General features: G+C 35.6%; 64 protein-coding genes, 2 tRNA genes and 1 pseudogene (1 of these 67 cut by a window edge). 24 read left to right on the top strand and 43 right to left on the bottom strand.

Features of this window, described 5'->3' with window-relative positions:
* Positions 1-653: the 5' portion of a 50S ribosomal protein L3 gene (locus MHHB_RS00895; RefSeq protein ID WP_131006737.1), read on the bottom strand. The gene continues 349 nt to the left of window position 1, outside the view; 653 of the gene's 1,002 nt are visible here — the first part of the coding sequence; it begins with the start codon at positions 651-653; its stop codon lies off the left edge, out of view.
* A gap of 225 nt (positions 654-878) precedes the next feature.
* Between MHHB_RS00895 and MHHB_RS00900 the strand changes: the two genes are divergently transcribed.
* On the top strand, positions 879-1,472 hold the full coding sequence (locus MHHB_RS00900; protein WP_131006738.1) for a translin family protein: 594 nt from the start codon (positions 879-881) through the stop codon (positions 1,470-1,472).
* Between the two features lie 99 nt (positions 1,473-1,571).
* On the opposite strand, the gene MHHB_RS00905 is transcribed toward MHHB_RS00900, so the two are convergent.
* Positions 1,572-1,649 (bottom strand) — tRNA-Ile (locus MHHB_RS00905).
* Between the two features lie 293 nt (positions 1,650-1,942).
* Here MHHB_RS00905 and hemA point away from each other — a divergent pair.
* From hemA to MHHB_RS00920, 3 genes are all read left to right on the top strand, one after another.
* Positions 1,943-3,106 carry a glutamyl-tRNA reductase gene (gene hemA, locus MHHB_RS00910; protein ID WP_131006739.1) on the top strand — a complete coding sequence of 388 codons (1,164 nt, stop codon included), beginning with the start codon at positions 1,943-1,945 and terminating at the stop codon, positions 3,104-3,106.
* 106 nt (positions 3,107-3,212) lie between these two features.
* Positions 3,213-3,953, top strand: coding sequence for a Nif3-like dinuclear metal center hexameric protein (locus tag MHHB_RS00915; protein WP_131006845.1), 741 nt, complete (start codon positions 3,213-3,215; stop codon positions 3,951-3,953).
* A gap of 10 nt (positions 3,954-3,963) precedes the next feature.
* Complete coding sequence (locus MHHB_RS00920; protein WP_131006740.1) at positions 3,964-4,341, top strand: DUF356 domain-containing protein; 378 nt, start codon at positions 3,964-3,966, stop codon at positions 4,339-4,341.
* Positions 4,342-4,797: 456 nt separating this feature from the next.
* Here MHHB_RS00920 and tfrB read toward each other — a convergent pair whose 3' ends face one another.
* The gene (gene tfrB, locus MHHB_RS00925; protein ID WP_131006741.1) at positions 4,798-6,258 is read right to left on the bottom strand and encodes a fumarate reductase (CoM/CoB) subunit TfrB; all 1,461 of its coding nucleotides are present in this window, start codon (positions 6,256-6,258) and stop codon (positions 4,798-4,800) included.
* A 267-nt stretch (positions 6,259-6,525) separates the two neighbouring features.
* Between tfrB and MHHB_RS00930 the strand changes: the two genes are divergently transcribed.
* Both MHHB_RS00930 and MHHB_RS00935 read left to right on the top strand, forming a co-directional pair.
* Positions 6,526-6,613, top strand: a tRNA-Sec gene (locus MHHB_RS00930).
* A gap of 26 nt (positions 6,614-6,639) precedes the next feature.
* Positions 6,640-7,542 (top strand): hypothetical protein, encoded by a 903-nt coding sequence (locus MHHB_RS00935; protein ID WP_131006742.1) that lies wholly within the window; start codon positions 6,640-6,642, stop codon positions 7,540-7,542.
* A gap of 268 nt (positions 7,543-7,810) precedes the next feature.
* Here the strand turns inward: MHHB_RS00935 and larE are convergent, their stop codons facing one another.
* From larE to MHHB_RS00950, 3 genes are all read right to left on the bottom strand, one after another.
* Positions 7,811-8,599, bottom strand: a complete 789-nt coding sequence (gene larE / locus MHHB_RS00940; protein ID WP_131006743.1) for an ATP-dependent sacrificial sulfur transferase LarE — start codon at positions 8,597-8,599, stop codon at positions 7,811-7,813.
* Positions 8,593-9,564 carry a biotin synthase BioB gene (gene bioB / locus MHHB_RS00945; RefSeq protein WP_131006744.1) on the bottom strand — a complete coding sequence of 324 codons (972 nt, stop codon included), beginning with the start codon at positions 9,562-9,564 and terminating at the stop codon, positions 8,593-8,595. Before bioB ends, larE begins: the two co-directional genes overlap by 7 nt.
* 253 nt (positions 9,565-9,817) lie before the next feature.
* Entirely contained in the window at positions 9,818-11,041 is a 1,224-nt protein-coding gene (locus MHHB_RS00950) for an NAD(P)-binding protein (RefSeq protein WP_131006745.1), read from the bottom strand.
* Between the two features lie 360 nt (positions 11,042-11,401).
* On the opposite strand from MHHB_RS00950, the gene MHHB_RS00955 reads away from it, so the two are divergent.
* Entirely contained in the window at positions 11,402-12,817 is a 1,416-nt protein-coding gene (locus tag MHHB_RS00955; protein WP_131006746.1) for a TrkH family potassium uptake protein, read from the top strand.
* 222 nt (positions 12,818-13,039) lie between these two features.
* Here MHHB_RS00955 and MHHB_RS00960 read toward each other — a convergent pair whose 3' ends face one another.
* The gene (locus tag MHHB_RS00960) at positions 13,040-13,516 is read right to left on the bottom strand and encodes a multiprotein bridging factor aMBF1 (protein WP_131006747.1); all 477 of its coding nucleotides are present in this window, start codon (positions 13,514-13,516) and stop codon (positions 13,040-13,042) included.
* A gap of 171 nt (positions 13,517-13,687) precedes the next feature.
* Between MHHB_RS00960 and MHHB_RS00965 the strand changes: the two genes are divergently transcribed.
* The gene (locus MHHB_RS00965; RefSeq protein ID WP_131006748.1) at positions 13,688-14,920 is read left to right on the top strand and encodes a proteasome-activating nucleotidase; all 1,233 of its coding nucleotides are present in this window, start codon (positions 13,688-13,690) and stop codon (positions 14,918-14,920) included.
* 292 nt (positions 14,921-15,212) lie between these two features.
* On the opposite strand, the gene secY is transcribed toward MHHB_RS00965, so the two are convergent.
* The 26 genes from secY to amrB form a co-directional block, all read right to left on the bottom strand.
* Positions 15,213-16,541, bottom strand: a complete 1,329-nt coding sequence (gene secY, locus MHHB_RS00970; RefSeq protein ID WP_131006749.1) for a preprotein translocase subunit SecY — start codon at positions 16,539-16,541, stop codon at positions 15,213-15,215.
* A 91-nt stretch (positions 16,542-16,632) separates the two neighbouring features.
* Positions 16,633-17,064 (bottom strand): uL15 family ribosomal protein, encoded by a 432-nt coding sequence (locus MHHB_RS00975; protein ID WP_131006750.1) that lies wholly within the window; start codon positions 17,062-17,064, stop codon positions 16,633-16,635.
* Between the two features lie 12 nt (positions 17,065-17,076).
* Positions 17,077-17,541: a 50S ribosomal protein L30 gene (rpmD, locus tag MHHB_RS00980; RefSeq protein ID WP_131006751.1), complete on the bottom strand. Its 465-nt coding sequence runs from the start codon at positions 17,539-17,541 to the stop codon at positions 17,077-17,079.
* Between the two features lie 9 nt (positions 17,542-17,550).
* Complete coding sequence (gene rpsE, locus MHHB_RS00985; protein ID WP_394342765.1) at positions 17,551-18,213, bottom strand: 30S ribosomal protein S5; 663 nt, start codon at positions 18,211-18,213, stop codon at positions 17,551-17,553.
* Positions 18,214-18,231: 18 nt separating this feature from the next.
* Complete coding sequence (locus tag MHHB_RS00990; protein WP_131006753.1) at positions 18,232-18,822, bottom strand: 50S ribosomal protein L18; 591 nt, start codon at positions 18,820-18,822, stop codon at positions 18,232-18,234.
* Positions 18,823-18,843: 21 nt separating this feature from the next.
* Positions 18,844-19,299: a 50S ribosomal protein L19e gene (locus MHHB_RS00995; protein ID WP_131006754.1), complete on the bottom strand. Its 456-nt coding sequence runs from the start codon at positions 19,297-19,299 to the stop codon at positions 18,844-18,846.
* A gap of 12 nt (positions 19,300-19,311) precedes the next feature.
* Positions 19,312-19,767: a 50S ribosomal protein L32e gene (locus MHHB_RS01000; protein ID WP_131006755.1), complete on the bottom strand. Its 456-nt coding sequence runs from the start codon at positions 19,765-19,767 to the stop codon at positions 19,312-19,314.
* A 9-nt stretch (positions 19,768-19,776) separates the two neighbouring features.
* Positions 19,777-20,325: a 50S ribosomal protein L6 gene (locus tag MHHB_RS01005; RefSeq protein ID WP_131006756.1), complete on the bottom strand. Its 549-nt coding sequence runs from the start codon at positions 20,323-20,325 to the stop codon at positions 19,777-19,779.
* A 63-nt stretch (positions 20,326-20,388) separates the two neighbouring features.
* Complete coding sequence (locus tag MHHB_RS01010) at positions 20,389-20,781, bottom strand: 30S ribosomal protein S8 (protein WP_131006757.1); 393 nt, start codon at positions 20,779-20,781, stop codon at positions 20,389-20,391.
* A 20-nt stretch (positions 20,782-20,801) separates the two neighbouring features.
* Positions 20,802-20,957, bottom strand: coding sequence for a 30S ribosomal protein S14 (locus MHHB_RS01015; protein WP_131006758.1), 156 nt, complete (start codon positions 20,955-20,957; stop codon positions 20,802-20,804).
* Positions 20,958-20,969: 12 nt separating this feature from the next.
* On the bottom strand, positions 20,970-21,518 hold the full coding sequence (locus tag MHHB_RS01020; RefSeq protein WP_131006759.1) for a 50S ribosomal protein L5: 549 nt from the start codon (positions 21,516-21,518) through the stop codon (positions 20,970-20,972).
* Between the two features lie 13 nt (positions 21,519-21,531).
* Positions 21,532-22,278, bottom strand: coding sequence for a 30S ribosomal protein S4e (locus MHHB_RS01025; protein ID WP_131006760.1), 747 nt, complete (start codon positions 22,276-22,278; stop codon positions 21,532-21,534).
* Between the two features lie 13 nt (positions 22,279-22,291).
* Positions 22,292-22,666 carry a 50S ribosomal protein L24 gene (gene rplX, locus MHHB_RS01030; RefSeq protein ID WP_131006761.1) on the bottom strand — a complete coding sequence of 125 codons (375 nt, stop codon included), beginning with the start codon at positions 22,664-22,666 and terminating at the stop codon, positions 22,292-22,294.
* A gap of 26 nt (positions 22,667-22,692) precedes the next feature.
* The gene (locus MHHB_RS01035; protein WP_131006762.1) at positions 22,693-23,091 is read right to left on the bottom strand and encodes a 50S ribosomal protein L14; all 399 of its coding nucleotides are present in this window, start codon (positions 23,089-23,091) and stop codon (positions 22,693-22,695) included.
* Between the two features lie 9 nt (positions 23,092-23,100).
* Positions 23,101-23,439 carry a 30S ribosomal protein S17 gene (locus MHHB_RS01040; RefSeq protein ID WP_131006763.1) on the bottom strand — a complete coding sequence of 113 codons (339 nt, stop codon included), beginning with the start codon at positions 23,437-23,439 and terminating at the stop codon, positions 23,101-23,103.
* A gap of 159 nt (positions 23,440-23,598) precedes the next feature.
* Positions 23,599-23,886, bottom strand: coding sequence for a ribonuclease P protein component 1 (rnp1, locus tag MHHB_RS01045; protein WP_131006764.1), 288 nt, complete (start codon positions 23,884-23,886; stop codon positions 23,599-23,601).
* Positions 23,887-23,888: 2 nt separating this feature from the next.
* Positions 23,889-24,197, bottom strand: coding sequence for a stress response translation initiation inhibitor YciH (gene yciH / locus MHHB_RS01050; RefSeq protein WP_131006765.1), 309 nt, complete (start codon positions 24,195-24,197; stop codon positions 23,889-23,891).
* 292 nt (positions 24,198-24,489) lie between these two features.
* Complete coding sequence (gene rpmC / locus MHHB_RS01055; protein ID WP_131006766.1) at positions 24,490-24,705, bottom strand: 50S ribosomal protein L29; 216 nt, start codon at positions 24,703-24,705, stop codon at positions 24,490-24,492.
* A 15-nt stretch (positions 24,706-24,720) separates the two neighbouring features.
* Positions 24,721-25,353 (bottom strand): 30S ribosomal protein S3, encoded by a 633-nt coding sequence (locus tag MHHB_RS01060; protein ID WP_131006767.1) that lies wholly within the window; start codon positions 25,351-25,353, stop codon positions 24,721-24,723.
* Between the two features lie 23 nt (positions 25,354-25,376).
* Positions 25,377-25,835 (bottom strand): 50S ribosomal protein L22, encoded by a 459-nt coding sequence (locus MHHB_RS01065; protein ID WP_131006768.1) that lies wholly within the window; start codon positions 25,833-25,835, stop codon positions 25,377-25,379.
* Complete coding sequence (locus MHHB_RS01070) at positions 25,816-26,070, bottom strand: hypothetical protein (protein ID WP_131006769.1); 255 nt, start codon at positions 26,068-26,070, stop codon at positions 25,816-25,818. Before MHHB_RS01070 ends, MHHB_RS01065 begins: the two co-directional genes overlap by 20 nt.
* A 105-nt stretch (positions 26,071-26,175) precedes the next feature.
* On the bottom strand, positions 26,176-26,445 hold the full coding sequence (locus MHHB_RS01075) for an elongation factor 1-beta (RefSeq protein ID WP_131006770.1): 270 nt from the start codon (positions 26,443-26,445) through the stop codon (positions 26,176-26,178).
* A 22-nt stretch (positions 26,446-26,467) separates the two neighbouring features.
* A complete protein-coding gene (locus tag MHHB_RS01080; RefSeq protein ID WP_131006771.1) occupies positions 26,468-26,632 on the bottom strand; it encodes a zinc finger domain-containing protein in 165 nt (54 codons plus the stop codon).
* 43 nt (positions 26,633-26,675) lie between these two features.
* A complete protein-coding gene (gene mfnE, locus MHHB_RS01085; RefSeq protein WP_192893786.1) occupies positions 26,676-27,329 on the bottom strand; it encodes a [5-(aminomethyl)furan-3-yl]methyl phosphate kinase in 654 nt (217 codons plus the stop codon).
* A 471-nt stretch (positions 27,330-27,800) separates the two neighbouring features.
* A complete protein-coding gene (gene hemB, locus MHHB_RS01090) occupies positions 27,801-28,775 on the bottom strand; it encodes a porphobilinogen synthase (protein WP_131006772.1) in 975 nt (324 codons plus the stop codon).
* A gap of 84 nt (positions 28,776-28,859) precedes the next feature.
* Complete coding sequence (gene amrB, locus MHHB_RS01095; RefSeq protein WP_131006773.1) at positions 28,860-29,714, bottom strand: AmmeMemoRadiSam system protein B; 855 nt, start codon at positions 29,712-29,714, stop codon at positions 28,860-28,862.
* Positions 29,715-29,868: 154 nt separating this feature from the next.
* Here amrB and MHHB_RS01100 point away from each other — a divergent pair, with 154 nt between their 5' ends.
* Positions 29,869-30,264, top strand: coding sequence for a translation initiation factor IF-5A (locus tag MHHB_RS01100; RefSeq protein ID WP_131006774.1), 396 nt, complete (start codon positions 29,869-29,871; stop codon positions 30,262-30,264).
* Between the two features lie 5 nt (positions 30,265-30,269).
* On the opposite strand, the gene MHHB_RS01105 is transcribed toward MHHB_RS01100, so the two are convergent.
* Together MHHB_RS01105 and glnA are read right to left on the bottom strand one after the other, a co-directional pair.
* Positions 30,270-30,965, bottom strand: a complete 696-nt coding sequence (locus tag MHHB_RS01105; RefSeq protein ID WP_131006775.1) for a TrmJ/YjtD family RNA methyltransferase — start codon at positions 30,963-30,965, stop codon at positions 30,270-30,272.
* Positions 30,966-31,536: 571 nt separating this feature from the next.
* Positions 31,537-32,886 (bottom strand): type I glutamate--ammonia ligase, encoded by a 1,350-nt coding sequence (gene glnA, locus MHHB_RS01110; RefSeq protein ID WP_131006776.1) that lies wholly within the window; start codon positions 32,884-32,886, stop codon positions 31,537-31,539.
* A 101-nt stretch (positions 32,887-32,987) separates the two neighbouring features.
* Between glnA and MHHB_RS01115 the strand changes: the two genes are divergently transcribed.
* From MHHB_RS01115 to MHHB_RS01125, 3 genes and pseudogenes are all read left to right on the top strand, one after another.
* The gene (locus MHHB_RS01115) at positions 32,988-34,532 is read left to right on the top strand and encodes a radical SAM protein (RefSeq protein ID WP_131006777.1); all 1,545 of its coding nucleotides are present in this window, start codon (positions 32,988-32,990) and stop codon (positions 34,530-34,532) included.
* Between the two features lie 338 nt (positions 34,533-34,870).
* On the top strand, positions 34,871-35,629 hold the full coding sequence (gene comA, locus MHHB_RS01120; protein ID WP_131006778.1) for a phosphosulfolactate synthase: 759 nt from the start codon (positions 34,871-34,873) through the stop codon (positions 35,627-35,629).
* Between the two features lie 125 nt (positions 35,630-35,754).
* Positions 35,755-36,036 (top strand): annotated as a pseudogene (locus tag MHHB_RS01125) ((Fe-S)-binding protein); the annotation flags it as partial.
* On the opposite strand, the gene larC reads toward MHHB_RS01125, so the two are convergent.
* Positions 36,022-37,254, bottom strand: coding sequence for a nickel pincer cofactor biosynthesis protein LarC (larC, locus tag MHHB_RS01130; protein ID WP_131006779.1), 1,233 nt, complete (start codon positions 37,252-37,254; stop codon positions 36,022-36,024). The pseudogene MHHB_RS01125 and the gene larC overlap by 15 nt on opposite strands.
* A gap of 157 nt (positions 37,255-37,411) precedes the next feature.
* On the opposite strand from larC, the gene MHHB_RS01135 reads away from it, so the two are divergent.
* Positions 37,412-38,050 carry a Yip1 family protein gene (locus tag MHHB_RS01135; protein WP_131006780.1) on the top strand — a complete coding sequence of 213 codons (639 nt, stop codon included), beginning with the start codon at positions 37,412-37,414 and terminating at the stop codon, positions 38,048-38,050.
* Positions 38,051-38,458: 408 nt separating this feature from the next.
* Here the strand turns inward: MHHB_RS01135 and MHHB_RS01140 are convergent, their stop codons facing one another.
* Genes MHHB_RS01140 through MHHB_RS01150 form a run of 3 tightly spaced genes read right to left on the bottom strand, consistent with a single transcriptional unit; the run spans position 38,459 to position 40,720 of the window.
* Positions 38,459-38,860 carry an HIT family protein gene (locus MHHB_RS01140; RefSeq protein ID WP_131006781.1) on the bottom strand — a complete coding sequence of 134 codons (402 nt, stop codon included), beginning with the start codon at positions 38,858-38,860 and terminating at the stop codon, positions 38,459-38,461.
* Positions 38,861-38,866: 6 nt separating this feature from the next.
* Positions 38,867-39,625, bottom strand: coding sequence for a geranylgeranylglyceryl/heptaprenylglyceryl phosphate synthase (locus MHHB_RS01145; RefSeq protein WP_131006782.1), 759 nt, complete (start codon positions 39,623-39,625; stop codon positions 38,867-38,869).
* Positions 39,626-39,634: 9 nt separating this feature from the next.
* A complete protein-coding gene (locus MHHB_RS01150) occupies positions 39,635-40,720 on the bottom strand; it encodes a 3-dehydroquinate synthase II (protein WP_131006783.1) in 1,086 nt (361 codons plus the stop codon).
* 835 nt (positions 40,721-41,555) lie between these two features.
* Between MHHB_RS01150 and pyrF the strand changes: the two genes are divergently transcribed.
* The 8 genes from pyrF (at position 41,556) to minD (ending at position 49,160) form a co-directional block, all read left to right on the top strand.
* Positions 41,556-42,218, top strand: coding sequence for an orotidine-5'-phosphate decarboxylase (gene pyrF, locus MHHB_RS01155; protein ID WP_131006784.1), 663 nt, complete (start codon positions 41,556-41,558; stop codon positions 42,216-42,218).
* Between the two features lie 4 nt (positions 42,219-42,222).
* The gene (locus MHHB_RS01160; protein WP_131006785.1) at positions 42,223-42,483 is read left to right on the top strand and encodes a hypothetical protein; all 261 of its coding nucleotides are present in this window, start codon (positions 42,223-42,225) and stop codon (positions 42,481-42,483) included.
* Positions 42,484-42,493: 10 nt separating this feature from the next.
* Positions 42,494-43,213 carry a uroporphyrinogen-III synthase gene (locus MHHB_RS01165; protein ID WP_131006786.1) on the top strand — a complete coding sequence of 240 codons (720 nt, stop codon included), beginning with the start codon at positions 42,494-42,496 and terminating at the stop codon, positions 43,211-43,213.
* A gap of 4 nt (positions 43,214-43,217) precedes the next feature.
* A complete protein-coding gene (locus tag MHHB_RS01170; RefSeq protein ID WP_131006787.1) occupies positions 43,218-43,715 on the top strand; it encodes an MJ0936 family phosphodiesterase in 498 nt (165 codons plus the stop codon).
* Between the two features lie 350 nt (positions 43,716-44,065).
* Positions 44,066-44,650: a 50S ribosomal protein L15e gene (locus MHHB_RS01175; RefSeq protein ID WP_131006788.1), complete on the top strand. Its 585-nt coding sequence runs from the start codon at positions 44,066-44,068 to the stop codon at positions 44,648-44,650.
* A gap of 150 nt (positions 44,651-44,800) precedes the next feature.
* Positions 44,801-46,777, top strand: a complete 1,977-nt coding sequence (locus MHHB_RS01180) for a DNA topoisomerase VI subunit B (RefSeq protein WP_131006789.1) — start codon at positions 44,801-44,803, stop codon at positions 46,775-46,777.
* A gap of 684 nt (positions 46,778-47,461) precedes the next feature.
* Complete coding sequence (locus MHHB_RS01185; RefSeq protein ID WP_131006790.1) at positions 47,462-48,079, top strand: orotate phosphoribosyltransferase-like protein; 618 nt, start codon at positions 47,462-47,464, stop codon at positions 48,077-48,079.
* A 295-nt stretch (positions 48,080-48,374) separates the two neighbouring features.
* Positions 48,375-49,160: a cell division ATPase MinD gene (gene minD, locus MHHB_RS01190; protein WP_131006791.1), complete on the top strand. Its 786-nt coding sequence runs from the start codon at positions 48,375-48,377 to the stop codon at positions 49,158-49,160.
* Between the two features lie 205 nt (positions 49,161-49,365).
* Here the strand turns inward: minD and thiI are convergent, their stop codons facing one another.
* From thiI to MHHB_RS01210, 4 genes are all read right to left on the bottom strand, one after another.
* On the bottom strand, positions 49,366-50,541 hold the full coding sequence (gene thiI, locus MHHB_RS01195; protein WP_131006792.1) for a tRNA uracil 4-sulfurtransferase ThiI: 1,176 nt from the start codon (positions 50,539-50,541) through the stop codon (positions 49,366-49,368).
* A gap of 310 nt (positions 50,542-50,851) precedes the next feature.
* Complete coding sequence (locus tag MHHB_RS01200; RefSeq protein ID WP_131006793.1) at positions 50,852-51,790, bottom strand: AEC family transporter; 939 nt, start codon at positions 51,788-51,790, stop codon at positions 50,852-50,854.
* 12 nt (positions 51,791-51,802) lie between these two features.
* Positions 51,803-52,255, bottom strand: a complete 453-nt coding sequence (locus tag MHHB_RS01205; protein ID WP_131006794.1) for a phosphopantetheine adenylyltransferase — start codon at positions 52,253-52,255, stop codon at positions 51,803-51,805.
* Positions 52,256-52,574: 319 nt separating this feature from the next.
* The gene (locus tag MHHB_RS01210) at positions 52,575-53,762 is read right to left on the bottom strand and encodes a TIGR00375 family protein (protein ID WP_131006795.1); all 1,188 of its coding nucleotides are present in this window, start codon (positions 53,760-53,762) and stop codon (positions 52,575-52,577) included.
* 555 nt (positions 53,763-54,317) lie between these two features.
* Here MHHB_RS01210 and cobA point away from each other — a divergent pair.
* From cobA to ftsZ, 3 genes are all read left to right on the top strand, one after another.
* Positions 54,318-55,040 carry a uroporphyrinogen-III C-methyltransferase gene (gene cobA / locus MHHB_RS01215; protein WP_131006796.1) on the top strand — a complete coding sequence of 241 codons (723 nt, stop codon included), beginning with the start codon at positions 54,318-54,320 and terminating at the stop codon, positions 55,038-55,040.
* A gap of 90 nt (positions 55,041-55,130) precedes the next feature.
* Positions 55,131-55,718, top strand: coding sequence for a flavodoxin family protein (locus MHHB_RS01220; protein WP_131006797.1), 588 nt, complete (start codon positions 55,131-55,133; stop codon positions 55,716-55,718).
* A 117-nt stretch (positions 55,719-55,835) separates the two neighbouring features.
* Positions 55,836-56,927 (top strand): cell division protein FtsZ, encoded by a 1,092-nt coding sequence (gene ftsZ, locus MHHB_RS01225; protein WP_131006798.1) that lies wholly within the window; start codon positions 55,836-55,838, stop codon positions 56,925-56,927.
* Positions 56,928-57,011: the final 84 nt, after the last annotated feature.

Here is a 57,011-nt window from a genome sequence, read left to right on the forward strand (position 1 = left end):
AACTGTATCTTTACACCCCACCTCTTAACAGGCCCCTGGAAACCTTTACCTTTTGTAACGCCTATGGTATCTACAAACTCGCCCTCTGAGAATACATCCATTATAGATATAGATTTACCTAGAATCTCCTTGGCGTAGGAGAGCCTCCCGTTAATGTTTTTACCACCTATCCTTATCTCTAATATCTCAGGTTTCTTCTTTGGGAGACAGGTATTCTTGGGGTTTGTATGAACTATGGCTCTTACATCTACTATCTTATCTACGAGTTTATCCAACTTATCCACATCAGATTCGCTCTTCTTTGGAAGTGTTATTTTTCTAGACAGTTCCTTATCTAAGTTATCGGCCCATACCTCAGTTAATGTCTTCAAACCTCTTGTAGTTCTCTCATATACCCTAATCCCTGCAACGTTAATATCAGGAGCCTCCAATATAGTCACAGGAGTGAATATTTCCTGTCCAGCGTTTGGACTCTTGGGATTGTTCTCCTTAATTAGTGCATGTGTCGTCCCTGCTTTATATACCGGGAATGCTTGGAGTCTGATTCTTTCTTCATCTGGCCAGGACCTTATTTTTGGTACTGGTCTCTTAGCCCTCTTTCTTGGACTAAACGCTAAGGAACCTCTACGAGGCCTATTTCTATTCATACCCATAGGTATAACCTCCAAAATTTTATTAACTTAAATTACTATAATTAATATAAAAATTATTTAGGAAAATATATTTTTTTAAAGGATTTAAAAAGAGACTAGATAAAGTGGCATCTGTACTTTTTAGGGAACTTTGTTATATATATACTTAACCCATAAGATATTAATAACCCTTAGATATCCATAAAAATAAATTTAAATATGGTATATAAAATTTTTGGTGAGGTTATGGGAAAAATAGATCTACTCGAGTACTTTGAAAAAAAGGATAGCACTAGGGAGGAGATACTGAAGATCGCCAGGGAGATTGTAAGGAACTGTGCTATGAATATTCGCCATGTTCAGAAGATGAAAAAGGAGGAGATCTCTTTTGAAGTGATAGATAAACTTAAAAAGTTGGAAGAATTAACTAAGGAGTATTACGATTTTGGAAAGTATCTAAATTTACCTCAGCAGGAGTATGTAGAGTTTCAGATCTTCTACAGTATAGTATTTGAGGATAAATATTTAGAGTACCATGAACTGGAGGTGGAAGTTAAACCTGAAAACTACGTCTTAGGGATCTGCGATGTAGTGGGGGAGTTGAGGAGGATGATATTGGAGTCCATAAAAAATGACGATATTAAGAATGCCGAGAAGTACTACAGGTTCATGGAAAAGATATACGATGAGATAATAAGGTACGACTACTACCATGTAATTGAAGGTTTAAGGAAAAAACAGGACATATGTAGGGGTATCTTGGAGAAAACCTACGGAGATTTAGTAACCTTCGTTGAAAATCTAAAGTTAAGGGAGGAACTTGGGAAACACAGAGACTAAATATTTAAAAAATAAAGAAATTTATTTTCTTATATTTTATTATTACTTCAAAATAATCCAAACATTTAAATAAATAAATACCATGGATGTCAAAAAATATGGTAGGGCAGCGGGGATTTGAACCCCGGACCACTCGGTTATCAGCCGAGCACTCTAACCAGGCTAAGCCACTGCCCTACTTTTCCTTTCAAACTGAGCAAATTTTAATAAGTCAAAGTAGTATATAAACTTTTCTATAATTACTTAATTTAAATATAATATAGTATGAATATATTGTCTCCCACTTTAACTCCAACTACAAAATAGATGATGTAATATAATTTTACTTTTCCCCTGTATATTGTTTTTTAACTGGGATTTTTTAATTTTTTATTTTTTTTTATTATAGCACTTTTGATGTAAATTAGGATAATAAATAAAATATATTCCATACTAAATTATTATTGATAATAAGACCCAACGGTGTGACAATGATACTGTTTAAGGCTGATTATAAAAAATATTCTGTTTCCCAGTTAGAAATGTTAAGATTTAAAGAAGAAGACTTCTATAGAAGATACGATCACTGTGTATTACTCCAAACCTGTAATAGAGTAGAGGTTTATTTCGACCCAAACTTCGTGAACTTAGAAAATTTAAAGATGGACTTCAAAGACTTTGAATTGATAAAGGGAAAGGACGCTATTATCCACCTGCTTAGGTTGGCTTCTGGGCTTGAATCAATGATAATTGGGGAAGATCAAATACTTGGACAGATCAAGAAGAGTTATTACACTGCGAAAAAGTACGGAAAAACCACAAAATATTTAGATACCGTATTCCTAAAGAGCATCCATACAGGCCAGAGGGCAAGATCTGAAACCAAGATTAATAAGGGAAGGGTGTCTATAGCAAGTGCTGCCATAGAACTCTTAGAGAAAAACGTGGAACTGAAGAATAAAAATATATTAGTTGTAGGTGCTGGAGAGATAGGAACCCTCGTAGGTAAGGTTCTCATCGAGAAAAACATCAAAGCTATATTCGTAGCAAATAGAACCTATGAGAGGGCTGAGAGACTTGCAAAGAAACTGGGAGGAATGGCCGTACATTTTGATAAACTGAAAGAAGCTCTAAACTTCTGTGATGTAATTATATGTGCTACAGCATCTCCCCATAAGATATTGGACAAAGATACACTCAAAGATGTTAAAGGGGAGAAGATAATTGTGGATATTGCAAATCCAAGGGATGTAGATGACAACGTAAGAGAACTTCCAAATGTTAAACTCTATACTATAGACGATTTAAGACTAGTATCCAAGGAGAACTTGGAGAAGAGGAAAAAGGAGATACCTATTGTGGAAAAGATCATAGAAGAGGAGTTTTCCATACTTCAAAGAAAACTTGAAAAACTTAACTTTGAACATCTTATAAAGGACTACAGAAATTATATAGAGAATATCAGGAATAGAGAATTGAAAAAGGCTTTGAAGATGATAAGAAGTGGAAAAGATCCAGAGAAGATTATAGTTAAATTTTCAGAAGTTTTTGCAAATAGACTGCTACATGACTTTATTGAAGCTGTTTACAGTAACAAAGTAGATAAGGAAGTTATAAAGGATATGATCACATTGTTAAAGAGTAAAATTCAATGAAGAGTTTTAAATAAGGAAGGTTTGAATAATTATAGATTCTCAATGTTAAACTGTTACAATAGGCTCTTAAAAACCCTTAGAGAAAGATGGTGAAAGAATGGAGAAGATGCTGGCAAAAAATGTAATATCTATCATTGAGGAATTTGCCCCTCCCCATCTGGCAATAGAGGGAGACAATATAGGTCTTCAGGTAGGGAGAGATTTGGAGAAACCTATAGAGAAGATAGGAGTAGCGTTGGATCCCTCGTTACAGGTTATCAAAAGAGCCTGGAAGGAAGGTGTAGATTTTTTATTTACTCACCATCCACTTTTAAAAGATGGTATAAAAACCTTCGATAGTGTAATCTACGAAAAACTGAAAATATTAATAAGTAGGGATATTATACTTTACTCCGCCCATACCAATTTAGATATCTGTGAAGGAGGATTAAATGACTCCTTAGCAAAACTCTACAACTTAAAGGATACTAAATATCTATACGAGAACGGACTGGGAAGAGTAGGAATCTACGAGGGTAGCTTACAGGAGATACTGGATATTACAGAGAAGTATATATGTAAAAACCCAACAGTTATAAACAGTAAAGTTGTAGAAGATAGAGATACCTTGAGAGTGGCAGTACTTTCAGGTTATGGATTATCACAGAAAAATATAGAATACGTATCTAAGATAGCAGAGGTTTATATATCAGGTGATCTAACGCACCACTCAAAGATACTGGCGGAAGATCTCAATCTCTGTATTATAGATGGAGGACACTACGGTACTGAGGTCTATGGGCTGAGGTATTTTTCAAAATATCTTAAGGAGATATTAGAAGTGAAGATAGTGACCTTAGATTTTTAAAGGTGAAATTATGGTTTTACTGTTGATAAGAGGAGATAACTACAAGAAGATCAAAAACGCCCTTGCAGATATTCACAGACATGGAAAACTTACAATCCTTGGAAAACCGAGAATTATAGTCCCGGAGGCTGCTGATGAGATTTTAAAATATATACTGGGGACGATTAAAAAACCATGTAAGAGAGCCTGTCTCGTTAGAATACAGGAGAGTGCTCCAAAGGCAATTGACAGAATAAGGAAGATTCATCCTCCTGCACATATAGTAGTGATAAGTGAAAAATACGAACCTTATTACTATCTAATGAGAGATCTACCCAAGATGCCTGTGTTAAAGGGTTTCTACAAGAGTAAAAAGAAGGAAAAGGAGAAAAATAACGATAAACAATAACATAGTTTCCATCAAGGTTATAGTTACAAAATTTAACAATAACTGTTAAAAAATAATAATTATAAACAGAGAATAAAAATTTTTAAAAAAATAAAACTATTAAACTATATTAATACCTAAAAATAGGGGATATAATATATATGTTAAAGTAAAGTACAACTTTTATCCTCTGGACTAGATCTGATATTGGAGAATTTGTTAAATCTTTTAATTTTCTTCAGAGAATTTTTTTACTTATTTTTTCCGTTATTCTTTTTTTATTTTCATTTAATTATTTAGTTTATTTATACTTATTTTTTTTAATTTTAAATATTTATTTTTTCACTTTTTATAATAATTTATTGTAAATTGTTATTTTTTTGTTATAAGTTTAAAAAAGACATGTTCCTATAGGAAACGTTCATGATAGTAAAGATTGTTAATCTACCTAATCCCTTACAAGAACTTGAGGTAAAATTATATAACCCTATCCAAAAGGGAGACTATATTCATCACCTCAACTTTTAAATAATTCTTTCCTTCCCTGAATTTCTCCAAGGTATCTTTTATATGGTATTCACAGAAGGGACATACTGTAATAACATAATCTGCTCCAGTTTTATATATCATCCTAACCTTTCTTTTTCCTATAGCATATGACACCTTTGGTTTTCCACTTCTAACACCTCCTCCAGCACCACAACATTGATCAGGTATTTCCATTTCTACGAACTTCAATTTAGGTATTCTCTTTAATATCCTCCTAGGTTCTAAGTATATTCCCTGTCCTCTTTTCAGGTGACATGGATCATGATAAGTCACTTTAACATCCAAAGGTTTATACTCCATAGGTACTTTATCTAACACCTGAGTTATGTCCATTACTTGGAATTCTCTCTCTTTATAATCCCTCTTTAGGGTGCTACCACATCCAGCACATACAGTAACTACTCCATCCACATCTAAATTGTTGAACACCTTAAGATTTTTCTTCTTCAACTTTTCTGCAAGATCCCTCTGTCCAGTCCTGAAGAGGGGGGATCCACAACACACCTGCTCTTTAGGTATTACAAGAGATATGCCATGGGCATTAAGTACCTTTATAGCACTCCTACCTACATGCTGTAACCTGTAATCAACTAAACATCCTGTGAAGAATGCCAGCCTCATCTTCTCCTTATCTACTATATACTCCTCCTTTATCTCCTCTAAGAAAGATCTCTTCTCTTTCTTTACAGATCTGTTGCCCTTCAATATATTCTCTCTAACTGTTAAATGGTTTCTTAAGTAGTATCCCTTTTTAAAGGCCAGTTCTCTCAATCTCTCTATAGCCCTATGGACGATATCTATCTCCTTAGGACATACCTCGACGCACTTGGCACAGGTGGTGCAGTTATGGAGGTTCTCAAAGTAGGCCTCTTTCTCCCTCTCTCCTTTATCTCTTGGATCAAATGCAAATCTGGCCAGTTGTCTCATAAACGTAGGTCCTGGATACTGAGAAAACTTCCTAGCAGGACATATGGAAAGACAGCATAGGCAGTCTATACAGTTTCTCACACCTTTAAACTCTTTTATATCCTTAGAGGTGATCGTAGGTATATTCATATCTTCATGCCATTGTAGGTAATTTCTTAAGTCCTGCATCTTCCTGTAGTAGGGAGATCTATCAATTATCAGATCTTTCACTACGTTGAATCCCTCTAAGGGGGATATTATCATTCCATCTTCTACCTTGGTTTTACAGGCTAATCTTGGCTCACCGTTTATAGTCATTGCACAACTTCCACACTGCCCGGATCTACAGGAGGACCTGTATAGGATACCCTCCTTGTAGTTACTGTTGATATATTCTAAGGCTTCCAATACCGTTATACCATCTGGAACTGTGTATTTTTCGAGAATCCCATTTCTATTTACAGTTATAGTTATCAATCCCATACTATCACTGAATTAAAACTGTATGGAGGTATTTCCCTTAAATGAGTATTAGTAAAGAAGTGACAAAGGAAAGAAAATAGAAAAAACTTCTAAATTAATTAAAGTTTAAGATTTTTATTTTTTATTTAATATTAATTATTATTTTTTGATTGTTTACGACCCAATAATCATTTTTATAATGATAGTTAAAATATCTAAAAAGAAAAAATATATATAACGTACTATATTATACCATGTACTAATAATACTTCATGACACCTACACAGTGGCGCCGAGTGCCGTGCCTGGTGGCACGGGGCGGACTTCAGATCCGTCAGTTCTTATGAACTCGGGGTTCGATTCCCCCTCGGCGCCGTTTTTTATCATTTTTCTTGTGAAACTATGAAAAAGATTTATTCAAAGTTAGGTAAATTAACTGATCTCAGAAAGATTGCAGATTTTCTACAGGATTTCACTGGATTTATAAAGGTAGAAGAAGGCATGCTATTTTATATAGATTCGAAGTTGATAGTTTCACTCTGGAGAGATGATCCTCGAGATATAAGAGATATTTTTAAGAAATTACCGGAAGATTTTTTAATTGAGGTGTATCAATGTTCTAAGGAAGAATTAAAAGAAATTATAAAGAAAAAATTGGGAGATGATATATTATTTAAAATAGAGGAGGAACCTTCTGTCAAAAGTATTTTACTGGATTCCTATAACTCTATATATAACTATATAGACTCCAATAGATACGAGGTAATTTTAATACCTAAGAAGTATAGTAGTGATAGAGGTATTGTGGTATTTGAAAATGGAGAGGAAATTTTAGCAATATATCGTTCTAGAGATAAAACCTTAGAAGGTAGTAGGGCTATAAGTAAAATAAAGGCGACATTTGCAGTAAGTGAAGTAAGAGGTTTTATCAGGAGAATATCTGAAGAAGAGATTAAAGAATATATGATGACTTATTCCCAGAGTGTGTTAAAGAGTGTTGTATCCATTGGGGACCTGATAAAAAGGATAAAAAGTAGGAAACCTAGTAAAGTAGTGTATAACGACTCCTTAATAGATATCCTAACTGAAGAACCTTCTCTAATCGAGATCGATAGAAACATGTATCTTATATCCAAAGACGGGGAAGTTGTTTATGCCTTTTTTGGAGATTACGGAGGAGATAAGGCCTATAGGTATATAAAAAACTACTGTTTATTTAGAGAAGTTGAAATCAGAATATACACCCTTACCGATGAGGAATACAAAATGTTTAGGAACTTTAAGGATATAAAGGTAAAAGGTTGAGATGCATAAATCAAATGGTTAAAATAATAAAAATAGTTAATTAATAATAAAAGATAATATAATTTAAAAAGAAAAAGTATAAACAGATATCTACTCCTGAAGATTGGAGGAAGAAGGCTCTTGTGATATTTTTTTCTAATTCATCTCAAGTGTTCAGGAAAAGATTCTGGAGTATAGTTTTTACTTCATTATTTTTCATCTCTTATTTGGGATTTTTTATCAATTTTTTAATTTAATCTTTAATTTTCTAATTTATTATAATTATTATTTAAATACTATCCATTCTCAGGACACACCTGTTAAACCCTATCTCTCTAAATTTTTTACTTATGTCCCTAAACTTGGAGATGTCCATTATTTTATGTACCTCTCCACAGTTTATCTCAATAATTGCCGTACCATGAAGGTCCCTCACCCTAAAGTATCCCTCCAATCCCAAATAGGATGCTAGGAATTTCTCAGCCTTATATACCATCTTCAGCCTTTCCTCTGTAATGGGAGGATTTAGTATCCTAGTGGCTAAACAGGAATCCTCCTTTGGAATTGATACGCCTAAATATTTAAGTATCTCCTTAACCTCTTCTTTTCTTATCTCTAACTCTGCAAGAGGTGATCTTATACCGTACTCCCTGTAGGCCATTATACCTGGCCTATCTTCAAATAGATCGTCGTAGTTGGTACCATCTACTATAACTACCTCTTTATTAAAAGTGTTTCTTAACTCATCTCTCTCCTTTACAAGTATCTCGGCCATGTATCTCTTACATATATAGCATCTATTTTTTAGATTCCTGTTTATCTCACATATCACCTCATTTTTCAGATAGTTTAAATTCACAACTTTATGATCTATACCGTATCTCTTAGATAATTCAATGCTTTTTCTGATATTCTCCTCTGGAAAAAATCCATTATCTACAGTCACAGCTAAGGTGTATCTTCCATAGTACTTACTCATAAGGGTTACCAACAAACTGTCCATTCCCCCGGAGTAAGATACTACACATATCTTCTCCCTGAAGTAATACTTCAACTTCCTGAGCTTCTCCATCAACATATAAACCCCATATCCTTTATCATTCTTATATCGTCCTCTATAGATCTCCCCTGCGTAGTTAGATAGTTGCCTACCATAAGACCATCAATAGCCAAGAGAGATAGACATTGAAGATCTTTTAACTTGTATAATCTCCCTCCACATAGACGTATCTCCTTATCTGGTAGTATTATCTTTCCAAGTGCAATGGATTTTAACGCTTCTTCTGGAGAGATCTCCTTTATCTCCCCCTTCTCTATTAGGTAGTACACTTTAGTACCTTTTATAGGATGAAGTATATTTAGGGCAACACTATCTACATTCAAGTTTCTAAGCTCCTCTAACATCTTTATTCTATCTATGTGGGATTCACCTAATCCAAATATACCTCCACTACACACCTCTAATCCTAACTCCTTCGCATACTTTATAGTTCTTATCTTCTCTTCATAACTGTGGGTAGTACATACCTTTTCAAAGTGCTCCCTTGAAGTCTCTAAGTTGTTATGTATCCTAACCTCCAACTCTTTTAACTCCCGTAGTTTATTCCTATCTAATATTCCAAGAGATACACAGATCTTTAATTTTGTCTTCTTCTTCAACTCCTTTATAGTATCTACTACCTTTTCAAAATCTCTATCTTCTATAGATCTACCACTAACTACTATAGAGAACCTACTACAATATCTTTCCATATATTTTGCATATTTTAAGATATCTTTCTTAGGTTTCAATTCATACGTTTTTATATCTGTTTGATGATATATAGACTGGGAGCAAAAGATACAATCCTCGGGACACCTTCCAGATCTTGCATTTACTATGGAACATAGATCTATTTTAAGTGGATTGTTGCTATAATATCTCTTAATAGAGTAGGCTAAGTAAAGAAGATCGTAGACATCTCCTTCATACCAGAGATCTAAAACATCTCTGGAAGAAATCTTTCCCTTTATTACTTTTTCGTAATATCTCATTACATCCATAAGTATCCCTGAAACGATTAGAAGATTAAATATAATAAAAATTGGAGTTAAAAAATAACAAAAAAAGAGGTAAAACTGCCTCTCTCTAGTACACAGTATGATCTAAAAGATTTCTGATTTTAATATCCTTATAATTTTAATATCTTTTACCTTATTATAATATTATTATAATAAATTATTTCATATCGTTTTTTGATAAAACTAAGGTAATATTTTTATTAGGATTTTTAAAATAATTTAAAATAATTAAAATTTAGGAAAGTATGTCTCTTTTCTCTTCTATCCAACTAACTACCTTGGAGACACCTAATGCAATACCTTCCACTTCGATCCCACCTTTCCCTTTAGCCCCATCCCCTACAAGGTACAGTCTATTGTCTACTATGGGATCTATATCTGTACCACTTGAAGCATGATTTACTGGGATATCATCCCTAAATGTTTGGATATGAAGTATCTCGTAATCTTCTATATTGGCATCCCTAAATAACCTATCTATATCTTCCAGTACTACATCTATTTCCTTCTTTACATTGTCTTTAACTTGGATGGCATGAGCCATTATTAAGTTATAACCTTCTCTTGCAAGGGATCTATCTACGTTGGACGGACAGTTCAAACCACATACTCTCTCACACTCTGGAGTAAAGAGCACCCCGTTATGTTTAATCAACTTATCTCTACAACCTATAGATACCTTTATACCTCTAGACGGTACAGGTTTTTTCTCCTTTATAACCTTTACATTGGATATTTCCTCTGTAAGTTTTGGAGATAAGTTACTTATAACTATATCGAACTCTGAACATCCCTCCACTGTATATATATACCCCTTATCTTCATCTATCTCTATCTTCTCAACTTTGCATTCAGTAAGTATTTTACCTCCATTCTCCAATATAATCCTTGAAAGTTCATCTATTACTTTCTTACATCCACCTACTGGTATCCCAGGTCCTCCAAACCTGTAATAGTTTTTAGCTATCTCGACAATTTCAGCCATGGGAACACTGTATGCATCTAAACTTAACGCCCATCCGGTAAAGGAGTTGCCAACCTTCAACGCCAGTGGTACATCCTCTAAGAACTCTCCAAAGGATATATCTTTATCTATTCTACCTAACTTTAAGTTGGTAGCCATCTTTAGACATTTTATCTTGTCCTTAAATCCCACTATATTGAATAATTCACCATATTTATAATTTCTATTATTTATTCTAAACAACCCATCTGGGTTAGAATTTACAATATCTACCTTACACCCTGCCTTGGAGAGTAACTGTGCTAAATAACCATCTGCCCCGTGAGGTATCATATGGAGGGCACCAGTAGTAAGTTGATAGCCTTTATACTGAATATTTGTAAATCTTCCACCTATGTAGGGCATTTTTTCGTATATAACTACGTTGTTATCTCTTGAAAGTAGTGCTCCAGCTAGTAATCCCCCTAATCCCCCTCCAATTATCCCAATTTGCATATCCATTACCTTTTTTCTTAGATGTTTTTTATTTCTTTTTTATATTGTTATTATTTTTTTAATTTATTATAGCTTGTTTATTATTATGAATTCTTATTATTTGATTACTACCTCATAGAAGCCAGGGATTTATTATTTTTTAATTATATATTTTATTATTTTTTTAAACTTTTACTTTGACAGAACCTAGGATTAAAAGAAATATCTTGACGAAAATAAGGTTTAAATAATATATATCTGGTTTATAGACTTTTAATGTATTTGAAATTTACTAGAGTGTTCTTAATATAATAACTTTAATAATTGTTAAATCGCTTAAAAAGGAAAAGTAAAAACTTCGATTACTCTCTGGTTGAAAATATGGGAATTTTCAAAAAGAGAGATATTATAGGTATAGCACATGAGTTAGGTATACTGGTATCATTTATCGGTATTCTAATGTCCATTCCAACTGTTGTGGGATGGTACTACGGGGAACCTACCTGGTACTTCCTTTATCCCTCCTTTTTAGTCACCTTAACTGGTATTCTGATATACAAATTTACAAAACCTGTAGATATTAAATTAAAACATGCCATGGTAATATCGGCCTTAGCCTGGCTCTTAGCATCTTTAATTGGAGCTATACCTTTTTACCTAGGAATATCTTACTTCTCCTACTTGGATGGTGTATTTGAAAGCATGTCTGCATGGACTACTACAGGTTTTACACTTATAAAAAATGTTGAAACACTTCCTCATACGTTACAGTTCTGGAGGAGTTTGGAACAGTGGATTGGAGGTATTGGGGTCTTAGTAATGGTGATCTCCATACTATCAAAAACTGGCATCTCTACCTACTACAGGGCTGAGGCTAGGGAAGAGAAAATCCTCCCAAGTACCATTAATACCGCCAAGAAGATATGGCAGATCTATATCCTCTATACATTGATTGGAATAAGTCTCCTATACCTTACAGGGCTACCAATATGGGATGCCATAAATCTATGTATGTGTGGTATTTCAACTGGGGGTATGAGTATAAAGAACTCCAGCTTTCCATACAATACATTGGCAAAGGTTGTAATGATCTTCATAATGATGGTAGGAGGTATAATCTCATTTGCAGTGCATCATAAGGTACTAACTGGTAAATGGATAGATGATATTCAGAGTAAAGTAGGTATCTCTATAGTGTTAATTACATCCCTTATAGTTATGTTCTCCTCAGGTGTTGATTTTATAGATGCTCTCTTTACAGTAACCTCAGCTATAACGAGTACTGGTTATTCGACTGTAAATATTCCCAATTTAAACAATCTATCTCTCTTTATAATTATACTTCTTATGATGGTAGGAGGATCTACTGGAACCACAACTGGAGGTATAAAACTTATAAGGGTTATAGTTATACTAAAAAGTTTCTACTACCACCTTCAGAGAGCTTTACTCCCCTCCAATGTGGTTATATGTAAGAGAATAGGAAAATACCCGTTATCTCAGGATCTCGTTGTCGATGCCTCTGTTATAGGTTTTACATACTTGATACATTATGGAATAGCTACAATGGTTTTAATATACTTAGGTTATCCACCTTTTAAATCACTCTTTGAGGGAGTTTCCTTAGTTGCCAATATGGGTCTCTCTGTGAATATTGTAGATCACTCTATGAATCCATTAGGCAAAATAGTAGGTATCTTTATGATGTGGGCTGGGAGGCTGGAGTTCATTCCTGTCTATGTCCTCATACTCTACTTAATTAGAAAGATAAAGTCTTATCTAATTAATATCAGATAGGATTTATCTATAGTATACATAAATTATAGGTAGATTTCTGGTCAATAAGAGATTTAATTAATATGAATATAATAATATAACATAGAGGGAAGTAAAGCATTATATACTGTATCTATCTTTCTCTAACGTTCAGGAGTATGGAGATATAATTCATATTCGGATGGATGGAGTTTTTATTATGTTATTTTATCTTTTTGATAGAATTAGGATTTTCAATAGTAACTATTTTCTTACCTTTATGAAATCCCCTAAAGTAAAGCTTTTAGACTGTTGGTTGCTATACTCTCCACCACCTTCTTCGTAGAGACTTATATTTAATTCCTTTTCGAGTCTCCTTATATATTTTTCCTCAGGCTCCAACTGACCACTTTCAATCTTCTGAAGTGTAGATACCCTCATACCTATCTTACGAGCCAACTCTTCTATATTCATTCCTTTCCTTATTCGAGCCTCTCTTATAATTTCTCCGTAATCTTCTACGATGGTTTTAAGGGTGTCAAAAACATCCCTCTTAGGTCTATATACCTTTCTACTTTCGGTACCTTTTGGAGAACCTTTCATCCCTAATCTAGGTTTTCTTGAGTAGGTCTTTGGAGTTACACCGTACTTGGCACAGTCACTGCATACCAACATCTCCACACCTTCTACCCTTACGGGTACAAGTTTATCTACATTCCTACCACAAAGTTCACACTGCATAGGATCACCATTTTAACAAATATACACAATTATAAAATTAAAAAAATATAATTAAAAAAATATATATAATGTATTATGTAATATAATCATTGCATATTATAATCTTATAATCATATATTATCAATTATCATATATATTATCAAATTTACCAATTCATCAGGAGGTATAAATATGATATTCCCAAGTTATGAAAATGAAGATGTTGAAGAGAAAAACAACAACAACGTAGATCCTGTAAAAGAATTTGAAAAAACCTACATTGCGGAATTGGAGAGTAAAATATTAAAGATGGAACTGGAGAATAAAAACCTCCAGAGGGAGAACTTACAATTAAAAAAGGAAAATGAGATATTAAAGAGAGAGTTGGATAAACTTAGAGTGCCCCCTTTAATACTAGGAACTGTGACTGACAGAGTAGGAAATAGAAAAGCTGTTGTAAAGAGTTCAACAGGTCCAAGTTTCTTAGTAAACATTTCCCAGTTCGTAGATGAGAAAGAGGTAGTACCTGGAGCAAGAGTCTGTCTAAATCAGCAGACCCTCGTTATTGTAGATGTGCTCCCAAGAGAGAAAGATTACAGGGCCATGGCCATGGAGATTGATGAGAGACCACAGGTATCCTTTGATGACATCGGCGGTTTGGATGAACAGATAAGGGAGATCAGAGAGGTTGTTGAACTCCCATTGACCCATCCCGAACTCTTTGAAAAGGTAGGTATAGAACCACCTAAGGGAGTACTACTCTATGGACCACCAGGAACAGGTAAGACACTCCTTGCAAAGGCTGTAGCTCATGAGACCAATGCAACATTTATTAAGATTGTAGGATCAGAACTTGTGAAAAAGTTCATAGGAGAGGGAGCTAAACTTGTAAAAGATGTATTTAAACTGGCAAGGGAGAAGGCTCCATCTATCATATTCATAGATGAGATAGATGCTATAGCAAGTAGAAGAACAGAGGCACTGACAGGGGGAGACAGGGAGGTGCAGAGAACCCTTATGCAACTTCTCGCTGAAATGGATGGTTTCGACTCCAGGGGAGATGTAAAGATCATCGCTGCTACAAACAGGCTAGATATATTAGATCCTGCAATCCTGAGACCTGGTAGATTCGATAGAATAATAGAGATACCCGCACCAGGGGAAGAAGGTAGGTTAGATATACTGAAAATACATACGAGAAAGATGAACTTATCCAAGGACGTAGATCTAACTAAGATTGCGAAGATGACAGAGGGATTCGTTGGTGCAGATCTAAAGGCAGTGTGTACCGAGGCTGGTATGTTTGCAATTAGGAATAAGAGAGACCATGTTACAATGGAGGACTTCATAAATGCTGTAGAGAAGATAAAGAAGAAGAAGGGAAGTGGTATAACTATACCGGCACTTAATGTAATGTATGGTTAAAGAATAATAAATAAAGCCATTAAATAAATAGCGAAGATGGTTTCTGAATACTGAGACAAATATTGTGAATCTTACTGTAATATCGACTGTCTTCTTTTAAAATCTTGTATTTGGGTTTATTATTTTTTTATTTTTTTAAAACCTTTTCTTATTTTTATAATTAATTATTATAAAGTAAATATAGAACTAAAAGAAAGATGTATTTGCACTAAACCTATTTTATTTTTTTATAAAATTTAAAAGATAGTCTTAATTATCGATCTTCAAGTTGTTACGTAAAAAAGAACAAAAATTATCTTTTCAAAAACTTTGAAAGTATAGGGTGCAACTCGGAAATCTGTTCCTGAAGGATCTGCTCGTACATCCTGTACACTATTGAGACTGTAAGTAATACTCCTGTACCTCTTCCAAGAGCTCCTGTAAAATCTGCCCCTGCTGCCAGTAATCCGATGAAGGCTGAACTCATTACAGTAATTGGCATTATATATCTTTTTAATCTCTGTTCAATGGCTTTTGTACTCTTTCTAAACCCCTTTATAGCCATGTTGAGATTTCCTAGCCTCCTGGCCATGGATTTAGCATCTAAACCAGAAGTCTCCACCCAAAATATCCCAAATATTATACAGAATACAACCATAAGAATGGCATATACTATGGCATGTATAGGATCAGATAGTACACTTGATAAACCGTAAGGTGTTGTAAAGTAGTAGGCTATACCATCTACAGCCCTTCCTTCTACAAAATGTCCCAGTATGGGGAATCCCATCTTCGCCAGAAACATACCCCAGAGTTGGATATTTGCAAATAGGGCTGCAGTAAATATAACGGGGATGTTAGATACGTATACGAACCTTATGGGATACTTACCTACAGCACCCCTTATTCTACCATGGGCAAGAGGTATTTCTACCCTTAAACATTCTGCATATACGACAACGAGGAACACCACTATAGTACCTATTATAGGAAGTATGAACTCCAACGCCGCCCCAAGCGCTCCTTGGACCATAGCATCTATGAACTTCCAGAGGTATCCCTCTGGTCCCAAGGCACCAACGAATATGGTCTGAGATACACCTGCTGCAATGAAGAGCCCTATACCTGAACCTATTCCGTACCTTGAGACGACTTCATCTAGATATATCAAGAGTATTGCACCTATGGCAAGTTGGAGGATAAGTATTAGGGCCATTACAGGGGATAGAGGTCCAAAGGCTCCTGCACCAACGAATAGGACACCTTCAAAGAAACACAAAAATATGGCAAGTAACTTTTGCAAACCTTGAAATAGAGCTCTGTTTTCAGGCTGGGAGAGGTCCAACTTTATAACTTCAGATCCCACTAACAACTGCATTATTATTCCTGCAGTAACAATAGGACCAATACCCAATGTAATCAAAGTACCCATCTTAGAAGCAGTTACTGTCTGCCAGAACTCGAATATTGGAGGTATCTGGGCACCTCCAGTATAGAGATCTATAGATCCCATAATGAAGTACAGGATCAGAACTATCCCAGTCCATTTTAATTTCTCTTTAAAGGGAATATCTCTCTCAGGCCTCTTAACCTCTGGGATATACTCTAAAATAGGTCTTATTTTATGGAGGTATTCTTCCAAGATATCACCGATATTTTAATTCCCCTAGTTTTAATGATTATTTTTATGATTATACAAATAATAATTATAAAATTATTAAAATAAAAAATAATTACAACTCGATAGCCTCTCCACCTGCAGCCTCTATTTTTTCTTTAGCCTTCTCTGAGAACTCCAGTGCCTTTATTATCATTGGACAGGATATCTTACCCCTTCCTAAAACTTTCTCGTAGTTAAGTTCTGTTACATCTACTACGACCTTTCCATCCTCTACTTTGAACTTATCTCTGTTCTTATGTACAAGTTCATCGATCTCTCCAAGGTTTATAGTTTTCAAGTTCTTTACTAGGGATGGATGTCTTGTAAATCCATACTTTCCAAAGTGATCTGGCATATACTTTACAACGTGGATCCACTTGTGTTTATGTCCTCCTGCCATTCCTCTACCTCCTCTGTTTCCAGCTCCCCTGTGTTTCTTGTGGGATCCGTATCCACAGGTTCTACTACCTCTTAACTTTCTAATCTTTCTACGTTTTCTTATCATTTTATCACCTTTTTACATCATCCTCTCTAACAGTTTGTTTATCTCCTTACCCCTGTATCCTAAGGCACCCCCTACTGAGAAAGGTTTCTTTATACCTTTCTTGTCGTATCCCTTTCTTGGAGGATGAAGTCTAAACACAGGTTTTAAAGGTGTGTTTTTTAGAAGTATCTCTCCCTTTATTATCTTTTCGGCCAACTCCTCAACAGACATCCCCATTAACTCTTTTATCTTCTCCCCATCCACTCTCTTATCTCCAGGTAATCTTCCCCTCTTGAGGATCAACTTTATAAGAGTATCTTTATCTATCTCTCCGTAAGTTACATAGTCCTTAACCTTTCGGAGCATACCTTTGTAGGTGTCAGTCTCTGGTATTACTACACAGTGGTTTACCTTGTGGAGTCTTAACATCTTAAGGGTATCACTTATATCCCTTCTAACACCTACCCTACCCCTAACTCGTACAACTGCATAGGCCATGTTATCACCTTAAAATGTCCTCCCCTCTGCAATACCAAGAATTTCCTTATGTTTTTGCAGGTATCTAACACGGTTCAACTTGTTAAGGGCGTCAAAGGTAGCCATGGCGAAGTTGTATGTTGTCCTTGTATCTCCAAAGGTTTTTGTCCAAACATCCTTTATACCTGCCAATCTAAGTACAGTTTTAGCCACATCTCCTGCAACAAGTCCTACTCCCCTTGGAGCAGGGAGTATCTCTATTTTAACACTGGAACATCTACCCCTTACAGCGTATGGAATAGAGTGAGGCCTTCCACATCCACATTCCCAGGATCCACATCCCTTTTTAACTCTGATTATAGACAACTTCGCCTGGGCAATTGCCTTTCTAATTGCAGGTCCTACCTCCTTAGCCTTCCCCATACCTACTCCAACGTATCCATTCTTATTACCTACTACCACTGTAGCCCTGAACCTCGCCCTCCTACCTGACTTGTGCATTCTCTGGACTAAGGTTACATCTATAACATCTTCTGTTATATCTGGAAGGAGGGCATCCACTATCTCAGGCTCCAAGATAGGTAGTCCCTTATCTAATATATAGTCGATATCTGTAATTTCACCTTCCTTCACCATTCTTCCTACCTGGGTTTTAGGTTCCCAGGCCTCCAAGTTAAACTTCCTTCTATCCATACTCATACCTTTCACCTTTTAAACCTCTAATTTTTCTATCTTTTCCTTAATCTCTTCAAAGTGTTCAGGTAAATTCTCTGGAAGTAATCCCTTTTCCAGATACTTCGAAAACTGTCTCCTATACTTTTCTTCGTTTTCCTCCTTTAACATCAAGGCATACCTTTTAATGTGTTCTCCCCTTATCCTATCCTCATCTGGGAGAATACTCTCTCCATGTGGTATATCCATTCCAGCATCCAGGGCACCTTTAAGCACTGCGAAAACCGCCCCTCCTCTTGTAGCTCTGTGTAGTCCTATATCCAAGATGGCCTCCCTGTATCCTCTCTTAAGTGCCTTTTTACCAATGAGGAGTCCTACCAGATAGGCCGCAGGTAGGTTTCCACGGTGTCCCTTGTATCCCAATTTTAAAAGCTCCCTTGTATGGGCTGAGACTACAACTCTATCTCCCTTTTCGTCATACTCTACGATCTGGGCTATTATGTTATTTAAGGATTTTCTAACTACAAGTCTAGGTTTTTTTGAGAGCAGCAGTTTTAACCTCTTCCTATAATCTGTTTTTCCCTCCCTTCTCCTTCTAAAGGGAACCCTGTACTTAGCACCATGTGCCATATTTTCCCCTCCTTCTTATTTTTACTCCTTTGCCTTCAACAGTCCGTGTTCCTCTAGATACAACCTGAGGTGGCTTCTACTTCTGAAGGCACCACCTTTAGCCTTCCTATACAGCATTCTGTAGGTACTCCTGTCTATCATACCACTGTCTCTAAGTTCTCTCAACATCCTCCTCAAGGGTCTTATTGTATTTATCCACTTCCTCTTCTGAGGTGTTCTGGCACCTTTTGCACCTTTCCTTGAACCAGGACCTCTCCTCCTACCTTTCTTCTTCTGCTCCTTCAACTTCTTAGCTCTTGCACTACTTATACCCTTTTTCTGTTTTTTAACTATTACACCTTCCTTAATCAACTGTCTGATATCGTCCTTTGTAATAGCCATCTTAACCCTATCTAACTGTTCAGGATCTATCCATACCCTATCGATACCACAGTCCAGTATATCAGCAGCCATCCTTCTCTGGGTTGATACGTCCATACTATCACCTAATTATTCCTTACTTTCACCTTCATCACTTTCACATTCATCTTTATCTTCCTTGTTGTAGTTAAGTAACTCCCTAATTTTTTCCTCTGATAGGTTCAATATCTTTATACCTAACTCCTGAGCCCTCTTTACTATCTCGATCTTCTTCCTCTTACCTACTGTAGAAGCTATCCTCGCCCCCTGAGTTTTAGGATCTAACTCTTCCAACTCCTTTACGTTGTGTACTAGGACATCCTCAAGTCCTGATGGATGTAATCCCCTAACTGCAGCTGGAGATCTGTAACCTATCTTAACTATGGCAGGTCTACCTTTCAACTGTTTTCTCATACTACTCTGTAATCCCTTAGGCCTTCTCCAACAGGTACCTAATCTCTTATACCTGTGCCACTCCTGTCTCCTAAATTCAGGCCTCTTCTGTTTCATCTTAGATCTCAACCTTAGAAGTCTCTTCTTACTCATAGGATCACCTTAAATCGTTTTTCCAGCCTTCTCTACTATATAGATACCATCTTGGAATACCCTAATATCTCTTCCCTTGATCCTTGTAGCTTGTTCAATGTTTGCAGCAGTTTGTCCAGTCTTCTCCTTGTCTATCCCTCTTACAATTATATCTTCACCACTGATCTTAACTGTTACTCCCTCTAATATTTTTGCCCTCCTTGGATGTTTCTCACCTAAGAAATTGTCTATTATTACTTCATCACCTTTAACTGTAACCTTCATAGGGAAGTGAGAATACCTTATCTTTAACCTGTATTCAAACCCTTCTGTTACTCCCTTTATCATGTTTTTAATATGGGCTACAAAAGTCCCCACCATAGCAGCATGTTTTTTCCTTGGGAATAGACTCTCTACAACTATCTTGTTCCCTTCTTTCTTTATAGTGACATTGGGATACGAGAGCACCCTCCTTAATTCCTTATCTCCAGATTTTACTATAACTTCATCACCACTGATCTCTACAGATACGTTATCTGGTATCTCAATCTCCTCTCTAATAACTGCAGCAACTGGCATACTATCTCCTTTAAATTTTTATTTTTTATTATAAATTTTATTGTAATTATTCATAGAAAGAGTTTAATAGACGTAAGAAATCAGTCTACCACCAATGCCCTTTGCCTTGGCCTCTTCATGAGTCATCAATCCCTGAGGAGTACTTACAATTAAGAGACCGAACCCCTTTGCAGGGAGGTATCTTTTTTCAAATTTTTCAAATTCATTCTTTTTAACAGCGTATCTTGGTTTAATTGCACCACACTTGTTTATCTGTCCTATTAACTCTACCTTGTATATTCCTCCTCTACCGTCCTCTATATACTCAAAGTTCCCAATATAACCGTTATCCTGCATAACCTTTAATACTCTACCTATCAACTTAGAGGCTGGTTTTATATACACTACCTTTTTTCCCACCCTCTCACAGTTGGAGAGGTGATTTAAAGCATTTGCAAGGGGATCCATCAGGCTCATGTTTATACCTCCTAAATTTTTTAATCAAGTTTTTTAAATCCTAACTTTGGAGCTAACTCTCTAAAACACTGCCTACATAGATTTAACCCGTACTTCCTAATTATACCTCTACCTTCCCTTCCACATCTCCTACATACTCTGTGACTCGACCTCTTCTTTTCCTGTACCTTTGCCATATTTTCACCTCCTTATTCTTCTTCAACTATATCGATGTTAAATGTTGTTCTTATATACTCAATAGCTTCTTCCTTCTTTACATGATGTCTTTTTGGAATTTTACTCCTTCTAATCCTTCTTCTTTTAACCCTGTAACCGGGTTTTTCAAGAGTTACACATACATCCATTCCAAAGATACCGATCTCGGGATCGTACTTCTGTCCTGGAAAGTCGATATGTTCGGGGATACCGAAGGAGAAGTTACCACATTCATCAAAGGAGTAAGAATATAAGGTTTTTCCAGCAGTTTTAAATGCAATAAATGCATTTTTTAAGAATTCCTCGGCCTTCTTACCCCTAAGTGTAACTTTTAACCCTATTGGAAGTTTCTTCCTTATACCAAATGCAGGGTTTGTCTGTTTAGCACGAGTTCTAACAGGTTTCTGTCCAGTAAGTTCCTCAAGTACCTTTTCCCCTTTTAATAGCCTATCTCCACTTTCCCCTACTCCCATATTAACAGTAACCTTCTCAATTCTGGGTTTACGCATGGGCTGTTTTTCCCATAACTCCAAGTGTGACATCCCTTTCACCTATTTATAGGTTTTTCAATGCAGATAGAACAGGTTCCTCATCACCTACTACAAATACGTAATCTTTGATAGTTTTGAACTTTTCTCCATCCTTTGTTTCAAGTGTTACTATGTCGGGATGGAGTTTCCTTTTCTCTATACTTACTATCCTTGCAATTTCACCGATATTCTTACCTCCTGTAATGTAGGCTAACTTACCTTCTTCAAATGGAATATGACCTAGTAATTTTTGCTCTGGGATAGCGAGTATTACAGTATCCCCAGTTTTATAGACGTCTTCTTCAGCCTTAGTTGGATCCGAAACGTATATAATATGGTTCCTACCGTCGTGGAGGTTTAACTGAATATGTCCTCCTTTTATAACAGTCTTGTTCTTAATTCTACATAACTTTATATCCTTTCTATCTGTTTCCTTTAAGGTAATTCTACCTTTTTTATCGAATAGAACTAAGAAATCTTCTTTGGTATCGGGAATGGAGAGTATATCCATCAACCCAACAGGGAATCTATGTTCCTTCCTTACAACTCCATCAACTAATATTTTACCCATCTTAATAATCTTCTTAGCCTCTCTCCCGTTATCTGCATAACCTAACACATCTCTTATTATCAATTGAAGGGGTAAAGAATTCTCTATGGAATGTGGACCTGGAATAGGTTTAGTGACGAACTTTTTAACTTTCCTTGGAAGTTTCCACTTTGCCGGAGCAGGTAATCTTTTCAAATGCTTCTTACCTCCTTTACTTGCCATTATTTACACCTCTCTATTTTTTATCTATCCTCTCTAAGAATTTGAACCTCCTCTCATCTGACTCATCTAACTTTATTATCATTACATTAGATGGATGTATTGGGTAGGGCACTTCCTTACCATTCTGCTTCTTGATAAAAGCTCCCTCTACATGTATCTTATAGGACTTGTAATCAACCTTTAAAACCTTTCCTTCAACATTTTTAAAATCTCCTCTCATTATCCTTACAACATCCCCTTTCCTTACAGGGAGTGCATTTTTCTTATACTTCTCCTTCAGCTCCTTTGAAAGCATTGCAGACATTATCTGGTGTCTTCTATGAAGGGGTGCGTTGAATAACGCCTTCCTCTGTTTTCTTGGCTGTTTAGATCTTGTCAGGGCTACCATTTCTATCCACCCTTAATTTTATAATTTTATACTATTATTCTAGCCAGTCTTGCTATACCAGGCCACCTCTCGGCAGCCTCTTTTGCAACAGGACCCTTTATCTCTGAACCCTTTGGGTTTCCATCTGGAGTAACTATTACAGCGGCGTTATCTTCAAATTTAATCCTAGTACCATCTGGTCTCCTGTACTCCTTCCTCTGTCTAATTATTATAGCTGGTAGTACCTGTTTCCTCATCTCGGGAGTTCCTTTTTTAACCGAGACAACAACCATACTACCTACTCCTGCAGAAGGTAGTCTCCTTGCAACACCTTTGTAGTTCTTAACTGCAATAATTTCCAACTCCTTTGCTCCAGTGTTATCTGCACATATAACTCTAGCTCCAGTTGGTAGAGCCCTAGTTATCTTTGAACCAATACCTTTCATAGTATCACCTTATTCTCCCTCTTCTATCTTCTCGATAACTACAAAGGCCTTAGTCTTGCTGAGAGGCCTACACTCTGCAATTCTTACTTTATCTCCAACCTTTGCATGGATACATGGAGGATTGTGAGCAACTATTTTACTGGTTCTCTTTTCATACCTTTCATACTTTGGTATATATCTAATAATCTCCCTTTTAACTACAACAGTTTTATGTGCTCTATCACTTACTACAACACCTTCAAATATCTGTCCCCTCACAGATAACTTACCATGGAATGGACAGTGAGGATCATCACAGGTATTTTCTGGATACTTAACATCTATACCTATATTTCTCGTCTTTGTCATAGTACTACCTCCATCCTTTGATTTTTGAGAATAGATAGAATAAATAGTATATAAATATTATATCTATAAGTAAAAGAAAGATTAGAATATGAAAAATTAACCTTTTAGAGATAATACTAAAAAGTATTTAAAAGTTTCGTCCAAATAATAAAAACAGTGTTAATAAGGATAGATATTTTTAATTTTCTTCTTCAATCTATCCTCAGGCCTACCTATTAAGAGACTACCTATAACTTTGACATACTTATCTTTCAATTTAAATTTAAACACTGCAACATCCTTAGGTATAATTATTTCCTTACCGTTGTATTTCTCTATAATAAGGGTATTTCTCGTCTCATCAACAACTCTACCTTTTATACCTACCAATGACGGGTTGGATGCCTCCACGATCTCTACATCCAACCCTATTAGCTCATGTCTAAGTATGTTGTAAGGCGTTATCATAGTTATCTGATCTCAATAGTATCTTTGGAGAAACCCATCTTGATAAGTGCTTCCTCTACTCTCTTTCTCTGATCTCCCTGGAGTTCTATGGAATCTTTCTTTACCGTCCCTCCACATGCACAGAAATCCTTTAACTTCTTTGCAAGATCTTTTATATCTATCAGATCTGTATCTATACCTTCTATAATAGTCATTAACTTTCCAAACCTTCTCTTTGTAACGTAAATTTTTATTTTTTGTTCCTCCTTAGCAATTTCCTCACATACACATAGTTCCTTAGGTAGCCCACACCTTGGACAGATCTCGGGCATTACTGCACCTCTAATTTATTAATGTTTTTTATACATTATAAATCAATAATTATGTATGTGAGTTATCCCGCCCTTAAAGGACGGAGCTTCCTCCATTCAGCCGACCTTTGTAGTTCCGGCCTCATGGAGAAGTTTAAGACTTCATAACTTTCCGTTTTGACGAACTCGTTATCCGTCGGACTAATAATATTAGGGTTTTATCAGAACCGCCTTAATTATTGGTAAAGTCATATATTTAAACTTTTATTTAAACTTTTCCATCCCAAAAGGGCAAGGTTTCTAGTTATAACTTTTATTGTTTACTATATTCCCTTCTCTTTTCATTCATAATGGTGTATATCCTTGCTATAGTTCTCCTTATCTCCCTCATCCTACCTGGATTTGAAGGAGCTCCACTGGTAGCCTTATTGGTGTACTCCTTAAGGAGTTCTCTCTTCAACTCCATCAGCTTCTCCTTCATCTCAGAGATACTCATCTCCCTGATTTCTTGAGGTCTCAGTATTGCCATACTTTCACCTCTTTACTATTCTTCAACTTCACTTATTTCCCCTTTCTTTTCCCCTTCTTCCTCCTTTATAATGACTTCATCAGGTAGTATAACATCTGGAGGTACAAGTTTTACAGTTACTCCAATTACTCCTAACTTCAGCTTTGCTATTCTATGGGCCTTTCTAACAAGAACCTCAGAAGGCTCTCCACAGTGTTTCATATACCCCTCCATAAACTTTTCAGTCCTAGCTCTTTCCCCAGTTAATTTACCTGAGATAATTACTACAACTCCTTTAGCTCCTGCCCCCATTACCCTTCTAACTGCCGCATGAGCAACTCTCCTAAAGTGCATACCTCTTTCAAGGGCAGAAGCTATCTTTTGGGCAACAATTGCAGGATCTAGATCAGGATTTTCAACCTGTTTTACCTCTATCTGTGGATTCACTACACCAAACTCCTTTGCAATTGTTTCTGTTAGTTCTTTTACAAGCCTACCCTTTCTACCAATTACGAGACCTGGTTTCTCGGCGTATATGATAATTCTCGTTCCAATAGGTGTTTTTTTCATCTCCATATGACTATATCCTGCCCTAGTCAATCTATTCTTTAGATACTCGTCTACAAGTGCCTCAGTAACATGTTCCTTTACAAACACCCTCTCGATCATACACCTCACCCTATTTTATTTTATTAGTATTCCTCTAATATTACCTGGATATGTACAGTCTCCTGGAACTTTGGTGTAGCTCTACCATAAGCCCTTGGCATGTATCTCTTTATAGTAAACCCCTTATTCGAAGAAATATGTTTTATTCTGAGTTTATCTACATTCAATCCTTTATACTCTGCATTCTTCTTAGCACTCTCTAAAACTTTCAATATCTCTCTCGCAGCCTTCTGTGGATATCTTGCTGCAGCCCAGCCGTACTTACCTTTCTTATGAGGAACATCTTTTCCATGTCTCTTAAATGGCACTGGCTGTTTCAACTCAATTACCCTCCTTAGATATCCCATAGCTTCATCAAGTTTCATACCGTTTATTTCTCTACATATCTCTACAGCATGTTTCCTGGATATCCTAAGAGCCCTGCCCATAGCCCTGGCAGTTTTATTTGGATTTGTCTCAATTTTATACTTTAATTTCCCCATACCTCTCACCTTTAACTTTTATTATTGAGAGGCCTAACTTTAATATTAATTTTAAGGTGTTGAGATAACAGATTCTAAGGTTACCCACTGTGTTTTTCAGAAGATAGTTAGGCTTCTTACTACCTATTTCCAAAATAAGATCTTCCTTATGACGTATTCTTATTGTATATCCTCTTTTTTCTAAAAAATCTACAAACTCTTTCATTTCATTAAACTTCTTTATATACTTTATCATAGATCTAACCTAATAGAAAGTTATAATATTTTAAAAAATTGTTATGGAATAAATAATTCTATTCTATTAAATAGGTCTCTCTATTAAAATCTATTAAAATAGATTTCAGGCCAAAGACACCTCTACAACCTCTACACTCTCTACATCTTTTAATCCACTTAACTCCTTTTCAAGAGGTTCGGTTCCTCCTTCTTTCTCTTCCATCTCTACTAGGACATAGATAGCATAAAGTCCAAAAGCTAAAGGTTCCTCTAAAACATTTATACACTTTATCCCCATATTCTCTACAGCTTTTTTTATCCTCTCCTTTAAACTTTCCCTATCTACTTCAGGACTCACAGGCATAACCTTTACCTTGGCAATAACTGTTCCCATACTTACACCTTCACCTTTTTCTTTATGGACCTTCAAATCCACAGGAAGGACATTTATAGAGGTTGCTTAACTTTCTACATCTTTCACATCTTACTATTTCAACTTCTCCACAGTTTGGACATGGAAACCTTGTAGCATGTTCTCTAGGTGCTATTTCTGCATTACAGGAGATACATATGTACTTCATCCTATCACCTTGACTTATCTATATTTTTAAATTTTTAGTTTGACTAGTCTACTGTAATTTTAGTATATATATCTTTTTCTCCCTTTAAGACATTTACAACTCTCTCTGGATATTTTCCATTGACTACTATACACTCCATCTTATATCTTATTAAAAGTTTTGGTAGATAACTATCCACCGATGTAAAACCTCTAATGGATTTTGCACTTATAATATTTAACAGTTTTCCCCCAGGATATCTATCATATATACCATCAACATCTGTAACTATTATAACCTTCTTCAACCTTAGAAGTTTGGCAATATAGAGGGCTATGGAATCTGAAGTAACTTCCCAGGAGTGTGGAAGTTCATCTGTAGAAAGTACGATCTTAGATGGTAGTAATATAACTATATCTTTATCTTGTAATGTAACCTTGGTATCGTAGAGGTTATCTACAGTTTTAATATGAGATACATCGGAGAAATAGACTCCCATCATATCCATGGCCATTAATGCCATCCTATGGGACGCCTTATTACTTAACTTCACATCTCTATCAAAATCTCTTACCAAATCTGCAAACATTCCCCCTCCAGGTACAACAACTATCTTATTTTCCTCACTACTAAAGGATTTCAGAATATTTAAAAGTGGTTTTATATCGTAGGCCAAACTTCCCCCTATCTTCACTAGGTAGAGGTTGTCTATCTTCATGCTCTCTCCAATAATTTTTATATCATAAATTTAATATAGACTCCTTCGTATATGGAAAAAAAGTAGTATTACAAAATAACTTATTATTATAATTTAAAAAATTATTATTATAATAAAAATGATGATAAAAAATAATTTAATTATACAACTCCGATCCGTTCTGATTATCCACTACTTTAGAACGTATAAAACTAATCATGGCGGATAACCTTCCAGCCTTCTATCTTCATTGGCTGGCGTTAAGGGAAAATGGTGACCCCACATCTTCAGGACCCTCAAACGAATTTTTCCCCGCCTTGATCCACGCCGTACTGTCATTGTTGAAACTCCCAAGTTTCTTTGCAACTTCACCAGTCCGATAAAGCCTCATAACTCCTCCTAAGTGATAGCCAAATAATATATTTTACTTTTTAAAAATTTACAATTAGATAGATAGGGTTTTTATTTTTTGACAGCTCTTTATTAATACTATTACTTAATATACTCGCAAACTTCCTTAGCCCAATATGTAATTATAAAATCTGCCCCAGCTCTCTTTATACAGAGGAGTATCTCCATTATAGCATCTACTCTATTTATCCATCCTCTCTGAGCGGCAGATTCCACCATGGAGTACTCCCCACTTACACAGTAACTACCGATAGGTATATTGAAATTATCCTTAGCCAGCCTTAGAATGTCTAAATAGGGTAATCCAGGTTTTATCAGTATCATATCTGCTCCTTCTTCTATATCTAACTCTATTTCCCTTAAAGCCTCTCTCCAATTCCCAGGATCCATCTGATACGTTTTTCTGTCCTTTAAACCGTATCTGGGAGAACTCTCTGCAGCATCCCTAAATGGTCCGTAGAAGGCTGAGGCATACTTTACAGCATAACTCATGATACATACATCATGGTAGTTGTTCTCTTCCAAGGTTTCTCTTATGGCTTTAACCCTTCCATCCATCATATCAGAAGGTGCAACAACATCTACACCACTTTCAGCGTAGGATAATGCTATCTTAGAGAGGATCTCGATAGTTTCATCGTTTAATACTTTATTATCTTTTAGGATACCACAGTGTCCATGGGTTGTATATTCACATAGACAGGTATCTGCTATCACAAGAATTTCATTTCCTAATTCCTCTTTTATTCCCCTTATAGTCCTCTGAATTACTCCATCTTTCTTATAAGCAGAGGTCCCATATTCGTCTTTATACTTAGGTATTCCAAATAGTATAACTCCAGGGATACCTAAATCTGCTATCTTCCTACACTCCTCGATGGCAGATTCTACACTGAACCTGTACTGGTTAGGCATGGAAGGTATTTCTTTCTTTCCCTTCTTTATCCTCTCATCTACGAAGATAGGCATTATAAGATCCTTCTTACTTAAAGTGGTTTCTCTAACCAAGTCTCTTATTTTATGATTCTTTCTAAGTCTTCTAGGTCTGATCAACATAGTACCCCTATTCAAATTATAAAATTATCAATAAGGAAGAAAGAAAAGTAAAAAACTGAACAGGTATTTACTACTACCTTACTGTTACTCCACTATCAAGGAAGCGTATCCCACAACAGCGGAATAGTCTTTGGTGATATCTCCAGAAGTGGAGTAGGTGAGTAGTTTAGCATCCTCTGCACCAAGTTCCTTCATGGCTCTCAACATGGCCATGGTAGGTCCATAACCACACATGGTAATGTTGTTGTTTACTACAGTTGTATAGAGTTCCTTCTCATCCATAGTTAGTATAGCCCTTATTGCCAAGGCGTCCTTCTTTGTCGCTATATCTTGAGGTTCGTAGTGGGTGAAATCTGTAGATGCTATTATTACCACCTTCCTGTCCAACTCTATAGATACCTTTGCTACAGCATATCCAACTTCTATGGCAGTTTCATAATCCTGCATCATCATAGATATAGGCACAATTTTAAAATCCACAGAGTTCAACATGCTTATATGCTGTAAGAAAGGAAGCTGGACCTCTATGGAGTGTTCCCTGAGATGGGCAGTTTCATCTAAATCTAAGATATCACAGTCCCTCCATAGCATCTCTACAAACTCGTCATCTGTCTCTACATCCCCTAAGGGAGTCCTCCATATACCCTTCATGGTGGAAACTCCAGAACCTAAACCTGTGTGATTAGGTCCTAAGATCACAACTGTAATATTTTCGCTCACCTTAGAAGATAAAGCCTTGTAAGAGTGGGCTGCAACAGGCCCAGAGTATATGTACCCTGCATGGGGACATACTAAGCCTATTGGTTTCTTAAAGACTCCCCTTGTTGGAAGGGAACCAGGTCCTAACTCATGTAAGTAGCAGTACTCTATCATCTCTATCAACTCTCTCGAATCTGAAGGGTAGAACATACCTGCAACTGCAGGGTTTCTCACTAACATACCATCACCTTATATATGATAATACTCCCTATATTATAATAGCAAAAGTTTTTATATTATAGTTTATGTAATTAATGAGTATTTTTCTAACTTATTATTAAAAAAATATATAAAATAAAAAGGATTAAAAAAGATCAAAAAACAGGGTGAGAGAGTGCCAGGAACAAAGCCTGTGGAGTTAGGTTCTCTAAAGGAGGGACAGTATATAATGATAGACGACGTCCCATGTAGAATTGTAAGCATTACAAAGTCAAAACCAGGAAAACATGGAGGGGCAAAGGCTAGGATCACTGCAATAGGTATCTTCGAGCCAATTAAAAAGGAATTGGTAGGTCCAACATCTTCAAAGGTAGAGGTCCCTATTATAGACAGGAGAAAAGGACAGGTTTTAGCTATAATGGGAGACACTGTACAGATAATGGATCTAGAAACATATGAGACTTTAGAACTTCCAATACCTGAAGATGTGGAAGGACTTGAGAGTGGTGTAGAGGTGGAGTACATAGAAGCAGTTGGAAGGTACAAGATCACAAGGGTTGTTGGAAAGTAATTCTTTTATACTTTTTTACTCCTAAAAGCACACATAAGGGTATTAGCCTCCTTACCACTGATGAACGCTCTACTTATTATCCTTTTAAAGATCACCTTACACAGTTCTTTTCTGTACTCGGGGATATTCTCGTTGGCATCTACGAAGTCCTCGAATAACTTTATAAGGGTATCCTTCTCAAGTTTTGAGGCCTCCCTCATCTTTACAGGAAAGGGCTTTTCAAGTTTTAAGGTATACAACTCGTAGAGTATTACAGCCACTGCATGGGAGAGATTCATTACAGGATACTCTGGTGACGTAGGAATAGATAGGAAAAGATCACAGAGATCGAGTTCTCTGTTAGTTAGTCCATCGTCTTCTCTTCCAAAGACCAAACCCATTTTACCCTTTAATCCTAAGTGTTTTTCTGCCAACTCCTTAGGTGTAATAGGCACTCTTTTTAAATTTCTATCTCCAGATACTATTCCTGAGGTACCTACTACTAGATCAATATCTTCTATAGCTTCTTCTAGGGAGTTATAGAATACTGCTCTATCCAGAATATCTTTAGCATGTACTGACCTTATGTAGGCCTCTTTATCTAAGATACCTCTATCCCCCACTATCCTCAACTCTCTTACTTCAAAGTTCTTCATACACCTAGCAATCGCTCCAACGTTTCCACTATACTTGGGATTTACTAAAATAACTACAGGTTCCATAGGACCCCTTTTTTTTGGTAAAGTTATTCTAAAAAATATTAAAATTATTAAAAAAATATTAAAAAAATATAAAAAATTTTATTGTAATAACGATAGAAATCGTATATTTATTTAGAAGAGATTTTAATCTATTTTATTTTTTAGGTTTTTAGTACAATATAAAATAAGTAGAAATGGTTTTTCATCTTGTAGATCTAGATCTATATATAGCAGGATATTTTTTTATCAATCCTTATAACCACTTTTTTGATATTTTGATCTTTTAGAACCTTTTAGAGTATTCATATCTAAATAGGAATCCAACTTCCTTTACCTTAGTTGCTAAATTTTCTATGAAAAATCTGGATGAGCAACGAATATTTTATAATTACCAACTACTGGAGTTTTCTTACAAATAAGGATATATACATCAACCGCTGGATCACAGAACGCTTTCACCCCTTTAAAATCAATAATCTAAGTAATAACTGTATTAAACTTTTTAAATTAACAATAACTTTTCGAAATCTTAATAAAAATTATATATATAACTATCAATAAAAATTAAAAAATAAAAAAATATAAAAGATAATTAGAGTATTCTCAGGTAAGTCTTAATCTCCCAGTCTGTAACTGAAGTTCTGAAACTGTCCCACTCAGCAGTTTTTATTTCCATAAATTGCTCGTATATATGATCTCCAAGTGCCTTCTTCAGGACTGGATCGTTTTCCAACTCCTCAAGAGCTTCCTTTAAGTTAGATGGTACAGATTCAATTCCTAACTCCTTCTTCTCCTTATCACTCATTGTAAATATGTTCCTCTCCACAGGTTCTGGTGGTGTCAACTTCTTCTTTATTCCATCTAATCCAGCTGCTAACATTACTGTAAATGCTAAATATGGGTTACAGGATGGATCTGGTGCCCTGAACTCGATCCTTGTACCTTTACCTCTTATTGCAGGCACTCTAATTATCGCACTTCTGTTCTTATTTGCCCAGGCGATGTTGACAGGAGCTTCATAACCTGGTACTAACCTCTTGTAGGAGTTAACTGTTGGGTTTGTTATTGCAACTATTGCCTTAGCATGTTCCAAGATACCTGCAATATAACTTAAACATGTCTCACTTAACTGATATGGTCCATTTTCATCGTAGAAGGAAGGCTTTCCATCTAACCACACACTCTGGTGGCAGTGCATACCGTTACCGTTCATACCGTAGAATGGTTTGGGCATAAAGGTTGCCATTAATCCGTACTTCTTTGCTATCATCTTTATAGTTGTCTTGAAGGTGACGACACTGTCTGCTGTCTTCAGGGCGTTATCAAACTTGAAATCTACCTCGTGCTGTCCTGGTGCTACCTCGTGGTGGGATGCCTCTACGTGGAAGCCAAGGTTCTCTAGGGCCAATACTATATCCCTTCTGATATCTGGGGCGTCATCTAAAGGCTCCATATCGAAGTATCCTCCAATGTCAGCAGGGATCATCCTATGTGGGTTGTGAGGATCTGGTTTTACTAAGAAAAACTCTGGTTCAGGTCCTACGAAATACTCCCCATTTAGATCCTCTTTGAGTTGATTCATTATCTTCTTTAAACAACTTCTTGGATCTCCTTCAAATGGCTTTCCTTCTGGTGTATAGACGTCACAGATAACTCTTGCTACAGATTTCTCTGTAGGTCTCCAGGGCAAAACAGAGAGTGTTGAGAGATCAGGTTTTAACAACATATCAGAGTGCTCTATTGGAACAAAACCCTTAATTGAGGAACCGTCGAAGTGTATTCCCTCTGTAAGTATCTCCCTCAACTCTTCAAGACCCTTCTCTCCAGGTTTCACAGGGTAGGCTACATTCTTAGGAGCACCTAAGATATCCACAAATTGGAACCTTATAAACTTAACATCGTTGGTTTTTATGTAATCCAGGGCCTTTTCAACTAGATCCATTATCTACACCCCAAAAATTATTCTGATTTACAATTGTCGGAAATATGTTTCCTATTATTTCATATTATTGTATATATAATTTACGGTTTTAATGTGAGAATATGAAATTCCTAATACTGGATGGATATACTGATGAACCTGCAGGATTGGGAGTACCTCCCTATATAGGTACATATCCAAGGTACGCCGCTGGAGTCTTCTACCACTATGGATATAGAGATGTCCATTACATTACTATAGATAAGTTAAGGGAAGAGTTGAAAAGAGGTTATGATCTAAATAAATTCGATATAATAGTAGCTATATGTGGGTTTCATACACCTGGGAAGTATCTAAATGTCAAACCTGCTACATTAAAAGAGATAGTCTCTATCTTATACAACTATAGAGGTATTAAGATCTTAGGAGGTCCTGCAGGGACGAGATTTGGATCTTCCATGGAGGGAGGTATCTTAAAGGATGAAGAAAGGTATAAGTCCTTCTTCCATCTTGTAGCAGAAGGAGATCTTGAGAAACTTCTTTCCGATCTCATTGAAAATAGGTTTAACCTTGAAAAAATAGACAGAGAATACTATCAACTTAGAGACTACAAAAGTATAAGGGAGTTTGCAATAAAAGGGGCAAAGATTGTAAAGGAGCATCCAAACTACCCCTATGTAGTTGCAGAGATAGAAACCTACAGAGGATGTTCCAGGTATTTAAGTGGAGGATGTTCCTTCTGTACAGAGCCGAGACGCTTCGGTACTCCAAAGTTCAGAGATGAGAAGGATATAGTTGATGAGATAGGAGAGTTGTATAACCAAGGTGTTAGATACTTCAGGATAGGTAGACAACCCTGCATATTCTCCTACAAGTCAGTAGAAAGTGAGAGAGAAGAGATACCTAAACCTAACGTTGAGGCTATAGAAAAGTTATTTAAAGGTATATGGAGCAGGGCTAAGCCTAAGGTACTCCACATAGATAACGCCAACCCTGCAGTAATAGCTAGACATGAGGAGGAGAGCAGGAAGGTTGCCAAGATACTGGTGAAGTACTGTACAAGTGGAAACGTAGCTGCCTTTGGTGTGGAGAGTTTCGACGAGAAGGTAATTAAGATGAACAACTTACTAACAACTCCAGAAGATGTTCTTAAAGCGGTGGAGATACTGAACGAAGTTGGAGGTAGGAAGGGTCCAAGTGGTCTTCCCTATCTACTCCCAGGTATAAACCTACTCTTTGGGTTAAAGGGAGAGTCCAAGAGAACCTTTAAGATAAACTATCAGTATTTAAAGGAGATATACGATAGGGGCTTGATGTTGCGGAGGATAAATATAAGGCAGGTAGTACCCTTTTACGGTACTAACATAGATACTAGAGATGTTAAAAAAGCGAAGAAAAGGAAAAAATTATTCCTAAGTTTTAAAGAAAAGGTTAGGGAAGAAATAGATAAACCTATGTTGAAGAGGGTTATTCCAAAGGGTACTGTATTAAGGGATGTGCTCTTAGAAGTGAAAGAGAAAAACCTGTACTTTGGTAGACAACTTGGTACCTATCCAATACTGGTAGGTATAAAGGAGGAAGGGCTGGAGCTCAGATCCTTTGTAGATGTGAAGGTGGTAGATTACGGTAGAAGATCTATAACTGGTGTAGTAGTTAGTGTAAAATAACAACACTCAGTTCTAATTAAAAATAATGAAAGATTTACTATCTTTTTTAAGTCCCTAATACACTTCTTATAATATTAGATCCCATAGCTCCTTTTATACTGTTTTTATTACTAATTAATGGATTTTAAATTACTGATTTTGGGCTACTCTATCATTCTTTTATTTTAAAAAATTATTGTCAAAACCCTAATTGGATACACAATAAAGCAGTTATTTCATCCACAAAATATATAAAACATTAATACTACAATAGATATTATTTATACTATAGTATAATTTACTATCAAAAATTTTCTTATAATAATAACATCTTAAAATATATTAAAAGAGTTGAAAGTATGAAGGCCTTTGAATTTCTAAGAAAATCTAGAGAGAAGTTAGGTATCACAGTTGTATTAGATAAAGGGCTGTCTCCAGAATTCCTAAGAGACTATCTTAGAGTATGTGGGGAGTATATAACCTTTGTTAAATTTGGATGGGGTACTTCTGCAGTAATAGATAGGGATATTGTAAAGGAGAAGATCGAGATATACAAAAAATACGGGATAAAGGCCTATCCTGGTGGTACTCTATTTGAGGTTTCCTACTCCAAAGGGCTATTTGAGGAGTATCTAAAGGAGTGTGAGGAGTTAGGTTTTGAAACCGTGGAGATATCAGATGGCTCTATAACTCTAAGTTTAGAAGAGAGGGAAGATATTATAAGGAAGGCGATAGAGAGGGGTTTTACTGTATTGACAGAGGTTGGAAAAAAGAGTGTAGAAATGGATAGAAAGATAACCTTAGAGGAGAGAATAGAGTTGATAAACAGAGATATAGATATAGGTGCAGATTACGTAATTGTGGAGGGTAGGGAGAGTGGAAAATCTATAGGTCTCTTTGATAGTAAAGGTAATGTTAAAGAGGAGGATTTTAAAATCTTAGTAAATTCGGTCCCTCTTGAAAAGGTGATATTCGAGGCTCCTCAGAAGAATCAACAGGTTTATTTTATACTCAATATTGGGCCTGATGTTAATTTAGGGAATATTTCATATGAAGATGTAATCTCTTTAGAGACTCTGAGGAAGGGATTGAGAGGAGATACATTTGGAAAGGTTTAGAATAACAGAGAGGTTAACTATGGATATCAGAGAGATCACTGTTATTGGAGGGTATGACAAGTATGGAGAGCTAGAGAATGTGAGAGAACTAAGGATTAGATAAAAATTATAACAATAAAAATATCGAAATAGCTGGTACAATCGATGGATATAGAGGGGATTTTATACTGGATCCCTACCTGGCGAGCCATCCTGTAGGGAAACCTTACTGATCCCAAAAAGAGTTGAATTAGAAGTTGGAGATCACATACACTACAGGCCTTTAGGTTGTCCAATACCTCATTTTGCCAAAGTTATTCAGGAAAAAGATGGACTTTAGTATGATGCAGAAGGTACACTCTGGAGTTGTAGTAGAAGTGGAAGGAAAGAGAGCATATATCGAAGGTATAGACTTAAAGGTGTTTTAGGTGCCTGTAGATCTTAGATACTTCTTTCTCTATCTCCTTTAGAACTACTCTAAGGGGAATATTCATATCCTCTGCTATTCTCTTTATATCATCGTATTCAGGTTTTGCATTTATCAATTTATCCCCTAGATAAGATACCTTAACTCTAATTTTGTAGGATCTTCCCTTTATATTAATATTGTGCACTTTTATACTACGCTCTGCCTTTATCCTACCAACTTCTTTAACTCTAACTCCTAAGGTCCCAGTCTCCTCCATAAGTGTCTCCACCATCCTGTCGAGATTCCTATAGTCTGTAATTACAGTAATGATATGAGTAGGCCTATTCTTCTTTCCTATACCATTTACAACGAAAACCTCCTTAGCACCTCTCTTAAATAGTATCTCGTAGAGGTTCCCAATAATCTCACCAGAAATATCATCTACATTTGTTTCAAGGACTACAATACTTTCTCTATTATCTTTAATCTCTCCCTCAACTACTCTCAGAACGTTTGGTACATTCTCCAACCTTTTAGAGCCTCCTCCATATCCTACCTTTAAAGGTATCATCTCAGGATAGTTATCCAATACTCTATCTACAATATTTGCCAGTATGGCTATACCTGTTGGTGTAGTATGTTCAAAGTTGGTGATATATGGGGGATTTATGTATTTTATACCGTATTTACACAGTATCTCCAAGGTACTTGGAGCAGGTACAGGAAGGATGCCATGTTCTATCTGTATATATCCGCAACCTAATACAGGGGGTGTGGAGTAAATTTTACCATCTAAGTATCCATGCCTCTCAAGTAATACAACACTTCCTAAGATGTCAAAAATGGTATCGAGAGAAGAGATCTCGTGAAGGTGGATATTTTTATCCCCATGTACCCTCATCTCTGCAGATATAAGATCATCTAAGATGTTTAAAGATAAACTCCTTACCTTCCCCGAGAGTTCCAACTTATTTATCACTTCCTCCATAGCCTTTTTTAGATCCCAAGGATTTTTAAGTCTGTCCTCCACTATATCTATATGGAGTCTTTTCGCTCTTATTCCATTTATCTTTTCCTCTCTGATATCCACTTTAAATCTTTTACAATTGCTCAACTCCTCTATAGCTTGAGATATTTGATACACTATATCGACATTTCCTGTTAGATCTATAAGTGCAGATAGTAACATATCACCCGATATACCAGATATCTGAGGGTCTATAAGGAGTACTTTCATTTTATCCCAATAGATTTTAATGAAGATAAAAATAAAGACGTTTTAACCTTTAATTATTTTGTAAGTAACTCTTTTTAAATAGAAGGATTATATAATATAAAAATATTATAAACAATATATTCTAATATATCCGATATATTATAAATTGAGGGAAAAGATGAATATAAAAGAGTTAATTCTAAATCCAGATAGATTCTTTAGAGATCTATCCAATAAAGAACCTTCCCTTACAACACCCTTTATAATTATTTTTATCCTTTCAGTGCTCGATGCTATCTATACCTGTGTCTATTTCTATTATTTTTTCTTAACATCAGCAGGTTTCGATCTCTGTTCATCAGATATATTAGTGATACTAACTGTATCTTTAATATTCATTATATTAGTAGCTTTCCTATCTATATCTATAGGATGGCTGTTAGCAGCAGGAATAATGTATCTAATTTCTAAATTATTTAAGGGAAAGGGTTCTTTTAAGAGGACCATGGAATTTACTGGGTACGGTTACTTTCCAACTATTATAGGAGTGTTGATCTCTATTTTAGTAAGTTATTACTTCTTCTCTAATAACCAGGTACTTACTCCTGAAGTTGCGGACAAGATTTATACATTTATAACCCCAATTGGTATTGTAACTACTCTGTGGACCTTAGGTTTATGGACCTATGGAATAAAATATGCAATGAATCTGGATTTAAAGAAAGCGTTTGTCGTTGCATTGTTACTGGTAGTGCTACTTTTCATCATTTATATGTTGATTTTCATCGTCTATATATTGATACAGTCACTGTTCTAAGGTGGAGTTATGAAAAAGTTCTTTTTCTTTTATCAACTTATATGGTAAAATTTGTAAATTTTTGAATAAAAAAAGTACTTAAAATCTGGAAAATCTACGTCTATGGTTATATAATCATATACTATGAGGGAGAGATAAACAATACTATAATTAGGTATTGTCCTTACGGGATAAGTAAGGAGTACATCCAGATCCTTAAGGGAAGACTACAAATACATCTGTCCCAAGGTAAATATAAAGTTCGAAAATAGAGTAAAATAAATATAACCAAAATAATAGCGAATAAAAATATTGGAAATAATTAGAAAGAATAGAAACAGAAAGTTTAACAGATTTTGATTTTAATTATTCTTATAAAAATAAAAAAAGTAATCATTAACATCTCGTAGAGGTTAGCTGTGAAGTACCTTAGCTCTTTATCCCTTTCAACTCCTCCAGCACTTTATCTAAATCCATCTCAACTGGGGGAGACAGTTTAATAACTTCCTCCTTTTCATTATTATATCTTGGTATTATATGGAAGTGTAGATGAGGCACTTCCTGTCCAGCAGTAGGTTTGTTGTTATTTAGTATATTATAACCATCAAAATTTAGAGGTTTTAGTATCTCTAAAACCTTCTTAATAGTTCTAATTAGAGCTAAGGCAGTATCTTCTGGAAGTTCTTCAAAGGTTTCATAGTGTTCCTTAGGTATAATCAAGGTGTGTCCCTTACTTCTTGGGTTTATATCTAAAAATGCCATAGTTTTTTCGTCCTCGTATATTATCTTTGCAGGTATTTCCTTCTTAACTATTTTACAGAAGATACACATACACCATCACCTCAACTTCTCCCTTCCCGCTTTCTTTACAGCACTCCATATGCCCTCCATAATAGAGGGATTTCCCTCTACAACAGTACCTGTTACAACAGCATCTGCTCCACTTACTATTTTTCTGTAAGCCACTTCAGGAGTTCTTATACCTCCTCCTACTATGATGTTGATACCACTTAACTCCTTGGAAACCTTGATCATCTCGTCACTTACAGGACACTCTGCACCACTTCCAGCCTCTAAATAGGCCCATCTCATCCCAAAGTACCTTGCAGAGAGACAGTACATGGCAGCTATCTCAGGTTTTCTCTGGGGTATCTCATTTACTTCTCCAACAAAACCTACTGCAGTCTTCCTAACAGGCTCAACACCTAAGTAAGCCATAGGTATAGGTTCTAAAGAATACCTCTTGATAATAAGTGCTCCTAAGGTAGGTGCCAAGGTTGTCCAGTAGGTGTTGTTAGAATTCATAAGGGACATAAAGAACACTGCATCTGCGTAAGGTGTCAGTCCATCTATGTTTCCAGGGAAGAGTATAACAGGTATATCTTTAACTATCTTTTTGATCTCTCTTGTAATCTCATCTAAGTTAGATACTCCAATACTTCCTCCAACAATTACAGCATCTGCATACTCTTCAACCTTTTCTAATATCTGTGAGATATTCCTATCTTCAGGATCCACAAGTACAAAATAAAGAGCACCTTCACTTTCTAAGATACTGTATAGCCTTTTCTCCACCTTCCCAATGGAGATCTCCATTATAACACCTTACCTCTCAATTATAGTCTCCTTTATAGCCATTCCAAAGTGCCTGGCACTCTCATCGAATTTTATAAGTACCCTGTCCCCCTCTTTCAGGTCCACTACAGAGATGGGTTTCCCACCTTCCCCAACTAATCTTATAGTTTCTGCATTCTGAAGGATAGTCCTTAATATATCTCCCTTGTACTCTGCCTCGACAAGTACTAACGGCCTCCTCTCTATCTTCACTCTGCCAACCACAGCCTCCCTCGTTATTCCATCTTTATTAACTATTAAAACCTTATCTCCAGCCTTTAACTCACTTAGATACTTTGTCTTATTACCTGGACAGAGAACGTAGGCGTGCACAGGGCCAGCATTTACCCTGAAAGGTCTTGTGGCAACATATGGATTCTCTACAGTCTCTCCATGGACTAGGAATAGTCCCCTCGAGTAGGATCCAACTAACATTCCTTCCCCTTCTTCCATAATAGTACAGGTATCTATACATACTCTATCTCCACTGCCGATAGGCTCTACCTTCTTCACAGTGGCGTAATCCAACTTCACCCTCTCGGCGTTTATCTTTTCTATCATCCTTGAGAAATCCTTGATCTCGTTGGTATCCTTGGAACGTAGTAGAGTACCATCTACTCCTTTCTCCAGTATTTCATATGCTGTTTTCCCTTCCCCTACATCCTCTATAACAGCTACTATCTTAACGTTACTATCTGTAAGTTTTGCTATAAGATTCTCTAGTGGAATTATCGTCCAATCTTTACCTTCCACTATGATGTAATCTACATATGGATATTTACTTACCTCGGCGGCGTACTCTTCGTCTTCTTTACTTTCTATAGGTATGTATATTCCAGTCTCCTTTCCCAACTCCTTAGCCTTTCTCAGTATATCGAGATCTCCACTCTTTTCTATTATGACAATATCTGCATCGAGATCCTTAGATGCGACCTTTATATTTCCCAACTCTCTAACTTTTTTAATGTCTTCCTTGGGAACATAAACTGCGGGAATAGAACTTTCTAAGGCGTCTTTTACTATCTCCTTTCTCTCGTCCCAGGTAGTACCACTTACATATATCCATCCAAATTTCATACTATACACCTCAGATCATTTATGATAATAGACAGTATAGAATTATAATATTTTATGGTTTTTATATCAATAGTATAAATTTAATTTTAATTAAACAACAACCTTTCAGAACCTCCCAATAAAAAATATGTATAGAAGGGACTAGAAAAATTATCAAAGTAAGAACGATTGTTAAATCAGAAATAAATAAAAAAATAAAAATCTCTTAAAAAAGAAGGTTTAATATAAAATCCTGTATTACTCCCCCAGTATACAATATAATCCAGGGATAAAAACTTTTACTTTTTCATCTGTTCTCATTCTTTATTATTATTTTCTGGTTTTGAGAGAAATTTGTTTTTTCCATCTGTATTTAATTCTTTATTATAAAGTTTAACAGTTTTTTAAGATTATATTTTTACTATTAATCCTAAGTATTTTATTGAGAATACTGGATTTGTTGTTAAGTTTTAGTTATTACTCCTGGATATTGGAAGAAGAGTAAGGTTTATAACAGGGATATTGAGTATTATTACCTTTTAACAATACTGTTGGTATTCTTTTAGTATCTACACTTTTGTCATTTTAATTAATAACTATAAATCCATAGACTAAAAAAGGAGATAATAAATGATGATTTATTTTATAATTTTCTCTTTATAATTATTATTATAATTATTATCCAATCTCCCAGATAGCTGTTGTTTAGTTAATTAATTTTGTTCAGGATTATATGACTTTTAAATTATTACTAAAGGTAATTGTTAATACAAGTTATCATAAAACATTAAAAAATAGGAAAATTCCATTATTAGTTTAGGTGTATTGATTATCAAAATAAAAACATGGTGAAGTCATGGTAAAGTTAATGGTGGCATTAGATGTAACAGATGAAAATAAGGCTATAGAGATTTCTAGGGAAGTTTTCCAATACGTTGATGCTATTAAAGTTGGTTATCCCTTGGTGCTATCTTCCCATTTAAGTATAGTAGATAGAATAAAGGAGATTACAAAAAAGGAGATTATATGTGATTTTAAGTTAGCAGATATTCCATCTACAAATGAGAAGATAGCATCTCTGACGTTAAGGTATGGAGACGGAATTATATGCCATGGATTCCTTGGAGAAGATAGTATAAGGGCAGTGCAGGAGGTGGCTAAAAAATACGGTGAAAAAGGTAATTATAAGAAGGTTATTATGGTTACAGAGATGTCCCACAGGGGGGCAATTCAGTTTATACAGCCAGTTGCAGATGAGTTGGCAGAGATGGCGAAGAGATTAAAGGTGGATGGTGTAGTGGCACCTTCTACAAGGCCTGAGAGATTGAAAACTATAAAGGATATTGTAGGGGATATACCTGTCCTATCTCCTGGGATAGGAGCACAGGGAGGAGATTTAAATAAGGTATTGAATATTTTAGATGAAGATGATTATATAATTGTTGGAAGAGATATATACGAAAGTGAAAACCCAGGAAGGAGGGCACAGTACTACTATCACATATTGAAAGATAGGTGATAGGATGGGAGAAAAGATAAAAAGTATCGACAACAGTGTTATTTTGAAATCTATGAAAGATGTCTTTGAGAGCGAAATTGTTGAATTGGAGAAGGAGTTAAAGGAACTTTATGAGAAGTATAACATAAAAAGTAGTAGGGAGATGGAGCTGATAGAGTGTAAAGATGAGGAGATGGAAAGGGATTTCAACAGGATGGTGGAGATAGAGGATAATTTGGAAAGGCTGAGAAAATGCTTAAGGGATCTCAATCTCAAGACAATTTAAGGATGGGAGGATGAAAGTTGTTATAACAAGGCCTTTAGAGGAAGGTAAAAAGTTTGCCAAGTTATTAGAAGAGGTAGGTGCATTTGAACCTGTACTTCTACCTACGTTAGAGATTGTATATAGAGACGTACCTGTAGACATAGAAGAATACCAGTGGATAGTATTTACAAGTCCAAGAGGTGTTAGAGGTTTATTTAGGAATTTGGATAAGAAAGGATTGAAAGAAATTAAAGATAAAAAGATAGGTGCAATAGGAAAGGAAACTGCAAAAGAGTTTAAGAGGATATTCGAAAGAGATGTGGATATAGTGCCTGACAAATACACTGCTGAGGATCTCTTGAAGGCGTTAAAAGAGGTAATTGCAGATGAGAAAGTTTTAATCCCTACTACTCCAGCAACAAGAGATGTACTTTCGAAGCACCTACGGGGAGATGTTGTGTATGTATATTACTCCAAGGAGCCAGAGGATTTAAGATATAGAATTAAGAAGCTAAAGAATGAATTATTGGAGGAGGAAGATAAAGCAGTATTTACCTTTACAAGTGGTTTAACAGTTAGGAATTTTTTTAAAAACCTAGATAAAGAATTTTTGGAGATACTTAAGGATCATTATATAGTGTCTATAGGACCTATTACCAACAGTGTTGTAGAGAGTTATGGGTTTAAGGGATATATACCTAAGGAGTATACAGTTAGAGGTATGATCGAAGTTATTAAATCCCTGAGGTGATAGTATGAAAATAGGTATCTTCTCAGATACCCACGACTATCTACCTAATATAAGGAAGGCTATAGAGGTATTCAACAGGGAGAAGGTGGATACGCTGATACACTGTGGTGATTTTGTCTCTCTCTTCGTTATAAAGGAGTTTAAAAATTTTAATGGCAGGATATTAGCAACCTACGGCAACAACGATGGGGAGAGGACAAAACTTAAGGAATGGTTAAAAGAGTTAAACCCTGAAAATGAGATAGATGACTATCTAACATTTAAGATAGATTCTTTAAAGTTCTTCGTTCTACATGGTACAAACAGTGAGGTATTGGATGCAGTTATAAGATCTAGAAAGTACGATGTTGTTATATACGGCCATACCCATAAAAAAGTGTTTAAAGAAGAGAATGAAGTGTTGGTGATAAACCCTGGGGAGTGCTGTGGCTACTTAACTGGCACTGCCACTGTTGGTGTGTTGAATACTGAAACTAAGGAATACAGAGAGTTTATACTATAAGATCAATTTCAGGTCTCTTGTTCACTAGGTATTTTTTAATTATAATTATTTTTTTTAATTATAATTATAGTTTTAATATAGTTTTAAAAAGTTACATGCATAATTATATAAAATATTAATTTATAACATATATTATAAAAAATAAAATAATACATAAATATACCTAGCACTTCAAAGGTAAAACCTCCCTGTTTTTTCATATCGTTAAATTCTATTTTTTATTATTCATTCCACTTTATTGATTATATATAACCGTTAAGTTAATATATCATGGATTAGCTATGTAAAACCACATTTTTTTATTTTTATATTTTTATGTAAGTATTAAAAACATTTAAAAAGGGATAACTATGGGTATATACAAGTACATTCGGGAGGCTTGGAAGGTTCCAGGAGAATCTTACGTTAAGAGCCTGTTATGGGAAAGGATGCAGAAGTGGAGAAGAGAACCTGCAGTTGTAAGGATCGAAAGGCCTACAAGAATAGATAGGGCTAGGAACTTAGGATATACTGCAAAACAGGGAATTATTGTAGTAAGGGTTAGGGTAAGAAGAGGTGGGTTGAGGAAACCAAGACCTACAGGTTCCAAGAAACCTGCAACCTTGGGGGTTAAAAAAATCACCATGGGTAAATCTATCCAGAGAATAGCAGAGGAGAGGGCTGCTAGGAAATACCCAAACCTAGAGGTGTTGAATTCCTACTGGGTTGGTGAAGATGGAAAATACAAGTGGTATGAGGTAATTCTAGTAGATCCCCACCACCCAGCTATCATGAGTGACCCTAGATACAACTGGTTATGTACAGGAAAACACAAAGGTAGGGTATTCAGAGGTTTAACTTCAGCAGGTAAAAAAGGTAGAGGATTGAGGAACAAAGGTAAGGGAGCAGAGAAGGTAAGACCAAGTATAAAGGCTAACAGAAGACGTGGGAAATAAAAAATACTATTTTTATTTCTATTTTTTTAATAATATCCTAATCAATAGCAAATTTAATACAACTTTATAATAACCTTATTTTTACCAGAGGTTTAATTTTTATGGTATTTTATCTATAGTAGTTAGTTATATACTACTCTCGGTGAAATTATGGGTGAAAAGAGTCCTATATTTGAAGAGTTTAAGGAACATTCTATCTCTGAATTTTTCAGGAAGAACAGGCATATGCTTGGATACAGTGGTAAGTTAAGGAGTATGACAACTATAATCCATGAGTTAGTAACTAACGCCTTAGATGCCTGTGAGGAGGCAGAAATACTACCTGATATAAAGGTGGAGATTAAAAAACTTGGAACAGATCACTATAGAGTTGCTGTAGAGGATAACGGGCCTGGTATACCCCCCGAATTTGTTTCCAAGGTATTTGGTAAGATGTTGGCAGGTTCTAAGATGCATCGCTTTGTGCAATCCCGGGGACAGCAAGGTATTGGAGCTGCAGGAGTGCTTCTCTTTGCCCAGATAACAACTGGAAAACCTCTGAAGATAACAACCTCCACTGGAGATGGAGAGATTCACATAATGGAGGTAAAAATGAATATTGAAAAGAACGAGGGGGATATTCTATCACATAAAGTGGAAAAAGGATATTGGAGAGGTACAAGAGTAGAAGGAGAGTTTAAAGAGGTTACTTACAGTAGAAGGGAGCAAGGACCTTACGAGTATCTAAGGAGAATAAGCTTATCCACTCCCCATGCAAGGATAACACTTGTGGATCCAGAGGAAACTGTTGTATTTGAGAGAACAGTTGATAAGATTCCTGAGCGTCCAGAGGAGATAAAACCCCACCCCTACGGTTTAACCCCCGATGAACTTCTTTACATATCACGGAAGACTAAGGCAAAGAAGATTTCCACCATGTTAGTTAAGGAACTGTCTAGAGTAACTCCAAATAAAGTTAAAGAACTTGAGGACTACATACTCAGGGACAAGATACTGGAGAGATACAGAGGGAGTGCACTCTGGGACTTAATATTAAAATGTTATCTCAAGGTGAATATTAAGAGATACCTAAAGAAGTTCTCCCAGTATCTTGATAAAAAGGAGTTGGAAGAGGTTAAGGAGATAATAAATGCCCTACCGGAGAGTTTATCCCAGTTGAAGGCATATTATCTAAAATACTTAATAATGGAGTACCTAATAGACAAGTTAAGTGAAGAAAAACTGAAAGAGATTAAAAGACATTTCAAAAAGAAACCTGAAAACTTCATAGATTTTGCAGAGAGGAACTATCTAAGTGCCTCTACAATGGAAGAGCTGAAGAAAAAACTTAGAGATATAACTAGGAAACCTAAGGAATTTGTAGAGGCCTTGAAAGATAAAGGTATGCTATCTGAGAGGGAGTTAGAAGAACTTAGAGAGGAGATAAGAAGACTATTAGATAAACCTTCTAAGGAAATGAAGTGGGAGGATGCAGAGTTGATTGTAAGAGCACTCCAGGATATGGAGTTTATAGCACCTTCTACCACAGGACTGAGGCCTATAGGTGCAGAAAATATTGAAAAATCCCTAAAAACCCTTAAACCTCAATTTGTAAAAGCTATAACTAGGAAGCCTAAAACCTACAAGGGAGGGATACCCTTTGCAGTTGAAGTAGGTTTAGCCTACGGGGGAAATGCAGGGAGAGAATCCGACAATACCAGGAAGATGGAGATAATGAGGTTTGCGAATCATGTACCTCTACTCTTTGACGCATCAGGTTGTGGTATAACCAGTGCTGTAAAGAGTATAAACTGGAGGAGATATGGCCTTAAAAACGAGGAGGATATACCTTTAACAGTGTTTGTAAATCTCGTTTCTACCCACATACCATACACATCTGCGGGAAAACAGGCTATTGCCTGTAGTTCTGAAGAGAACGAAGAGATATACAACGAGATCAGACAGTCCCTTATGATATGTGCAAGGGAACTTGAGAAGTATCTATCTAAGATAAGGAGAGAAAGGGAAGAAGAGAAAAAAAGAAAGTACATACTTAAGTACGCTACAATCTTTGCAGAGGGACTAGCCAACATAACTAACAGGCCCAAAGAAGAGATAGAGAAGAAAATAATAGAGCTGTTAAATTGATATTTTGGCTGTTTTATAGATTGCACAGCGAAACATTTAAAATATTTTCCATATATAATTATTCTTCATACTTTTTCTGCGTACCTGATATGTAGAGGTATGCTAAGACCTAATGGATGCAGGATTCTAAATTGCCCTGAAGATGTGGGAGTCACCGTTCCTCTCGAAAGCCAGTCAATGAAGATGAGGTTGGAAGGTTACTCACTACGATTAGTTTTATATGTTCCAAAAGTGGCGGGTAATCAGAACGAAATTAGTATAAAAATATAAAGTAAAAATTATATTCTAAAAACTTTTCTGAACATTATGGCAAAGATAATTGGATTAGATATACCACGGAGATCATCTTCCTCCAATCTTCAGAAGTGGATATATATTTGTTTTTATATTTTTTTCTTTTTTTATAATTTTTAATGTATTTCTAATATTATTTTTACCTTATTATTTTTATAACTCTTATTTTTATAACTCTTTTTATTAATTTTCAAACCATTACTTTAAATGAGAACTATGTAAAAGTCTTTAAAACTAACAATATTAAATTACCATTGAATACCCTTCTAAACACCAGAGGGGTAAAAATAAATGTTATAATTTTTATAATTATTTTGATTATTATAATACTTGAAGGTAAATACAATTTTTTAATTTTTTAATCTTTATTTCTATATCAAGGTGTATATTATGAAGAAGAGTCTGATAAAGAAGGTACTTGAACTTAGGGACGCTGGACTTACAGCTGTAGATATTGCAGAAGAGTTGAATGTATCTGTAGATACAGCCCTCTACTTAGTGCTAAATGGAGAGAAACTCCTAAGGGAATCTGAAGAGATTAAGGAAAAGGTGGAAAAAAAGACAGACATCTTTGTCAACTGGGACGATATAAAGATCTCCCCAAAGAGGTTGAGGTGTATCACTTCTATAATGTGTGATATGTTAAGTGATATAGAGTTCGACGTAGTACTTGGTATATCCACAGGAGGAATACCTCTAGGTATCCTGATCTCAGAGGAATTAAACAAGGATTTCTCTATTTATATCCCTAAAAAGCACCTACATGGCAGGGATAAATCTACTGGATTTATAGGACATAACTATCAGAGTATGGAGAGTAAAAGTATAGTTATAGTAGATGATGTAATAACTTCTGGAAACACCATAAAAGAGAGTATAAATTATGTAAAGAGTATAGGAAACCCTAAATGTGCTATAGTGGTAATAGATAAAAGTGGGATCGAGGAAATAAGGGGAGTTCCTGTAAGAGCTCTCTTCAGGGTAGGGACTGTTGAACTCTCCAAGTAATCCTGTATAAAAAACAATTAAAAACAAGAACTTTTAAGGTTGGTAAATCAATCAATTAAAAAGGATAAATAAGGTTTTACTATTTACCTATCTTCATCTTTTCTCATGTTCCTGGTACTGGAAAGGAAAGATAGGTTTTTAATTTATAATTTACAATATTATTCAGGAGTACTCATGAGGGATTGTAGATGAATAGTTCTTTTTCATCTTTTTTATATTTTTAACATTTATGAAGAGGTTAAAAAAATTATTCAAATGTATGAGTAGAGATACACATTTAAATTTGGTGATCTTGATGATTATTACTATAGCCTCTGGAAAGGGAGGGGTGGGAAAAACCACTGTAACTGCAAATTTAGGGGTAGCACTCTCAAAAATTGGAAAAAAGGTTCTCCTGGTAGATGGAGATATATCCATGGCCAATTTAGGTATAATATTTAACCTTGAAAAGAAAAAACCTTCTTTACACGAGGTCCTGTCAGGTGAATGTGATGTAAGGGAGGCCATATATAGACATAAAACAGGTGTCTATGTACTCCCTACAAGTCTGTCCATTGAGGGGTATAAAAAGTCAGATTTAGATCTTTTGCCAGAGGCCATATTAGATGTTGCAGACAACTACGATTACGTACTTATAGATGCTCCAGCTGGATTGAACAGGGACATGGCAGTTCATCTGGCGGTTGCAGATAAAGTCCTTATCGTCTTGACACCTGAACTGTTCTCTATATCAGATGGACTTAAGATAAAACAGAGTAGTGTAATGGCAGGTACTTCTATCTTAGGAGTGGTTCTAAATAGAACTGGTAGAGACTTTGGAGAGATGGGTGTTGAAGAGATAGAGATGATAATCGAAGAGAAAGTTATCTGTACGATTCCTGAAGATGAAAATATAAGAAATGCCACCTTGAAGAGGATGAGTGTTATAGAATACGCTCCAAAATCACCTTCTGCAGTAGCCCATATGGAGTTAGCCCTCAAAATTGTAGGTTCCTATGTGGATATACGTAAGATCGAGGAGGCGTATAAGGGAGGTATTTTAGATAGGATAAAGAAGTTACTCTGGAGATTTATGAGATGAGTTAATTAATTATAACAATAATCAATATAAATATAAGCAAAGCAAAATATTAAACTGTAAAAAATATAAGATCTTATTTCCTGGACTATATGGATAGAAGTAAACTTACTGTTTATTTTCCGAAGGCTCAGAATATCTATAGAAGTAAGTTAGTTCTATTAAGTTTTATTTTTTATCTTTTTGTGAAAAGATAATATTAAATATTTTATAAATGTAAATAAGGTTTTATCGTTCCTATTCTATTCAAAACATACTTCTCTAACTCTCTAACTTCCTCAATCTTCCCCCTTGTTACAGGATGCTTGGACACTGCAAAGCATTTTATATCCCTACTTGTAGATATGTTGTAAGTCCCTATCTTCTTTGCAATATCCATTATCTCCACTTTATCTAATCCAATGAGAGGACGAAATATAGGATAGGATATTCCTTCACTGATTACGTAAATATTCCGTAGTGTTTGAGATGCAACTTGTCCTATACTGTCACCAGTTGTTATACCCTCACAGTTAAATCTCCTTGCATACTCCTGTGCTATTTTTAACATGATTCTCTTACATATTATACAGGTATACTTCTCCTTTCCTATTTCTTCCAGGGATTTTCTTATACTTTGGAGAACCTCCTTATAGTCAAAAATTATAAGTTTCGAAGTTGGATCGTAATCTCTAAGTACCTCGTATATCCTTTTAACTTTCTCCAACCCTTCATCACTGATCTTTAAGTGAAGGAATACAGTACCACAACCCCTCTTCATCATAAGGAAACCCGCCACTGGACTGTCAATTCCATCAGATAGTAGCACTAAAACATTCCCTTGACTGTTGACAGGTAGGCCCCCTACACCCCTAAATACTTCGGTAAATATATAAACTCTATCTATAATCTCTATCCCGAGAGTTATCTGTGGATTTTTTAGATCTACCTTTAGAGTAATATCTTCTGGTTTATTTTTTTGGAAATTCTTCAATATACTCTCTCCGATATACCTGTTTATCTCCACAGATGTTAAGGAAAAGTTTTTCTTGACCCTCTGGGTTTTTACCCTGAAGGTTACAGTTCTCTCCCCCACTTCTTTAACTTTCCTAAGAAATACCTCCATGGCAGTCTTCTCTATCTCTTCCATATCTAGACTACACTCTACAGAAGGACTGAAGGATACAACTCCTGGTACCTTCTTTAAGATAGAGATAGCCCTATCTAAGTTATCACAGTCTAATTCTAAGAGTACTCTCCTGTGAAGTATCTTTACATTGCCTTTTATGTTGTATCTCTTAAGGGCCAACTTAATATTGTTTCTAAGTATACTCTCAAATTTTCTTCTGGTATCTCTAGACTTCACTCCTATCTCTCCATATCTTATGATTATTTTACTGTACATGTTTTTATCACTTGTATGTTGGTATGTAAAAATTGTGGTAAAATGGATTATGTATGATTATTATAAAACAATAATAAAATAATATAAAAGAAACATAACAATTATAGTCGAGTATATAAAAAGTATAAAAAAATAACGTCGGAAAGTAAAAATAATAAAAAAGACCTTTAGCTTCTCTTAGAAACATTTTCTGAAACTTGGAAAGATGAATTTTCTATCACCTGGATATTCATTCTCATCTCTATATTCATTAAATTATTCATTAATATTTCTTAATATAGATTACTTATCACTCTAGAATAAACACCTCCTATACCACTGGTGTTAATATTTCCCTTAAAATCGGTAGGAATAACAGTGAGATTATCGTTGTTATAAAACATGCCGAAGCTACCAACTTAATATCCAACCTGTAGAGAAGGGAGAAGACAAGGGACATCATTGCAGAAGGCATTGCAGATTGGAGGATCAGCACATTTTTCTCTAGCCCTCCAAGGGAGAATAGTACAGAGAATATTACTGCCAGAAGTGGGGCAATACCCATTCTAACTAGAAACGCCAGAATTCCATATCTAATACCAAACTTTGTTGAACTTGGAGATAGGGACAATCCTAAAGATATCATTATGAGAGGTACCGTGGCTTTAGAGAGATAATCCAAGGTATCTACTAAAAAAGTTGGAATATCTTCTATCCCTATGTCAAAGATTACAAAGAGGATACTTAGAATACATGCGATGAAAGGAGGGAATCTTAGAAGTTTCTTTATAATATACAGAAATGTAGGTCCTCCTTCCTTTCTACCTTCTCCAAAGGTTATACCTACAAAGGTTCCTATTAAAAGACTGGCTATGACACTCCCCATATCACAGAATATAGCCCTTACAAGGCCAGGATCACCGTAGAAACCGTAGATAATAGGATAACCTAAAAATCCAGTATTTCCTAAGGCACAGACTAGGATCAACCCGCCTATGGATCTCTTCTCCAACTTCAAATAACTTCCGAGTATATACCCCACAATACCACATAAAATGAAGATAAAAAATATTAAAATAGGTAATTTTATAAATAATGGTAACTCCTCAGGAGATACATTTTTTATTATAGTCAGAAATACAGTTGATGGCATGGAAATATAAACAACAACGTTGTTCAATACAGATCTATCTTCTTCCTTCAGTATCCCCAAGTACTTTGAGATATAACCAATAAAGATCAGTAAAACTATTATAATCATTATCTCCATTTATTCACCAGATTATCTTTTTAAAATTCTCCCCTCTATATCGATCTCTCCCTTTCTTATCCTCGTTGTGGATATAGGTTTGTTATTTTCATCTAATACGTAGTCAAAAACTACTATCTCTAAAGGTTTTAAGTTATTATTTGATCTTATCTCATTTATCTTTCTAGCGTTTTTCTCTGTCTCCTTGGTGACTACTATGATATCGTAGTCCTTAACTGTGGCGTCTCCGTAGGGATCGTCTATTACTACTATATGATAGGGTACATTTAAAGTGTCTAAAAAATCCCTTAAATTCTTCAATCTAACATTTAAGGGGTTTACACTGTGGGACTTATAGGTTTTTACAAATCTATCTGAAGTTATACCTACGTAGAGCTCTCCAAACTGGGAAGCGTACTTCAAAAGTTCTTTATGTCCCTTGTGAAGGATATCGAAGGTACCTCCTACTACCACCTTTTTAAGCATTTTATCCCAAAAAAGTTTGGATAAGTTATAATTTATTATTGTTATATCTACCTTCAGTCTCAACTACTTAATTGTTATTTTTAATTCTATTAGATTTTAATTATTAGATTTATCGTCAATTAATCAAAAATAATAAAAATTAAATAGTTATTTAAAAAATAATAAGATAAAAAATGGATATGATTGTTCTGACAACAAAGTATAAACGGTAGGTAATCTCGGTAGAAGAGAGGATTCTTCAAACACCTTCTAACTATAACCTGTTGGAGATTCTTTATCATGGTTAGAGTTCTGTAGCTATTAAAATCCTGTTTTATTGTTATTTGGGCTCTAACCAACTATCTAAGGTAGTTACTGGTTTGTACCATCTGATCTTTGGAGGAGTTTTTAATATCCTGCCGTATTCCCCTCCACCTCCAGGGTAGTAGTATATCTTATTTTTTCGAAACATCTCAATAGTTCTACCAACCTTCTCATGTACCTTTATTAAGTTAGAGATATCCTCCTTAATAAGGACGTTTATCTCATTACCGAAGAGTTCGACATATCTCTTCCATAGGTTTTCAACTGCTTTGGAATCAATACTTTTCCCAATAGAAAGAGAAATTATCTGGGAGAGAGAAACTATCTTGTAGTAGGGAGGTCTGAACTCTGGGTGGATGATCTTCTTATCCTTGGACAACTCCAAGGTTCTATCGTAGACTCCTTTTTTTATAACTCCTCCACATTTAGCACATCTGTAGTTCAATTTTATAGCATCCTCTATACGGTACCTTAAATAGCACTTTGAACAGGCTGTTAGGTGATACTTCCCAAGGGCAGGATCTAAGCCATAGTTTGCAACAATTTTGTTATGTTTTATAGATTTTTTTATCTCTTCAAAGTTCTCCTCAAGATCTCCAATACTCCTTACCTTAAATTGATTAAATTCCCTCCCTAGTCTATAAGGATAATAGGAGTGGGCATCGGAATTGCTTAGAAACGGTATATCTCTAAGTTCCTGGACCATGTCTCCCATGTCAGTATCTGCAGATAATCCTAACTCCACAAAATCAGGTTTTCTCTCGTAACACTGATATATAGAATCGAAGGACTTGTAAAGACTGGTGTATGGGGTGAAGGCATGGGCAGGTCCTATCAACCCTCCAGTCTCTCTAACTATCTCTAACAGCTCCCCTCCCCTAAGGACAACTTTGGGCCTACCTTCACTGTCTATGTTGTTGGAGTATCTCTTCAATTTCTCTCTAAGTTCGTAAGCCTTGGATATAGAAGGTAATAACACAAGGTGATGGACGCGATCTTTATCTTCTATCTCCACAGTTAAAATCAGATTGCTATCCTTATACTTCTCAATCTCCTGAAGATGTTTAGGATGGAGACAATCCCCAGTACCAACTATATGGAGTCCTTTCAATTTTCCATATTTCAGCACATTCTCTATATTCATATATTTAGAAGTTCCCCCTGCAAATCTTGAGTGTATATGTAGATCACAGTTTACTATCAAAATATCACCTAAAAATAAAAAATTATATATTACCATCTTACTGTCTACTAATAAAAAAGATGTTCTATCGGGATTTAATGAAGATATCATCTCTTTTTCAATACACAGGGACGTCTTGGAGACGATAGCAAGATCTCTACTCCTTTATGCCTTTACTCCTTTTAAAATCAACAATGATAATAAAACTACAAAATAAAAAATTAAACCTTAGTCTCTATCAAAGTAGAATTAAAAGTAATATTTAAACCCTAGTTCCTATCAGAGTTATATCTTCTAACTCCCAATCTGTTGAATATCTCTTAATATTACAATAGAGTTATACCTTTGTTGATGGGTCATAATAATACAGTTATCTATGAGATTTATTTCACTCCTTAAATGTTCAGGTATATTCAAGGAGACATTTTATATTTACCAGTGTTTTTAAAGGTTTTTATAATTTTTAACAATCTCTTTTTTATATCTTAACTTATATCTTAACTTTTATAATTAATTGATATCTATTTTTTATCTTGGAGATTGGGATTTGCTTTTATAAATATAAGGTGAGAAGTGATGAAGGTAATTCTTGTAGGTGCGGGGCCTGGAGATGAAGAACTAATAACTATAAAAGGACTAAAAGCTATAAAAAGTGGAGATGTAATTATCTATGACGATCTGATAAATAAAAACCTACTAAAGTATGCCAAGGAAGATGCAGAGTTAATATACGTAGGTAAAAGGAAGGGAAAACACTCCTACAAACAGGAGGATATCAATAGACTGTTGGTAGAAAAGGTCAAGGAAAACAAGGTTGTAGTTAGATTGAAAGGTGGGGATCCCTTTGTGTTTGGAAGGGGGGGAGAAGAAGTGCTCTATTTAAAGAAACATAATATACCTTACGAGGTTATCCCTGGTATCACATCGGCAATAGCAGTCCCAGAGGTTGCAGGTATTCCCCTAACCTACAGGAAGATATCTACATCTTTTACAGTGGTCACAGGACATGAAGCAGAGGATAAGGAAGAAAAGCAGGTAAAACTGAGGAATCTAAACGGAGACACTATTGTAATACTTATGGGAATAACTAACTTAGAGGAACATGTGGAAGAACTTCTGAAAAACCCCCGTAGGAGTGAGGATACCCCAGTGGCTATAATAACCAGAGGTACTACTGAACGTCAGAAGGTAATAAAGGGAACCTTGGGAAATATTGTTAAAAAGGCTAAAGAGAACAGTGTTAAACCTCCAGGTGTTATAGTTGTAGGGGATGTTGTAAATGTGTTAGATAATATATAAAAATAATAAATAAATATTTATATAAATAAATAAAGTAAATATAAAAATAAAAGTAGTAGTAAAATATTGTAAGAAGTATGGGGTGATACTATGAAGGTCTTAGGAATATGTGGTTCTCCAAGGAATGGAAACACTGCCTTCTTGGTGAAGGAAGCTTTAAAAGCTGTTGAGGATGAAGGTATTGAAACTGAGTATATCTCATTAGCAGAGAAGGAGTTAAATCCCTGTTTAGCCTGTGATGAGTGTAAAAAAGAGGGGAAGTGTGTAATAATGGATGATATTAACGATATACTGGAAGAAATGGTGAGGGCAGAGGGTATTATCATAGGTTCTCCAGTTTACTTTGGTAGTGTCAGTGCTCAGTTAAAAATGCTCTTCGATAGGTCCAGACCTTATAGGCGAGGATTTAAACTGAAGAATAAGGTAGGTGGGGCAATAGCTGTAGGGGCTTCAAGAAATGGAGGTCAAGAGACAACAGTGAGAGATATCCACAACTTCATGTTTATACACTCTATGATAGTAGTGGGAGATAGCGATCCAAGTGCTCATTACGGAGGTACAGGTGTAGGAGGACATGTAGAGGACTGTAAAAAAGATGAAATTGGTATAGAAACTTCAAGAAACTTAGGTAAAAGAGTTGCTGAAGTGGTGAAGTTAATATATAACAGAAATATTTAAATATTTTTTATACATAAATTAATATCTATTTTAAAAAATTTAAAATATTAATGTAAAAAGTAATTAATAATTAAAAATAAATTACACAATAATTATTAATAACTTAGGAGGATGATCATGAGATTAGTTAATGAAGCACTTTCTAGAAAGACTGATCAACAGTATGGTACTAATTTACAGAAGGAAAATATTGGAAAAGTGAATATTCTCGTAGTAGGTTGTGGAGGTGCAGGAAACAATACAATCCATAGACTTATGGAGATGGGTATCAAGGGGGCAGAAACTATCGCCTTAAATACAGATAAGCAACATCTAGAACATATAAATGCTGACAAGAAGATACTGATCGGATCTACACTGACAAGAGGTCTCGGTGCTGGAGGTTACCCTGAAATTGGGAGAAAGTCCGCTGAATTAGCTAGGGGCGTACTGGAAGATGTTCTAAAAAATGCCGACTTAGTATTCGTTACTGCAGGGTTAGGTGGAGGTACAGGAACCGGTTCTGCCCCAGTAGTAGCTGAGATAGCCAAGGAACAGGGGGCTATAGTAATTGGGGTTGTTACCTATCCATTTAAGATAGAGAGGGCGAGGTTAAAGAAGGCAGAAGAAGGTCTTGAAAGATTAACTGAAGCCTGTGATACCGTTATTGTAATAGACAACAACAAGCTGTTGGAGTTAGTACCTAACTTACCGATAAACGATGCATTTAAGGTTGCAGATGAAATTATCGCCAATGCAGTTAAGGGTATAACTGAGACTATATCTGAAAAAAGTCTAATAAACATCGACTATGCAGATGTGAAAGCAGTTATGACAAATGGAGGAGTAGCTATGATAGGGGTTGGTGAGGTGGATTCTGATACCAAAGGGGATAGGGTTGAAAGGGTAGTTAAAGAGGCTATGAACTGTCCACTGTTGGACATAGACTATACAGGGGCAACAGGAGCCTTGATACATATAACTGGAGGTCCAGATTTATCCTTAGATGAAGCTGTGAGAATTGGAGAGAAGATTACAGAGAATCTCAACCCAGATGCTAACGTAATATGGGGAGCAAGGATAGATCCATCCATGGAGGGATGTTTGAGAGTCATGGCGATAGTTACAGGTGTAAAGTCTCCTAACATATTTGGTAGTGACAAACGTCCAAAGAAGATATTATCTAAACCTAAAAAGAGTGATTCCCTGGGAATAGATTATATAGTATAAATAAAATAATCTTTTTCTATCATTACGTTTAATATTATACTATAATTATACTAATTAATATTATATTCAATATTCCGTCTAAAC

Source organism: Methanofervidicoccus abyssi, assembly GCF_004310395.1.
GTDB lineage: Archaea > AGJL01 > Methanococci > Methanococcales > Methanococcaceae > Methanofervidicoccus > Methanofervidicoccus abyssi.

Coding starts and splice junctions, on each gene's coding strand:
- MHHB_RS00900 (WP_131006738.1), top strand. CDS start 879: ATGGGAAAAATAGATCTACTCGAGTACTTTGAAAAAAAGGATAGCACT.
- hemA (WP_131006739.1), top strand. CDS start 1,943: ATGATACTGTTTAAGGCTGATTATAAAAAATATTCTGTTTCCCAGTTA.
- MHHB_RS00915 (WP_131006845.1), top strand. CDS start 3,213: ATGCTGGCAAAAAATGTAATATCTATCATTGAGGAATTTGCCCCTCCC.
- MHHB_RS00920 (WP_131006740.1), top strand. CDS start 3,964: ATGGTTTTACTGTTGATAAGAGGAGATAACTACAAGAAGATCAAAAAC.
- tfrB (WP_131006741.1), bottom strand. CDS start 6,258: ATGGGATTGATAACTATAACTGTAAATAGAAATGGGATTCTCGAAAAA.
- MHHB_RS00935 (WP_131006742.1), top strand. CDS start 6,640: ATGAAAAAGATTTATTCAAAGTTAGGTAAATTAACTGATCTCAGAAAG.
- larE (WP_131006743.1), bottom strand. CDS start 8,599: ATGTTGATGGAGAAGCTCAGGAAGTTGAAGTATTACTTCAGGGAGAAG.
- bioB (WP_131006744.1), bottom strand. CDS start 9,564: ATGGATGTAATGAGATATTACGAAAAAGTAATAAAGGGAAAGATTTCT.
- MHHB_RS00950 (WP_131006745.1), bottom strand. CDS start 11,041: ATGCAAATTGGGATAATTGGAGGGGGATTAGGGGGATTACTAGCTGGA.
- MHHB_RS00955 (WP_131006746.1), top strand. CDS start 11,402: ATGGGAATTTTCAAAAAGAGAGATATTATAGGTATAGCACATGAGTTA.
- MHHB_RS00960 (WP_131006747.1), bottom strand. CDS start 13,516: ATGCAGTGTGAACTTTGTGGTAGGAATGTAGATAAACTTGTACCCGTA.
- MHHB_RS00965 (WP_131006748.1), top strand. CDS start 13,688: ATGATATTCCCAAGTTATGAAAATGAAGATGTTGAAGAGAAAAACAAC.
- MHHB_RS00975 (WP_131006750.1), bottom strand. CDS start 17,064: ATGATAAGAAAACGTAGAAAGATTAGAAAGTTAAGAGGTAGTAGAACC.
- rpmD (WP_131006751.1), bottom strand. CDS start 17,541: ATGGCCTATGCAGTTGTACGAGTTAGGGGTAGGGTAGGTGTTAGAAGG.
- rpsE (WP_394342765.1), bottom strand. CDS start 18,213: ATGGATAGAAGGAAGTTTAACTTGGAGGCCTGGGAACCTAAAACCCAG.
- MHHB_RS00990 (WP_131006753.1), bottom strand. CDS start 18,822: ATGGCACATGGTGCTAAGTACAGGGTTCCCTTTAGAAGGAGAAGGGAG.
- MHHB_RS00995 (WP_131006754.1), bottom strand. CDS start 19,299: ATGGACGTATCAACCCAGAGAAGGATGGCTGCTGATATACTGGACTGT.
- MHHB_RS01000 (WP_131006755.1), bottom strand. CDS start 19,767: ATGAGTAAGAAGAGACTTCTAAGGTTGAGATCTAAGATGAAACAGAAG.
- MHHB_RS01005 (WP_131006756.1), bottom strand. CDS start 20,325: ATGCCAGTTGCTGCAGTTATTAGAGAGGAGATTGAGATACCAGATAAC.
- MHHB_RS01010 (WP_131006757.1), bottom strand. CDS start 20,781: ATGAGCCTGATGGATCCCCTTGCAAATGCTTTAAATCACCTCTCCAAC.
- MHHB_RS01015 (WP_131006758.1), bottom strand. CDS start 20,957: ATGGCAAAGGTACAGGAAAAGAAGAGGTCGAGTCACAGAGTATGTAGG.
- MHHB_RS01020 (WP_131006759.1), bottom strand. CDS start 21,518: ATGTCACACTTGGAGTTATGGGAAAAACAGCCCATGCGTAAACCCAGA.
- MHHB_RS01025 (WP_131006760.1), bottom strand. CDS start 22,278: ATGGCAAGTAAAGGAGGTAAGAAGCATTTGAAAAGATTACCTGCTCCG.
- rplX (WP_131006761.1), bottom strand. CDS start 22,666: ATGGTAGCCCTGACAAGATCTAAACAGCCAAGAAAACAGAGGAAGGCG.
- MHHB_RS01035 (WP_131006762.1), bottom strand. CDS start 23,091: ATGAAAGGTATTGGTTCAAAGATAACTAGGGCTCTACCAACTGGAGCT.
- MHHB_RS01040 (WP_131006763.1), bottom strand. CDS start 23,439: ATGACAAAGACGAGAAATATAGGTATAGATGTTAAGTATCCAGAAAAT.
- rnp1 (WP_131006764.1), bottom strand. CDS start 23,886: ATGATAACGCCTTACAACATACTTAGACATGAGCTAATAGGGTTGGAT.
- yciH (WP_131006765.1), bottom strand. CDS start 24,197: ATGCCCGAGATCTGTCCAAGGTGTGGGCTACCTAAGGAACTATGTGTA.
- rpmC (WP_131006766.1), bottom strand. CDS start 24,705: ATGGCAATACTGAGACCTCAAGAAATCAGGGAGATGAGTATCTCTGAG.
- MHHB_RS01060 (WP_131006767.1), bottom strand. CDS start 25,353: ATGATCGAGAGGGTGTTTGTAAAGGAACATGTTACTGAGGCACTTGTA.
- MHHB_RS01065 (WP_131006768.1), bottom strand. CDS start 25,835: ATGGGGAAATTAAAGTATAAAATTGAGACAAATCCAAATAAAACTGCC.
- MHHB_RS01070 (WP_131006769.1), bottom strand. CDS start 26,070: ATGATAAAGTATATAAAGAAGTTTAATGAAATGAAAGAGTTTGTAGAT.
- MHHB_RS01075 (WP_131006770.1), bottom strand. CDS start 26,445: ATGGGAACAGTTATTGCCAAGGTAAAGGTTATGCCTGTGAGTCCTGAA.
- MHHB_RS01080 (WP_131006771.1), bottom strand. CDS start 26,632: ATGAAGTACATATGTATCTCCTGTAATGCAGAAATAGCACCTAGAGAA.
- mfnE (WP_192893786.1), bottom strand. CDS start 27,329: ATGAAGATAGACAACCTCTACCTAGTGAAGATAGGGGGAAGTTTGGCC.
- hemB (WP_131006772.1), bottom strand. CDS start 28,775: ATGTTGATCAGACCTAGAAGACTTAGAAAGAATCATAAAATAAGAGAC.
- amrB (WP_131006773.1), bottom strand. CDS start 29,714: ATGTTAGTGAGAAACCCTGCAGTTGCAGGTATGTTCTACCCTTCAGAT.
- MHHB_RS01105 (WP_131006775.1), bottom strand. CDS start 30,965: ATGGAACCTGTAGTTATTTTAGTAAATCCCAAGTATAGTGGAAACGTT.
- glnA (WP_131006776.1), bottom strand. CDS start 32,886: ATGGATCTAGTTGAAAAGGCCCTGGATTACATAAAAACCAACGATGTT.
- MHHB_RS01115 (WP_131006777.1), top strand. CDS start 32,988: ATGAAATTCCTAATACTGGATGGATATACTGATGAACCTGCAGGATTG.
- comA (WP_131006778.1), top strand. CDS start 34,871: ATGAAGGCCTTTGAATTTCTAAGAAAATCTAGAGAGAAGTTAGGTATC.
- larC (WP_131006779.1), bottom strand. CDS start 37,254: ATGAAAGTACTCCTTATAGACCCTCAGATATCTGGTATATCGGGTGAT.
- MHHB_RS01135 (WP_131006780.1), top strand. CDS start 37,412: ATGAATATAAAAGAGTTAATTCTAAATCCAGATAGATTCTTTAGAGAT.
- MHHB_RS01140 (WP_131006781.1), bottom strand. CDS start 38,860: ATGTGTATCTTCTGTAAAATAGTTAAGAAGGAAATACCTGCAAAGATA.
- MHHB_RS01145 (WP_131006782.1), bottom strand. CDS start 39,625: ATGGAGATCTCCATTGGGAAGGTGGAGAAAAGGCTATACAGTATCTTA.
- MHHB_RS01150 (WP_131006783.1), bottom strand. CDS start 40,720: ATGAAATTTGGATGGATATATGTAAGTGGTACTACCTGGGACGAGAGA.
- pyrF (WP_131006784.1), top strand. CDS start 41,556: ATGGTAAAGTTAATGGTGGCATTAGATGTAACAGATGAAAATAAGGCT.
- MHHB_RS01160 (WP_131006785.1), top strand. CDS start 42,223: ATGGGAGAAAAGATAAAAAGTATCGACAACAGTGTTATTTTGAAATCT.
- MHHB_RS01165 (WP_131006786.1), top strand. CDS start 42,494: ATGAAAGTTGTTATAACAAGGCCTTTAGAGGAAGGTAAAAAGTTTGCC.
- MHHB_RS01170 (WP_131006787.1), top strand. CDS start 43,218: ATGAAAATAGGTATCTTCTCAGATACCCACGACTATCTACCTAATATA.
- MHHB_RS01175 (WP_131006788.1), top strand. CDS start 44,066: ATGGGTATATACAAGTACATTCGGGAGGCTTGGAAGGTTCCAGGAGAA.
- MHHB_RS01180 (WP_131006789.1), top strand. CDS start 44,801: ATGGGTGAAAAGAGTCCTATATTTGAAGAGTTTAAGGAACATTCTATC.
- MHHB_RS01185 (WP_131006790.1), top strand. CDS start 47,462: ATGAAGAAGAGTCTGATAAAGAAGGTACTTGAACTTAGGGACGCTGGA.
- minD (WP_131006791.1), top strand. CDS start 48,375: ATGATTATTACTATAGCCTCTGGAAAGGGAGGGGTGGGAAAAACCACT.
- thiI (WP_131006792.1), bottom strand. CDS start 50,541: ATGTACAGTAAAATAATCATAAGATATGGAGAGATAGGAGTGAAGTCT.
- MHHB_RS01200 (WP_131006793.1), bottom strand. CDS start 51,790: ATGGAGATAATGATTATAATAGTTTTACTGATCTTTATTGGTTATATC.
- MHHB_RS01205 (WP_131006794.1), bottom strand. CDS start 52,255: ATGCTTAAAAAGGTGGTAGTAGGAGGTACCTTCGATATCCTTCACAAG.
- cobA (WP_131006796.1), top strand. CDS start 54,318: ATGAAGGTAATTCTTGTAGGTGCGGGGCCTGGAGATGAAGAACTAATA.
- MHHB_RS01220 (WP_131006797.1), top strand. CDS start 55,131: ATGAAGGTCTTAGGAATATGTGGTTCTCCAAGGAATGGAAACACTGCC.
- ftsZ (WP_131006798.1), top strand. CDS start 55,836: ATGAGATTAGTTAATGAAGCACTTTCTAGAAAGACTGATCAACAGTAT.